This window comes from Erysipelothrix inopinata (assembly GCF_014396165.1).
GTDB classification, from domain to species: domain Bacteria; phylum Bacillota_I; class Bacilli_A; order Erysipelotrichales; family Erysipelotrichaceae; genus Erysipelothrix; species Erysipelothrix inopinata.
Map to the genome: position 1 here is coordinate 1,153,431 of NZ_CP060715.1, position 57,671 is coordinate 1,211,101.

Sequence of the window (57,671 nt, forward strand, 5' to 3'; positions counted from 1 at the left end):
AAATGCCGGAGATAAACTCGTATCACTTGATGTAGATACATTTAAGAAAAATAATATTAATCTTGTGACTCCAGTCGTCTTTACTGAAAATACATCGTTTAGTTTAAGTGGCGTAGGAAATAGTGTTTCCGAAGGTGATAAATTAGATTTGAAAATTAAGTAAAAAATTTAAAAGTAACTTCAGAAGGATAAACAAGTATTTTGGTTTATCCTTTTTTGAGAATAGTGTACAATAGACAAAGATAAAAGTAATGCGAGGAATTGAGATGACGAATAATTTTTGGAATGATTTACCAAAGCCTTTTTTTATACTGGCACCAATGGAAGATGTAACTGATGTTGTATTTAGACATGTCGTGGCAAATGCAGCCAAGCCCGACGTGTTTTTTACCGAATTTACGAATAGTGAAAGCTACTGTCATAGTGTTGCGAAAGAAAGCCTTCGTGGTCGATTAACATTTACCGAAGATGAACAGCCTATAGTTGCTCATATTTGGGGAGACAATCCAGAGTACTTTAGACAAATGAGTATTGGTATGGCTGAAATGGGATTTAAAGGTGTTGACCTAAATATGGGATGCCCTGCACCGAACGTTTTTAAGCATGGACGTGGGTCGGGATTAATTTTACGACCTGATGTTGCTGCTGAACTGATTCAAGCTGCTAAGGCTGGCGGATTGCCTGTGAGTGTTAAAACACGATTGGGTCATCGTCATGTTAGTGAATGGAAAGAATGGTTAGGCCATCTTCTTCGTCAAGATATAGCGAACCTCTCAATTCACCTCAGAACTAAAACAGAAATGAGTAAGGTAGATGCTCATTGGGAACTTATTCCTGAAATCCTAAAATTAAGAGATGAAATCGCACCACAAACACTGATTACAATAAATGGAGATATTGCGGATTACAAAGTGGGTAAAGAACTTGCAGATAAATATGGTGTTGATGGTGTGATGATTGGTCGCGGAATCTTCCATAATCCCTATGCATTTGAAAAGGAAGAAATGTATCATTCACCCCTTGAACATCTCGAACTCTTTAAATACCACCTTGACCAGTTTGACTATTATTCTGGAAAAGAACCAAGCATCTTCAAACCTTTACAACGATTCTTTAAAATCTATATTCGTGATTTCAAGGGAGCAAGTGATCTTCGTGTTCGCTTGATGGAAACGAAATCTACAGAAGAAGTTAGAGATGTTTTAGATTCGTTTATTTCAGAAAATTTGGATGTCTTAGATATTGATGAAAATGGAAATATGAAGTCTAACTCACTTTAATGTGAATCAGACTTTTTTTTGTCACTAGAACAGGACCATAGTATAATACTAGATATAAACTATTGACGAGGTATGATGATGACACAAAACGGCAAAGTATTTATATCAGGTTCAAGAAATCAGCTTAAACTAACAGAAAGTATACTTAAAACTTTAGATACACTTGTGTCAAAAAACTTTGATATTTTGATAGGAGATTCAGAAAAAGGTGTGGATTCAGAAGTTTTGAATTACCTAATGCAACACAACCCAAAATCAAAAGTCACAGTTTTTACAATTAAGGATAAACCCCGTGTGCCAATTTACCCAAATTGGGAAATTCGAACGACTCAAGTAAGCTCAGACTTAAGCTCACAAGATAAACAGATGGTCAAGGATCGTGTCATGGCAAATGAAACAACCTGGGGCATATCAATATTAAACCCCATATTCCTGAATCGGTACGGAGCGCTCCAAGTGAGTTCAGGTACACTTAGGAATACAATTCAGATGTTGCTTAATGATAAACCCGTCAAACTTTTCTACGTATATGGTGGAAAAATGATGAATTCAGATTTGAAAACATTAAATGATCTTGTAATGGTGATTGAAAGTTATCAAAGCGAAATATTAACAAAAGAAGAAAAAGCTAATATTATAAAAGCAAAGAATAATTCTAATCTGATAGACCTCAATCAGATTAAATATGAGATACTCAACAAGAAATTTAACGAACTGATGAGAACAGAAATCCAAATTATAGAAGCAAGAAGTTCTTTTAACTTAAAAACACATGAACAACTAAAGCTATTCTAAGAAATTGCATGTAGAGCTATTGCGAGGGCCAAATTAATTAGTATATAATGATGTAATCGAATTGAAGATAATCTTTAATTCAGAGACATATCACTAAGGAGGAAGTTATGAACGTTATAGTTGAAGCATATAATGAAGCTTGGGTTAAAAACTATACCAACGAGTCACGTAAGATTCGAGAAATTGTAGGGGATAATCTCGTACAAATTTATCATATTGGAAGCACGTCGGTTCCTGGTCTCAGTGCTAAACCAGTCATTGATATGTTGCTTGTCGTTACAAGTTTAGAGAATCTCGACACGATTGCTGATAAATTTGAGCTGTTAGACTATGAAGTAATGGGTGAGTTTGGGATGCCAGGTCGCCGTTACTATCGCAAGGGTGGCGATAATCGTACACATCATATTCATGCATTTCATGTCAGTAATCTGTTTGATATTGAAAGACATTTAATTTTTAGGGACTACCTAAGATGCCATACTGAAGATCGGGATGAATACGGTGAGCTCAAGAAAAAACTAGCGATTTCTAATCCTAAAGATATAGATTCATACGGTGATGGTAAAGATTCTCTTGTAAAGCGAATCGAGCATGATGCACTCGTATGGTACTATCACGAAATTCGAAATAAATAGTTGATACTATTATTTATGAGTACTAAAAATGAGCTATACGATTTAATCGTGTAGCTCATTTTTGGTTAATTATTAGTTTTCTTTTCTAAGTTTATTAATCGTTACAATAGCAAATCCTGAAACAATAAGAATCATTGAGATTAAGATTGTTTGTTTTGCGTCAACACCTGTTGAAGGAAGTTTTTCTGAAGGTGTTTTGCCTTCATCTGGATTTTGTGTTCCAGGTACTTCTTTTTCATTCTTTTTATATGTGAACATGACTTCAAGATTATCAGATTCAATCGTTCCTGTTACATCTTTATTACCTATAAGGGTGTATCCATCAATTAGAGGCGCTTCAACCTTATATGAATCCATCAATTTAACATCCATATTTTCAGATGTTTTGATTTCAAGTCCTTGTTCATCTACAAATTTCGTTGTAATTGTACTCATAAATGGTTTAAACTCTGAATTTGATCTGAAGAATAGGAGCCCAGCTACTGAAGTATTAATATCAAGATAGTCAGTAAGTTTTTGGTCAACAACTTTCATAGCTGATTTTGATGAAGATGCGTGTCTCATATAAGTACCATCTTCTTTTTGAATAATAATTCCGGTATGAGTTACATCAAGTCCTGCAATATTTTTGCGAATTCCAACATAATCTCCAGTTTTGAATGTCTTGAGAACATCTTCAGTAACATTGTTTCGTGGAATAAAGTTTATATCACGATTTCTTACTGCTAGTCCTGGAATATATACTCCGTTAGCGCCTTGATTTAAATCAACGGAATCAGTTTTAATAATGCTAGCATATTCTGGGTTTGTTAGAAGATCTGTTGCAACGATTTGTGACTCAGAGTACCAATCAGAGTAGAAGTGTTTTCTGTGGAGATATTCAACTTTTGCTTCACGATAACGTACACGCTTTAGATTGTTGATAAACTCTTCCTGAGTATGAGATTGTTTGAATGATTCTACATAATCTAAGTATGTAAAGCAATCAAGCTCGTTGAGGGCAATAACAAGTTGTTCCGGGTCTGTTGTAGAACCTACAAGACGATTTGCAACATACGGTGTATCTAGGAAATAAGATGAGATAATATCAAGTTTTTCCTCGTCACTCTTTAAGTTATTCTTTTTAAGAAGTGTGAATACATCTTCCATCATCTTCTTCGATGTGTCATTGAATTGAATTTCATATTCTTCAGAAACATAACGATATGTAAATGTGACAGTTGTTGTGTCGCCTACAGTTCCTTTATTATTTTTAGCAGTAAGATATGTATATCCTGGTAGATTTGGAGCAGCAACTTCATAGGCTTCCCCGTATGTCTTTTTCATAGTTTCAGTAGGACGTACGTTATTTCCTGATTCATCAACATACTCGATATTGAGTGTTCCTTGAATTGGTTGCATTGTAGCATTGGATCTAAAGAATAGAAGTCCTATAACCGATGTATTGATATCTAAGTAATCAGTAATCTTTTGATCTACAACTTTCATTGCTGATTTAGATGATGAAGCATGGCGCATGTATACACCGTCTTCTTTAACAATTACAATACCAGTATGAGTTACATCAAGACCTGCAATGTTTTTACGGATTCCAATATAATCGCCAGTTTTTAGTTTTGGGAGAACATTAACGACTTTGTCACGAGGGATATAATTAATGTCACGTGATCTGTAGTCTAGGTTAGGAATATAAGCGCCATTTGCTCCTTCATTTAAATTCACGACATCCGTTTGTACGAATTCTGAAAATTCTGGTCGTGTAAGAAGATCTTCCGCTACTTTTTCATTTTCTGAATACCAATCTGAATAGAAATGTTTACGGTGGTAATATTCTACTTTACTGTCAATATAACGAACTTTTTCGAGGTTTTTGATGAATTCTTCCTCGTTTTGGGAACGTTTGAATGACTCGATGTAATCAAGGAATGTAAAACAATCAAGTTCACTAAGAGCAATGACAAGCTGTTCTGGCTCAGTAGGTGAACCAACGAGACGGTTCGCAACATAAGGTGTATCAAGGAAATAAGCACTCAATAAATCAATTTTTTCTGATTCTGTTTTCGAGTTATTTTCCTTTAAAAGAGCAAAAACATCTTTCATAATTTTCTTTGAGGGTTCCGTTAGTTGAATAACTGGACCTTCATTTTCATCAGCCTGTACCTGAGTTGTAAACGGACTGATGCAGATAGCGAGTGTTAATACTGTAATGATAAATTTCTTCATACTTTCCTCCTGTATTCGCTTACATAATATAAATTACCACATGAGTGATGCATAAAGCAACAATATTTCACATTTTCATAACTGAAGATGAAATAATATTTAATTAGAAATGTTAAGTGAGTAACACCAGAAAGCATTATTATTGAAAGCATTATACCTATGGGGGTATACCAATATCAGATATGAAGAGGAGACATTATGCTATTTAATAAAGTACCAACTGTAACTTGGTCAGATATTGACAAAAATGCTAAGATAATTGATGTAAGAGAGACGCATGAATATAAACAAGGGCATGCAAAAGGAACTAAAAATATTCCTTTATCCAAAATTGAAGATTTTCAAACAATTGACAGAGTTTATGTTGTTTGTGCGAGTGGAGCGCGTAGTAAACGTGCTGCAAAATATTTAAGACGTAAAGGAATTGATGCAGTAAACATTAAGGGAGGTATGATGACATATGGGAAATAATCCAAAACGAGTGGTTGTTGTTGGTGGTGTTGCAGGTGGGATGAGCTTTGCGACTCGGTATCGTCGACTCAATCAAAATGATCATATAATTGTAATCGAGAAAGGTCCTTATGTTTCTTTCGCAAACTGTGGGCTACCGTATTATGTTTCCGGGGAAATTGAGAACCGTTCTGATTTGATTGTCGCACAACAAAGTATGCTACAAGATCGTTTCCAACTTGATATTCGCGTAAACAGTGAAGTAGTTGCAATTCATTCTGATCGAAAAACTGTGAGTGTAAAATGGGAAGATAAAGTAGAAGAAGTATCTTATGATTCACTTATTTTATCACCGGGAGCGAAACCTGTAGAACTCGATATAGAAGGGAAAAACAATCGTGAGGGTATCTTCACTTTACGTAACATTCCCGATGTTGACAAAATTGTTGAATATATCGATGAGAAACAACCAAAATCTGCTGTTGTAATTGGTGCTGGATTCATTGGATTAGAAATGGCTGAAAACTTAAAACTTAGAGGGCTTACTGTTTCAGTGGTTGAAAAAGCTCCACATGTTCTTCCTCCTTTTGATGAAGAAATGGCCAAATTTGCAGAGCGAGAATTGAATAGAAATGATGTTAGAGTTTATACGGGTACAAGTGTTGTTCGTTTTGATGGTGATGTTGCTTACCTAGAAGATGGTACAAAAATTAATGCAAACATCGTAATTATGTCTGTGGGAGTCGTTCCAGAAACTAAAATGGCACAAGAAGCAGGTATCGAGGTTGGGATGCGTCAAGGGATAAAAGTTGATGAAAAGTATCAAACATCAATTGAAGATATTTATGCAGTAGGTGATGCTATCATCGTTAAAAATGTTCAAACAGGTGAAGATACAATGATTCCCTTAGCATCACCAGCTAATCGCCAAGGACGTCAATTAGCAGATATTTTAAGCGGTAAAAACAAGAAAAATAAAGGATCCCTAGGAACAGCAATTGTTAGGATATTCGATTTAACATTTGCTTCTACCGGACTTAATGAAAGACAATTAAAAGATAAAGATTATGAAGTAATGCATCTTCATTCTAATGATCACGCAGGATACTTCCCAGGTGCTACACCTATCGATTTAAAAGTTATCTTTGATCCGAAAACTGAATTAATTTTAGGTGCGCAAGCAGTAGGTAAAAAAGGTGTAGACAAACGAATTGACATTCTTGCTACGGCAATTAAAGCGGGTTATCCAGTTACGGAACTTCAAGAGTTAGAACTTACTTATGCACCACCATTTGGATCAGCAAAAGACATTGTTAATATGGCAGGCTATGTTGCTGAAAATATATTAGATAAAACAACAGATACGATTCAATGGTATGAGCTAGAGAATTACCAGAATGATGGAGCGATAGTAGTTGATGTTAGATATGAAAATGAACGCAATCAAGGTTATATCGAAGGATCAATACATATGGTTTTAGACAATCTTCGCTGTGAGATGAACTCACTTCCTAAAGATAAAGAGATTATTGTATACTGTCACAGTGCTGTAAGAAGTTATAATGCGGAACGTATTCTTAAAGAAGGTGGCTTCAACGTCAAGAACCTTGATGGATCGTATGCTCTCTATGAAGTGGCCCAACCAGAAAGGATTGTACGATAATGTTTAGTAGTATCTTGATGAGTGAAATTAGAAGTACCGATAATTTAAATATTATTGATGTAAGGGATCCAGAAGAGTACATGTTTGGTACAATTCCTGATGCTCAAAGAATACCTATGAATACAGTGCCTGACCAACTTGACCTATTGTCCAAGGAAAAAACATATCATATCGTTTGTCAATCAGGTTCTCGTTCACATATGGTATGTCAGTATTTATCACAACAAGGGTATGATGTTGTGAATGTTATGGGAGGTATGGGTGCCTACCGAGGAAATTTATAATATTAATAAGTGTGGAACGGTCATATTGTGACCGTTCTTTTTCGTATTAAAACCATTAATATATATTATTAAGCCGATTCACTGATACCCTAGTATTAATATAGAGAAAATGTTAAATTAGGATTGGTTCAAGTATTTATTAATAGGGGGATAAAATGCTTGTGGACATAGAATCGGGGTTTGTTATATATATTTTTGTATATATAGTTTATTTCTTGCAAGGGATAAGAAAATTAACCTTAAGAGATAAAATAGTACATACATGTTTTTTTATATACATCTGTGCGTTGATAGATGTTACACTACTTCCATTACCATTATCACGAGAAAAGATCATGTACAATCTTGAGTTCCAAGATCAGACGAATTACATTCATCTGACGCCATTCACAATGTTTGTTGGTTTCCAAGCTTCAGATATCTTTAGAAATTATTTTTTGAATATGGTTATGTTTATGCCAATGGGGTTATTTTTAGCATTAAAATATAAGAATAATCATAAATTTCTCAAACCCATAACGATAGTCTTTCTAACATCACTGACGATTGAAACACTACAATATTTTACGTCAAAATATTTAGGTACTTGGAGAATTTGTGATATCGATGATTTGATATTTAACACTCTAGGCGGCCTATTAGCATTAATTGGCAGTTATGGAATAATGAATGTATTTACCTATTATCAAAACAAAACAAGCTATTTGAAGTAGCTTGTTTTTCTGTAGATAAATATTAACAGTATCGTGTTTAAGATTTATTGAGTTAGTTCCAGATCTTTTTGAATCTCTAAGGCACACTCTTTAAGAGTATCCATTAAAAAATCGATGCCTTTGTATTCAAGGCGGCTAGAAGGCCCAGATATACTGATTGCATATTGTAAAACACCTTTTGAATCAAAAATAGGTACTGCGTAACATGAGAGTCCGTATTCGTATTCTTCATCGTCAAAAGATAACCCTGAAGCAAGAATATTTTCTTGTTGTACTTTAAATTCTTCGAATGTCGTGATTGTTCTAACAGTACGTTGCGGAACATTGGTAAAGTAACGTTTGAGATCGTTATCGTCTCGTTGTGCTAGAAAAAGTTTTCCCATACCTGAACAGTATAAATCACCAACAGGACGCAGGGAAGTTTGTAGTTGATAGAAGTCACCATGCATTCTCCGTAAAATAACGAGATCATCTTTATATTCCATTCCCAAGTTAATGCTCTCGCCAGTAATCTCAACAGCTTTCTTCATATGTGGTTCTGCGATATCAATAATTCGATTTTTAATCGTGACACCTTTTGCAAATTTCAACATATGATAATCAAGACAATAGTTCGAGTTTTCGAGTTGTTTTACTGCTTTTACCTCTTCAAGTGATTTCATTATTCTGAAAATACGAGTCTTAGGAAGATCAAGTTTTTGGGCAAGACTGCTAATTCCAATTTCTTGTTCGAGATTAATAGTATCTAAAACTCTAAATGCATCAACGATATTGCCGATAACAGGATTTTTGGTTGAATCATCTGCCATGAGAAGGTGTACCTCTTACTTTCATTCAATATTATACTTTATTCACAAGCAATTATATACTTTGTGAAATTTTGTTCAAATATCTTTTATTTCGCCTTTCGAATATTACAAAACCGGTTGTTTAACCTAAATTAGAATGCTAGTATTTAAAAGTGGAACACGTTCCGAAATTAAACAACCGCTAGCAAAATTGTTTAATTCATCAAAGGAGAAACTATGAGTACGGATGTAAAAAGAGAGAAATTAAGCCTCTCGCAATTTATTATGAAAGTTGTAAATGGCTCGACCAGTGGTATTATCGTAGCCGTAATTCCAAATGCTATATTTGGACAAATATTCTTGAACCTGATACCAACTTGGGAAGGATTTAGAGTATTATATGAACTTGTGCAAATTATTCAATTATTGATGCCAGTCTTAGTGGGAATTGGTGTTGCTCGTCAATTTAATCTTGATTTAATACCTTCATTATCAGTCGGTGCGGCTGCATTCTTAGGTAGTGGTAACGTTATTAATAATGCAGGTATGTGGCAACTAGTAGGTATTGGGGATACCGTTAATGCTATGTTAGTCTCAGGTATTGCAGTTTGGTTTGTATTTTTAATTGAAAATAAAGTTAAAGCCTTTGTTACAATTGCTTACCCTACAATTGTTGGAGCTGGAGCTGGAATCATTGGATATTTAACACTTCCTTATGTATCCAGTTTGACACGCCTCATTGGTAATATTGTTGGAACAGCTACAGAACTTCAACCTATTGTAATGAGTGTTATTATCGCTGTTATCTTTGCAATTTTAATCTTAACGCCAATTTCAGTTGTCGCAATTGCAATCGCAATTTCTTTGGACGGTATTGGATCAGGTGCAGCAAACTTAGGCCTCGTTGCAGTTGTATTATTTATGGCAATGGGTTCACATAAAGCAAAAAATGAAGCTGGAATAACCATCTCTATAATTCTTGGAGGTGTTAAAGCCATGATGCCTAACTTCTTCAAGAACCTTAAAATTATGATTCCTGTAGCAATATGTTCAGGAATTATGGGAGCACTTGCTCCAATCTTAAATATTCAAGGAACACCAGCATCAGCAGGATTTGGTTTTGCTGGACTTGTAGGACCACTTGTAGCTTACGGATACCTTGAACATTCCGCAATCTTAAACATCATAATTCTTGTGCTTGTATATGCGGTAATACCATTCATTGTTTGTGGATTAACTTATAAATTCTCACGTGATGGATTAAAAGTAATTAAAGACACTGATTTTGAAGCAACAATTTAAGGAGAGACAGATGAAGAAAATTTTAAGTTTTAACGTTAACGAAGAAAGAATGCCATTTATTGAATCATGGGCAAAGGAACACAATGTAATTGTGGATTGTTTACCGGATTATCTAACAATGGAAAATGTTGATGCTGTAAATGGTTACGATGGAATTACGGTTGCTATGGTAGGGAAATTTGATTCTAACCTATATCCTGAATTACAAAAAAGAGGGATTAAACAAGTAGCACAACGTACAGCAGGATATGAAAACTTTGACTTAGAAGAAGCAAGTAAATATGGAATCATCATTTCTAATGTTCCAACATACTCACCTGAATCAATTGCTGAGTATACATTACTTCTAGCATTACAAATGGTGCGTAAATCACATTTATTAGATGAAAAAGTAGCACAACGTGATTTCCGTTGGTTACCTGATATTAGAGCACGTGTAATTCAAAATATGACAGTTTCAATAATTGGTGTTGGTCATATCGGTGTTCTTGTTGCAAAACTATTCAAAGGATTCGGTGCAACAGTTATTGGATATGATCCTTATCCAAAAGAAGGACTTGAAGATATTTTAACCTATTGTGACAGTGTTGAAGAAGCTGTAAGACAATCAGATATTGTCTCACTTCATATGCCAGCATTCGACAGCAACTATCATTTATTTGATAAAGATATGTTTGAAATCATGAAAGATGATGCATACCTTATTAACTGTGGTCGTGGAACATTAGTAAATACTCCTGACTTAATCGAAGCCGTTAATTCTGGAAAAATTGCAGGAGCAGCATTGGATGTCTACGAAAAAGAAGCCCCTTATGTGCCAGGCAATTTCTCTAGTGATGATGAAATAGAAGACAAAGTGTTCTTAGAACTTTTAAATAATCCTAATATTATTTTCTATCACCACTGCGCTTACTATACGGATGTTTCTATTAAAAATATGACTCAATTTGCACTTGATGCAGCATTATCAGTAATCGAAACCGGAGATACCAGTTACCGAGTAAACTAAATAAAATATAAACAGCTTCTTATATAAGAGGCTGTTTTTTTACAGCTTATTATAATTATATTTCTGCGAAGGAGTATATCTGTTGAAATAAAAATTCAATTCAGTGATTATATATGAAGTTATAGAAAACGTAGGGGAGAATAAAATGAAAAAGTATTTTATTAATATCTTGATGCTATCCTTGGTAGCATTCTTACCAATCAGTTCATACAGTATAAAAGCTGATGAATTAGCTTTAGACGAAGTAGTATTGAAAATCGGTTTTCAACAAGTAAACGACTTGAAGACTGATATGATAGTTGATGTTACTCGTATCAATGAAAAAGACCAAAGTAGCGAAGTTGTGCTTAGTGGGAAAACATTGCCAGCTAAGGACTTGAGAACTTCTAAATATACATTTACAAATGATGATTTTGCGTTGACTGAAGGAAAATATCGTGTTGATATCAGTTTTCCGGATCGTAATGAGGATGGAAATCTAAACTTAGCTAAATATTACGTTGATCAAACGAGCCTTCATAATTCATTCTATATTAGAAAAGATGCAACTACAGGAAAACTATATTCCGAAAACACTGAAATTAGATTTTATAACAATCCAATATTCTTTGGACTCAACGTATCAGGTCAAGTTTCAATTGATGATGCACCCGTTGAAGATATCGAAGGCATCGAGTTCACTATTGTGACACGAGGTTTATACAAAAAATTTGAAGAAGAAATCAAAGCTAATCCATCTATTGCAAAATCTTTATCGCTAAATTACACACGAATTTCTAAAAAAACAGGAAGTCATAATATCCAAGACATGATGTTCTCTGACAATCCATACAATGAGTTTTATGTTGTTGTAACTGAACTTCCAGAAGGAATGACAGAAGATGACATGGGGTTAGATTTCAAACGAGTTCGTGAGCTAAACTTCAATGATGTGGTTGATGCACCTAAAGGTAAGCGATTAGTAGCAAGGCAATCAATTCCTCACATTTATACACAAGAAGTTAATGTTAAAGTAGTGGATGAAAAAACTAATCTACCAGTAGTTGCGAATTTAAGTGTTAGTGGGGGCGAATACTATCCGGTAAACAAAGCTGAAATCACAGATCAAATGAACTTAAGTTTATTTTCTGGGAAATATGATATTTCAGCAAATACATTAGATTATGAAGTTTCAAAAGTTGAATTTGATGGTGTTGAAACTGACAAAAATAATTTTGAACTCAAAAATACAGCACTTTCAACAGGACCTAAGGAAATTGTTATTTTCGTTAAGAATACTACAAAGGATCCTGAGGTTCCAGTTAAACCAGTAGATCCTGTAAACCCTGTTGATCCAGTTGACCCTGTAGATCCTGTAGACCCAATTGATCCAGTAGAGCCAGTCGAACCTGTAACTCCAATTGATCCAGTAATCCCGGAGAAATCAGATGAGTCGGAATCCGTAGTGGTTCCAAGTGATACAAATACAAATCTAAACAAAGGACAATCGTTTTTACCAAACACAGGTGTCTCAAATATGATGATATATGCTTCAATTACATTGATAGCAGTTGGAACAATATTATTGTTGAAAAAGAAAAAAAATAACTAATAATTTAATAATTATCCAATAGTAAACTAAAACAGCTTCCAAATGAGGAAGCTGTTTCCTTTTATTCATTTTTAGAATATTGAACTATTGACAATCCAAAGATTATGAATGAGGTTAAATACAAATAGATTAATCTTCTAGCGATAATGCTTCGGAAAATCATTATCCTTCCGTATCCGTCGACTACAGAATAGGGTGAAGAGACTAAAAATCCGTGTATCAATATTAGTGGTAATATCCCAATACTGGCAATAAGTATTTTATTTTCGTTTTTCATAATTCCTCCAACTGAGTTTAGTCTATACAATCTATGGTAAAAGATACCAGTATTAATCTATAGGGTGATAATCTAAGTTTAAAAGGTCTTAAATATTGAGCAAAATAAAATCGGAAAAACTAAGTTCAAATCATACAAATATTTTATCTTACATTTATTCTCGCTATTCGGAAAATATATACTAGTAGTTAAATATCTCAATATTAAAAAAAAAATGATTTGTAGTTAAAAAATGTAAAAGTATACTAGAGTCATCAGGAGGAGTTATAACATGTCATTAATAACCGCTTTATTACTTGCGTCATGGGCAGGATTTTGTTCCTATGATGATCAGGGCCCTCAACTATTTAGACGTCCACTACTAGTTGGGCCAGTTGTAGGGATTATTTTGGGAGATTTAAATACCGCACTAATTGTTTCTGCAACACTTGAGCTAATGTGGATGGGACTTGGCAATATGGCTGGGTATCAAACACCGGATATGATTGTTGGAACAATAGTCGGGGTTACATTTGCAATAACAACTGGACAAGGTATTGCAGTAGGAATTGCTACAGCATCAACAGTATCCTTACTGTGTCAACAACTCATACTACTACTCAATGTAGTGAAATCAATGTTTTTCAATACATGGGCAGATAGACTTGCAAAAACCGGTAATTTTAATTCATTAATTCAAATTAATATTGCTGCAATCGTATTGTTCTTCTTATTTAGAGCAATCCCTGTATTCCTAATCATTTATTTTGGGAATGGAATCGTAGATCAATTATTACTTAAAGTCCCAACTGATGTTTTAAATGCCTTAAATACAGCATCAGCGATTTTACCTGCAATTGGTCTGTCAATTTTGATGACAATAATTATGAAGAAAGGAATGTGGGCATTCTTGTTCTTAGGATTTATTCTGAATGCTAATTTAGAGTTAAGTATCTTGGGTGTTACATTAATTTCGTTATCAATTGCAACATTGTATATGTGGTTCATGGAATTAAGAGACCGCATGGATGAACAAAAAATGGTTGTGGTAAGTGAAGGCAACCAAGAGGTACAGGAGGAGTATGATCTATAATGAGTAGCGAAGCAAGTACAAACAAAATTACTAAAAAGGATCTTGATAAAGTATATTGGAGATTACAAATTTTTGGAACAGGTATCACTTATAATAGTACGACATCACAGGCAATAGGATTTGCAACAGCCATGACGCCAGTTCTAAAAAAACTATACGATGACCAACCCAAAGAGTTGCGTGTCAAGGCTATGGAGCGTCATTTGGAATATTTCTTATCACAGAGTACTGCAACGGGAATTATTCTAGGTATTTCTTCAGCTCTTGAAGAAACAAGTAGTGAGGAAGAGAAAGAAGCTGTTGTTGCAGTTAAGACTGGGATGATGGGACCGTTAGCAGGAATCGGCGATTCAGTTTTCAAACTAACAATCCAAGCTATTGCTGGTAGTATCGGTGCTGCTTACGCTATTAATGGTCAATTTATTGGTGTAATCCTAATGTTTGTAATTTACAATGGTATCAATATGGGTATTAAATATCTTGGCGTCCAAAAAGGATATAGTAAAGGAATGGAATACATCTCAAGTGGGCAACAAGCACGCGTTATGAAGAATATCATTAACTTTGCTACGATGGTTGGGGTTATTGTGATGGGAGCACTAATAAGTAATAGTGTTAAATTTAAACTTGGATATGAATTAATCGTTGGAGAGACAGTTGTAAACTTACAACAACTTGCAGATGGTGTGTTACCAAAATTATTTCCACTGCTCATAACAGTTCTTCTTTATCAACTCAATAAAAAATTACCACGTAAATATCTAGTATTCGTTATTTTGGGTATTCTAGTAGTAGGTACACTATTAGCACTTGGAGGTATTATTGTCTAATGAAGAATATTGGTATTATTTTAGCAAGTCATGGTTTGTTTTCTAAGGAAGCCTTTGAAACGGTAGGAATGATCACTGGAAATAAACCAGAAAACTGTGAAGTAGTTTCAGTACTACCTGGAGAATCATATGATGATGCAATCTTAAAGATGAACAATCAAATTTCAAAACTAAACAGAACTAAAGGTGTGTTAATTCTTACAGATATATATGGCGGTACTCCTGCAAATGTAGCCACACAAGTTGCGATTGAAGATGAATCAGTACTCGTTTATGCAGGATTTAATTTACCGATGCTTTTAGAAATTGTACTACAAGAGAGTGATTCCATTGAAGTATTGAAGAATAAGATTGACGAATTTAAAGATAGAACAATTGTAGATGTAACAGAAATACTAAGGAGGGTTGAAGAAGATGGCAATCAAATGGATTCGTATTGATGACCGATTAATTCATGGTCAAGTAGCAACATCATGGTTAAGACATATTAATGCAGAACAGGTAATTTGTATTTCAGATAAGGCAGCGGCAAATCCCGTTCAAGTAAAAGTATTACAAATGGCAGCACCAGACCTAAAGGTACACGTCTTTGGAGTCGATAAGTTTATTAGTATCTTTAATGCGCAACCTATTAAACGTTCTACGTTTGTGATTGTTGAAAGCACTCTAGATGTGCTGCGATTACTTGAGGGGGCGTGACACTAGATTATGTTAACTTTGGCGGAATGAGAGCACGCGATAATCGTGTTCAATACTCGCCTGAGCTCTGCTTTTCAGACGAAGAGTACAGCGCACTTAAAGAACTATTAGAAAAAAATGTGAAAGTTGACTACCAAATCGCTGCGTACGATAGTCCAACACCACTACTCCCAATTTTAGAAAAAGCTAAACAGAATATATAGGTGATTAAAATGAATAAACAATTAGTTGAAAGTTTCCATTTAGATGATGATAAAAGTATTCTTTGTTTGAGTCAAGAAGTGGAAGAAGAATACAAGGTATTCTATTTAAATAGTAATAATCCTGAAGATATGGATCAACTAGTTGAAGTATCTCGGGAAATGAGACTAGTTTTTGATACAAATAAACAGGAATCTAAGCGTAGTTATTATGCTTGGCAAAATGGTGATGATTACCGCATTTTTGCTGATAGAATTTTAAAAGTTGACGGAATGTTTAACTTTAGAGATATTGGTGGGTATCCCGCAATGGATAATAAAACTGTACAATGGGGACGTTTGTATAGAGGAGATCATCTATTTAATCTTGATGATTCAGGCCTTGAATTTGTAGAGGGCTTAAAAATTGATACAATCATTGATCTTAGAAGTGATGCAGAATTGCTTGAATATCCTAATAAATCAATTGGTAAAGCCACACGAACGCTCCATTTAGATCCTAAAGCACATGCCGCTGAATTGTCAGCCGCATTAATGGACGGAAATAGTAAACCAACAAAAAATCAAAACTCTGAAACTTTAAAACGCTATCATGACGAAATGAGTAAGCAACAAATAACATTTGTAAATGATGAACACTGCAAAAAAGTATTTGGAACAATGCTTCATGAAATAGCGAACAATCCAAAAGATAATTATTACATTCATTGCCGTGGAGGAAAAGACAGAACAGGATATGCATTGATGCTCATTGAAGGGCTTCTGGGAGTACCTGTTGAATATATGGTCTACGACTATATTTTGACTAATACGGCTCGTAAGAATAAGAATATTGCTTATTGGAATAAGTTTTATGGAATTACTAAAGACATTTCAACGGCTAATACACTCTATGGTATTTTTGCAGCTGTGGATGACTTTATCATTGCATCTATAAACGAAATTATGACCCACTATGGTGGATTTGAAAGCTATGTTCTGAACGAACTTGGATTAACATTCGAAGAAGTGACGAAAATTCGTAGTAATTTCTTAGAATAATATTTAAGCTCTACGAAGAAACGTAGGGCTTTTAAAATGAAATTTGTAAATATACTTGTATGATATACTATTAAAAAAGAGGAGGTGTGAGGATGTTAGAAATCAATGAACGGAATGTCAATTTACTTTCTTGTGTTCTTAAAGATGAAGAAGTAAGCTTAAAGCAACTTGAAGAAAAATTAGATTTATCGTCTAAAACAATTCAAAAAGAAATAAACAATATTAATCATTATTTTCATTCCATTCATCGTGCGATAACAATTAATAATCAATCAAATATCATTTCAATTACATATGAAGGAGAAATAGGTTGCTCACAAAAACAACAACTTCGAAATGAAATTAATACTCTTAGTGACATTCCTCACCTTCAAAAAGTGAATACGAGAATTCTGGATATGATTTGGTATCTGCTACGAGACGAAGGTTATGTACGGTCTGAAAACTTGATCGAACAGTTTGCAATCTCGAACTCGACATTAACTGCCTCTTTACGGCAAATTAGGCAAATATTTGTGAAGTATGATCTTTACATTGACTCAACACCTTATTATGGAATGCAAGTGAGAGGACCGAAAATATCTAGAATTGCTTGTTTATTAGATTATTGTGATTTATATTCTGAACAAGATAATCTCTTCTTTGAATCTATGACTAAAAAGTATTTTGAACAAAGTGTCCACCAAGTCAGCAATAAGCATCGTATAGTTCATGCTATGAATAAAGAATTGCATCTTAATCTCAATGAAGATGGATTTCAAATGATTAATCGTGTTATTCCAATAATTGAATTTTTAAAAGATGTCGAAGATGACTCTTTTGAATGCAATTGGATTAATCCAATTTATCATGATGAAGTGATTCGTTTCATTCATGAAAATGAAAGTCTGGAGACAATTATAAGTACTGAGCAAGAAGTTTTGTATCTACTTATTTTTATCCTTATGTATCATGATATAAGTCTTGGAAAAGAAAAACTTATTACAGAAAAGTTTTCTACAGATTGCCATGTCATCTTGAAGTATTTAGATAAACAAGTATATGATCAAACAGGTGTTTCATTAATTGGAAACCAGCAAATTGAAGATATTGTTATTTCAACAATTATTAGGATTACAATGAATACACGTTATCAAATTAAAAGATACCATGCATCAAATCAAGCACTAGATATGATACAGTCCTTTCCAGGATCGAAAGCATTGGCTCTATCAATAATATATCAACTCTATCCTAATTCAGGAGATTCAATCATTTCCGATCTAATTTTTGCACTCTATAACGTTATATTAAAGGTCCCAAATCATTATGAAAAAACATCTGCATTGTTAATTAATAGATTTAACAATCTCGCTGTGAATTCAGTAATAGAAAAGCTTGCTTTGGATAAGTATAACGTAAGTTACACAATTATTTCCCCATCAGAAATATTTACACAAGACTTAAAGCAGTTTGACTATATCTTTAATATAGGAGATCAGCTTGTAACTTTAGGAGCTGAACAAGACAAAGTATTTGAAATTCCATATCTGGTTGAAGCAGAGTCGAAGAAAAAGGTATGGGAGCAATTAGCTATCAAACAAAGAAGTCAACAATTTTTAGAAGATAGATATCAAGTTGCTTGTATTGAAAAAGTAAAAGAATTGAAGAATAATGTGCTTTCAAAAATACTATTTGAATCACTAATGGATCTTAATTTATATACGGAACTTGACTACATTAAATTAATGGTAAAATATGCATTTAGTAACACAACCAACCATGAAACGTTATTACTCATGTTTGATGCGAGAGTTGAAGAAAAGCTGAATCTTAAATATATTATCGTTGACGAAAAAAATATGAGCCATTATGTCCATATTATGATCTTGCCTGTCTTTAATAAACTAACAATTATTAAACAATCTGATTCAATTGTTCGCCGAATTCAAAGTGGTGAAATTTCTATCGTAAGTAAATAAAGGAAAACTATGACAATTAAAAAAGAAAATATAACGATTTACCAAATATACCCAAAGTCTTTTCAAGATTCAAATGGAGATGGAATTGGTGATATAAATGGAATTATTCAACGATTAGATTACATTCAAGATCTCGGAGTAGATATGATCTGGTTGACTCCAGTTTTTATATCTCCCATGAAAGATAACGGTTACGATGTTGCTGATTATCGCAATATTAATCCCTTATTTGGATCAATGGAAGATTTTGATAGGCTGGTATTAGAGGCCAAAAAACGTAATATTGAGATAATGCTAGATATGGTTTTTAATCATACATCTACTGATCATTATTGGTTTAAAGAAGCAATCAATGGAAATAAAAAGTACAAAGACTATTATATTTTTTCTGACCATAAAACAAATTGGAAATCAAAATTTGGTGGAAGTTGCTGGGAATATGTAGAATCTATGAACCAGTACTATCTTCATCTTTTCGATGTAACCCAAGCTGATTTAAACTGGGAAAACCCAAATGTAAGGCAAGAATTATACGATATTGTTAACTTTTGGATTAGTAAAGGAGTTCGTGGTTTTCGATTTGATGTTGTAAACCTCATCTCTAAACCAGAAATTTTTGAGGATGATTATGAAGGAGATGGACGAAGATTTTATACCGATGGTCCTAAGATACATGAATACCTTAGAGAACTAAATAAAGAAACATTTGGAAAGTATTCCGACATCGTAACTGTTGGGGAAATGTCTTCTACAAATCTCAAGGACTGTGCATTATATTCAAATTCTGAACATACAGAACTATCAATGATATTTAGCTTTCACCACCTTAAGGTTGATTATAAAGACGGCCAAAAATGGGAATTAGATGCATTTGAACCTAAGAAATTATTTGATATGTGGCGCACATGGCAAATTGACTTAAATATAAATTCTGGATGGAATGCCCTATTTCTAAATAATCATGATCAACCGCGATCAGTATCACGATTTGGGAGTCAAAAATACCATAGTGAATCATCAAAGGCAATCGCAACAGCACTATTTTTGATGAAGGGAACACCATTTATTTATCAAGGAGAAGAAATTGGGCTGCCAAATGCCCACTATAATAAACTAGATATGTTTAAGGATGTAGAATCATTGAATTATATTAGTAGCAATTCCTATGTGAAATCGAAAGAGAATATGTTAGAGATTCTAAATCAGAGATCTCGCGATAATGGACGTACACCGATGATATGGGACAAAACATCTCGCAAAGGATTTAGTTCTAATATGCCATGGCTTGACTATACATTATCTGAGCATGCGGTGTCTGTAAAAGAATCAATTCATGATCAAAATTCAATCTTAGCATACTATAAAAAGATTATTGCTTTTCGAAAATGTTCTAAAGTAATCCAAGAAGGGGATATCAAATTTTTGGAACTTGAAAATCCCAATGTATTTGTCTATGAAAGAATACTAGAAAATGAGACGTATCGTGTCATTACCAGTTTCTCAAAAGAAATTGAAAATTATAATTCAGATGTTTCAGAATTTGAAGTAGTAATCAGTAACTATGAAACAAATACCTTGTCAAATATAAGCCAATTGCTGCCATTTATGACCTTGGTGTTAAAAAAGAATCACTGTAATTAATCTTTTTATTCGACTAAATTAAAGTTAAAAAGGCTAGTATTTAGCCTTTTTAATCATTTCTTTAATTGAAGTGGTTTATTTTTCTCTAGCTTAGAATCTAGACCATAGATACCATATCCTAGTGCTATAAAAAATACGAGAAGAATAATGATGGTCGTGAACACCTTCAATGGAGAATGAAGTGTTAAGTCCATAAATCCATATGGATAGAAATCTCCATCCCAGTAAGGTATTTCTGTATGCTGCAATGCTACAATATTTGCCCAAGTAAAATAAATAAGAGGAATACCTGTCCATAAGATAGGATCGATCGGTTTGTAAATTCCTTTTTTATCAAAAATTAACCAGTGAGCGATAACCATTATAGGAACAATATAGTGAGTGATAAGATTGAAGATATCAGCATCAATTGTGTAAAAAGGTCCATCGTAGACGATAAAATGATAGATTAGAAAAGTAACTGTAATGCAAAGAGTTACTGCACCCTTTGCTCGTGGAAATAAAAATAACGAATCAGGAAATGATTCTTTTTTTATTGTAAAGTAGATCCCGCGAATGGCAGCAATTAAGAAATATATAAAGCAAATGAGACCACTTACTGAAGTGTAAAAGATAGGGGGTTTAAAGTTTCCAGCAGAAATTCCAAGTGAGTTATTGAGACCGATAGCCGCAATTAATAGATAAACTATTATATATATTAAGTTAGTATTAGATACGTTTTTTTTCATAGTACATCCCTTCAATAATTTATTACTTATGAAGTATATGGGGAAATACTTTGAATGTCAAATTAATTACCTTTATATTTATGGGCCATTTTTGACCTAGGTCAAATACTTATTCGATTATGCTTGCTAAACTATAACCATAAGGAGGTCATCATTATGACTAAAAAGACATTTCAAATGGAAACAATTTCATGCCCAAGTTGCATTATGAAGATTGAGGGAGCGCTTAAAAGATTAGATGGTATCGAAGAATCAGAGGTATTATTCAACAGTTCCCGAGTGAAAGTAGATTTTGATGAAACAAAACTTACTTCAGATGAGATTAAGAATAGTATTGAGAAAATTGGATACAAAGTTATTTCTGAAAAATAAAGTCAAAGTAGGTGGAGGATAGTATGCAAAAAATAAACCAAAGGAAGACTCACATTATGATTGGATCTTTTATTCTAATTATTCTTGGGTTTACATCTAAAGTTATTTTTAAATCAAAATCAGGATTTGAACTCTTTATGGGCTTAGCCGCAATCATAGCAATTACACCCATCTTTATACAAGCCATCCAGGCACTTAAAGTCAGAGTTGTGAGTATTGATGTATTGGTTTCTATTGCCGTAATTGCGGCATTAATCATACAAAATTATGAAGAAGCTGCGATAGTACCGTTCCTCTTCCTATTTGGTGATTATCTCGAAAAAAAGACATTAAAAAAAGCACGGTCTGCGATTGAAGAATTGTTGTTAATGAGTCCAAAGACCGCGCTACGATATTTTGATGGAAATGTTGAAGAAGTGAGTATTGAAGATGTTAAAGTTGGAGATCAATTACTTGTTAAAACGGGTTCAATGATACCTGTTGATGGAATCATTATTCAAGGCGATACTCATGTTGATGAATCGAGCATCACAGGGGAATCGATACCACACTATAAAGAGGTGGATTCTCGCGTATTTGCTGGAACACTTGCAATTGATGGAACGATTCAAATGAAAGCAACGCAAGTTGGAGATGATACAGTTTTTGGAAAAGTTATCGAAATGGTTATAGATGCTCAGGATTCTAAGTCAGAAGTTGAACGTTTTATTGATCGTTTCTCAAAGTACTATACACCGACAGTACTGGCAATTTCACTTCTTGTAGGTATCATTACTAGAAATTTAGAACTTGCTGTGACGATACTAGTATTGGGCTGTCCTGGTGCTTTAGTTATAGGCGTTCCTGTATCAAGTGTGTCAGGAATTGGAAACGCTGCGAAACATGGCGTTCTTGTAAAAGGAAGCGAAGTTTTTACCAGATTATCGAAAGCTGATGTTGTTATTTTTGACAAAACAGGGACCTTAACTACCGGAAAACCATTTGTAGACAGAAATATTTATTATATCGATACTCCAAAATATAGAGAATACATTGCTATGATTGAATCACAATCAACACACCCCTTAGCGCAAGCAATCGTTAATGAGATTGGTTTAAGTAAGCCCTTAATGAATGTTGATACGATTTCACATGCGGGTCGTGGATTTGAAGGAAACATTGATGGTGAGCGAATACTCGTCGGTAACCAAAGTTTGATAGCGTCTAATTATGAAATTCCTAATCATATCTTGGATGATATTAAAGCCTTTCGAGAAGAAGGATGCTCTATTGTATTGGCCTCTGTTAATGAAAGTATCGTAGCCTTGTTTGGCTTGAAAGATACAATAAGAACAGAAAGTAAGAAACAAATTCGAGCATTACATAAGTTAGGTGTTGCAAAGACTGTCATTCTATCCGGAGATCATCAAAGAGCTGTCACAGCTGTTCAAGAAGAATTAGGAATCGATGAGAGTATTGCTGAATTATTACCAAATGAAAAATCAGATATCGTTAAGAAATATCAGAATGAAGGATATAATGTTGTATTTATTGGCGATGGTATCAATGATAGCCCTTCTCTAGCGTTAGCAGATATTGGAATTGCCATGGGACTAGGAAGTGATATAGCTATTGAGACGGCAGATGCTGTACTAATGAATTCAAAACTTGAAACGTTGTCCCACGCCTTTGGGTTATCGAAAGCTGTGACAAGAAACATGGTAGAAAATATTATAATTGCAATAGGAATCGTTATTTTCCTATTAATAAGTCTTATCTTTAGTGAATGGATGAATATGGCATTAGGAATGCTGATTCATGAGGGAAGTATTCTGATAGTTATTCTCAATGGCATGCGCTTGTTAAAGTATGACAACAACAAGTATAATTAAGGTATAAAGTGAGGGTGATTTAATGAGTTCATGTAATCATAAACCAAAGAGCTGTGTTGAAATAGTTCCTATTTTTGACGGATTGAATGCAGACGAATTAATGGAAATTGTTAATATAGCTCATGCTAAGCGATTTGAAAAAGGAACAATGATCTATTCAATGGGAGATATTAATCACGCCTTGTATGTTTTGTATGAAGGTAAAATTAAAATTACCCGAACTAATAGTTCAGGAAAAGAACAAGTAATTCGAGTTTTAGGACCCGGAGAATTTTTAGGTGAGTTTGCTTTGTTCAGTGAAATGGAACTTAATGAAAATGCTGAAGTAATTGAAACTGCAACAGTATGCGTTATCCAATCAGATGAGTTTAGAAAGATGGTTGAGAAACATCCATCAATCTCTTTTAAAATATTTGATGTTCTAAGTCGCCGTCTTGAAAAAGCGGAACAAACAATTGAAGATATTAGTCTGAAATCTGTCAACCAAAGAATATCAGAAATGCTTCTCAAATTATTTGATGAAGAAGACACGGTTAAATTACCGATGAATAAAGGGGATATCGCATCACAACTCGGAATGAGTAAAGAAAGCTTCAGTCGAAAACTTACAGAATTAGAGAATATGGGAATCATCAAACAAAGACCACAAAAAATGATCCATCTCAAAGACAGATCAAACTTAGAGCGCTTGTTAGAAAGTTAGCGTTCATCGACTACGAACATAAAAGTAGTTTTGTAGTGATTTCCGAACTGAAAATTATCATTTATATCGAAAACTTTAAACGAGTGAGGTAAGAAACCAAACTCGTTTTTAAATTTGCCCAAAAAGTTTTCCACTAATTCCTCAAACACATCATATGAACCATCAATTAAATATATAGAATGATAGTTCATTTGGGGAGAAGTATTAATTTTCTCCACAATTAAAACTTCTTGTTCATTACTTGTAGTATTAAGTGCAAAACCTAATATCCAAGTTAAAACTTTGAAAGAAGCTGTTGTTTCTTTTTCCATGTTTCTCAACATTTCGTACATTTGCTCATCATCGCTATACGATTTGCGAACAAGTTCAAGCACTGGAAGTTTGTAGTCTAGTATAAAAACTTGCTTCGGAAGCTCACTCTGTAGTTGATTGAAGAATTCTCTTGCCTCGATCATTGCTTTGGTCGTTTCTAGTGCAAAAATCGAAGCGTCAATAGAATTTTTCAAATCGAAAAGCGAGTCTGTCTTGCCATTCCTAATTTCAGCAATTGCTTGAAGAGGGAGTTGCATATCTCTTAAAGCTTTGATGTATAAAAAGTCTTGAACTTGATTGACTGAGTAATATCGGTAGCCATTATTTGCGCGTTTAACAGGCTTAAAGAGCCCTATCTCATCGTAATGCAATAAAGTTTCACGAGTAGTCTCCACTAATTTTTGAAATTCAGAAATGGTTAGTAATTTTGCGATAGGGATCACCTCTTTTCTAAAGGTATTATAAGAGATTTTGATAAATAATCATATACTCTTGACTCGAGGGTTACCCTTGAGCATATTATTTTTATGGAGGTAGTACATATGTTAAGAAAAATGAACCTAAAAAGCGATAATGTATTTGATATAGCAAACCTAATTTATGAATCTGATGAATCCTTATTTGGAATGTTATTTGGTAGAAAGGTAACTGCTTTGACGACACTCTGTCAATTAATCCGTAACGATGATAACTCTTTCTCATATAAAAACATTTACGTGTATGAAGTTGATTCTAAGATGGTCGGCATTGTATTAATGTACTCAGTTGATAGGATGCATTCTGACTCGCCTAAAAGTTATACGAAACAGATGGGCTTTTTCCAATCTATCCAATTTATAGGAAGTGCAATTCTAATGGATCCAATTACTAATTTATCAAAACTTGATGGCGTTTATATACAAAACGTCTGTATTAAACAAGAATATAGAGGGAATAGTTATGGAAGTACTATGATTAATGTTGCACTCGAATACTTACGAGTTATTGGTGAGAGAAATGTTTATTTGGATGCTTCAATCGAAAAACCTCGTGTACAACGATTCTATAAAAAGCTTGGATTCAAAATTGTTGAAGAAGTGAATATTTATTTATCTGATAAAGGAGTTTATCGGATGCACCAGATATTAGAATAACGTAGGTAAATGCAAGAGTTAAATTATATTTAGCGCTGTTTTTCATCTGTTGAAATATAGTTCCACATAGATTTCATATATAATCTTGCAATGAATGTTATAATCAAATTAAAAGAAGAGGTAGAACTATGTGGTGGGAAATATTAAAAATAGAATACACTGAGGATGAGAATGTAATTCAACACGCTTATGTTAAATTAGTCAGCCAAAAAAATATTTATAGTGATGATGTGTTAATGACAAACATTAAAAAGGCGTACAAAGCTGGAATTAGAAATGCCAAGTACTCGGGTATTGATAAAAGTGTTCCCCAAAAAGTTATAGAGGATAATATTGAAATAAGGGTAGAACCCCAGGAACAAAAAGAAGAAATTTTGGAATCAAAAGAGAAAAAAAGATTCCATACTGCTTTTGTAGTTAAAGATCCGAGTATATTTGATAATAACTTTAATGGATTAAAGGAAAAATCAAAAAAGATAGTAGGTCGTAGTGGCGATGACAAGGATAGAACTTCTCTGACTGAATCCAATCAATCAGATACGAGCGTCGATCTGAACTCAAGAATCAGTCATGCGATTCAAAATTGTGAACGAAGAGGCTATATAGAACAGGAAGTATGGGTCGTTTTACTTTACGAGCTGAGACTGTTGGATATTCAAAAGGATGAAGACTATGTAAGTATGATCCTTAACTATCTAAGACAAGTAGATTTTTATCAAATTCCATATTCATTTCGAGCTAGTGTTATTGTACCTCAAATTGAAAAATATTCTCAAAGTTTAGACTGGAAAAATGAGGCATTGTTGAGACAACTCTCTGAAATTCGTGACCAAGCAAGCGTAAGAAAGCAATCGTCACTTGCTAAACAAACATCAAATCAGTCGATTTTTAAATATCGATATCAAAACGAGATGAAAAATTCAGAAAAAAGTTCTGAAGCATTGTTATATTATATTCTGAAAATCGCAAAAGTAGTGATGTACATAAGTGCTACATTATTCTTAATTACGGTTCTCTCAGTCATAAACCAGTAATCAAAAGACATCAAAAAAAGGTATTCAAGCGAATACCTTTTTGTTTGGCATTAGATTTATGTTAAACATAGAGTCCATATTGCATAGAATACACAGGCATAAATTATAGTATGTTTGTTATTGCTTACTTCTTTTGGCTATAAACCATCCACAGGTTGGGATAGTGACTAAGATAAATCCGATAATTAGTGATAAATGATTCGTTTGCACTCCTGTATTTGGTAAAGGCTTAGTAGGTTTTTCTTCAACTATTTTTTCATCGTAGAAGTTGAACACTTGATGTGTTGAGCTGTTCTCTTCTGAAATTGAGAAGGCTATCTTCTCAGGATTGATTGAATATCCAATAGGTGCTTTAGTTTCTATAAAGTAGTAATTACCAAATTCGAGTCCTGTAACATCAATGTAACCATCTTTGTTGGTAAATAAATCTTCACGGACAAGAGTTCCATCGCTCAGATAAATTGAGAATCCTGTATTCGCAAGACGAACACTTTGAGCATCTTTATCACTCTTGGTAATTCGAATACTTCCTAGTTGTTTTACAGGCTCCTCTACCTTTTCATTTGTAATATTTAATATCAAATTTAGTTCTGTATTTAAATTGGAAATTGTAAATTGATATTTCAAATTGGAAAGTTGGTATCCCTCAGGTGCCCGTGTCTCAACGAAGTAGTAATTTCCGTAGGGAAGATTATTAACAATTAGCTCCCCTTTATCATCTGTGTTCAGTTCTGACTTAATTAATGTGCCTTGCTCATCATATAGTGAGAATTGTGCATCCTTAAGGAATTGGGTAGTATCTTCTTTGTCGGTTTTAATGATTTTCACTGAACCGGAAGGATTGCTAGGAATATCTACTTTAGTATTTTCAACTGTTATTTGAGTTGGAATGGTAACACTCTTTTCATTGACTGTAAAATTGAATTTATTATTGGATAGTTCGTATCCTTGTGGAGCGGCTGTCTCAATAAAGTAGTAATTACCAAAATCAAGATTTGAGATTGTCAGTTTTCCTTGCTCGTTAGTATGTAGGTTTTCAGATACTAAAGTACCAGATTCATCATAAAGTGCAAATATTGTGTCCTCAAGGAAATGTGTAGGATCCTTAGCATCAATTTTAATTAATTCTACTGAACCCTTCGGTTTTTCAGGAACAATTTTTTTATTGGTGAATGATATATTTAGGACTTTTTCTACGACACTTTCGTCAATTGTAAATGGAATTTTAAGGCTGGAAAGTTCATATCCGTCTGGAGCTTTAATTTCTTTAAGGAAATAGTTTCCAAACTCTAAGTTATCAATTCGAAGTTTACCATTATTATTTGTAATATATTCAGATGAAATTATCTCGCCATTTTCTTTATAAAGTGCAAATCCAGCATTCGCAAGATATTTGGTGACATCTCCTGCATCAGATTTTGTGAGAATTACTGAACCTACTCGCGGCTGAGGTTCCTCAGTTTTAGTGTTCTTAGCATCAACGAGGATAGGGGTGAAAACCGTACTTTCATCAATTGTGAATACATATTTGTAGTCTGATAAATCATATCCTTCAGGAGCTTGAGTTTCCTTGAGATAATAACTGCCAAATTCTAAATCAGTGATTATTAATTTTCCATTTTCATCAGTAGTTAAACTATCTTGGAGTAGATTATCATTATTATCATAAAGAGCAAAGACAGCATCTTTCAGTCGCTTAGAAGCATCATTCTCATCAGATTTCGTAAGTTCAACAGAACCTTTGGGTTGTTCTGGTTCTTCAGTTTTCGTATTGGATACCTTTAATTCAAGAGGAATCACAACACTTGAAACATCAATTTTAAAATCATAGCGTTTTGTTGATAATTCGTAGCCAGCGGGAGCTTTTGTTTCAATAAGGTAATAATCACCGAGCTTGAGATTATCAAGAGTGATCCTACCCAACACATTCGTTTTAATATTCTTTAGAATTTCAATGTTATTTGAGTCGTATAATGCAAATTCAGCCCCACTGAGATATTTAGATTCGTCGAGTGAATCATGTTTAATGAGATTCACAGAACCTTTAGGTTCAGGTTCTTCAGTCTTTGTGTTCTTAGCATCGACTATAATGGGAGAAACAACTGTATCTTTATCGATAGTAAACTCATATTTCTTATCAGAGAGTTCATATCCAACAGGAGCTTGAGTTTCCTTGAGATAGTAACTGCCCCATTCTAAATCTGCAATTACTAATTTTCCGTTTTCATCAGTAGTTAAATTATCTTGGAGAAGCGTATCATTGTTGTCATAAAGAGCAAAGACAGCACCCATTAATAGTTTAGAAGCATCTTTATCATCAGATTTCGTAAGTTCAACAGAACCTTTGGGTTGCTCTGGTTCTTCAGTTTTTGTGTTTTTTGCTTCAATTAAAATGGGAGAAATAGAAGTATCTTTATCAATCGTAAACTCATATTTCTTATCAGAGAGCTCATATCCAACAGGAGCTTGAGTTTCCTTGAGATAGTAACTGCCCCATTCTAAATCGGCAATTACCAATTTTCCGTGTTCATCAGTAGTTAATTTATCTTGGAGAAGCGTATCATTGTTGTCATAAAGAGCAAAAACAGCACCCATTAATCGTTTAGAAGCATCTTTATCATCAGATTTCGTAAGTTCAACAGATCCTTTAGGTTTCTCAGGAACTTCTTCCTTTGTATTCTCAACGGATAAAGAGACAGTAGCGAGGACTGTGTCACTCTTAATTGTAAAATGATGCTTCTCATTAGAAAGTTCATAGCCTTCAGGAGCTTTAGTTTCAATAAAGTAATAATCACCTAAATCAAGATTCGTAACTAAAAGTACACCATCGCTATTAGTTTTTAGTCCAGACTGAATCAACTGATTCTTTGAATTATAGAGCGAGAATTCTGCACCCTGTAAGAAGTGTGATGAATCATTGTCATCTGTTTTAATTAACTTAACACCACCGAACTTATTTTGAGGATCCCATCGATGAGTTTCCCCTTGACCTGTAAATTCTCTTACGATAATTGAACCATCGATATTTTTACCGGAATTCACGGATGCTCGAGGTGCTAGAATTGTACCTTGCCATATTTCATTAAGATTAATATTTCCCGTGAAAGGTCGCGTTCCATTTCCAAAAGTCCATAAGATCGAACCGTCATCAAAATTTGTGGCTTCATGAGGTTCACGGTTACTTCCGTTTTCATACTCTAACTTAACAGGAGATAGAACATTGTAAGAAGTGCTTGAGTTAGTATCAACTGAAATATAAACAAATTTATAATCACTATCATTGAGTGTTTTTAGATTTTTTATGTATAGAGGCGTATTGTGTTTTAATACATCAGCATTTAGATGGATATGAACAATCGGTCCCTCATATTTTGAGATATCGATGACACGTCTGTTTTGATCAGGAAAATCAGAATGACTGAAAGTCGCATCAATAGGACTTGTCATTATTGCAGAGCTGGAATTTTCTAGCTTGTTGAATTCTTGATCAAAGTTAATATACTCGTTACTACCCTTATCTTGGTATACCTCATTTGAAGTAACTCGATCAAGTGCATTACCATTGATGATAGGCCTGTTTGCGTTATCAAGATTAATATTCACATTTTTTCCAAATACAGCTTTAGTATTAGTGCGCGTTGGGAATGAGCCAGAGTTTAAAAAGCTAAAATTCTGAATATAATGGTATTCCATTTTATTATAGCCTTTAGTTCCGATATCAGCTTGGCCACGTAATTCTTTAACAGCAACGTTTCCATTGGTATGACTACCTACATTCGCAATTTCAGCAAATATATGGAAATATTGTGCGGCGCCTAGGAGGGTATTTCGTGCCTGGGGCACATCATCATAGAAAGATCCAGCATCTTGTGGAGTTTCTTGTGCAAAAGTAGGTAATGGGCTTAGTGTACTTAAAGAAAGTAGTGAAGCCACCAATAATATAAATAATTTTTTAAACCATTTCATTTCTTACACCTTCCTTTAGTTCCATTGTAGTTCGTTAAAACTTACAAACATTATTAAACGGTGAAACAATAGTGAAATCTAAGTGAAGCTGTCTTTTTATGAAAAATATCGCAGATGCTCTATAAAATTACCTTGTTATTCACAAGCAAGTGACAAAAATGCATACTTTCGTGTAAAAAAAAGAACCAGTTATGATTTTCCCCTCTTGATGTAAATGAGACTGTGTATAATTGCGATATTAAGAATATGCATCAAGCAAGCAAAAGTGCAATACTAAGTAAAACCTTGTAAAGAGTAGCTTTTACCGGATAATGAACGATGCATAAAAGTGATTATCATGATCTCTACTGTTATCTCAAACGTCTTTAACATTCATTATACGTAAGTAAAATTGCTGAAACAAAGGAAGTGCCTGATAGAAATATATATTGTGAACTTGGTTCGATTGTGAATTAGACTGAGGGAAATGTAGAAATTGTGCATATTTATTAAATAGGAATTGTGTGTCATGTTGAAATAATTATGAATAAAGTATTTTTGGGGGATAAGAATGAAAAAGATAAATAGTGCATTAACAATCATTATCGCGGTGCTCATATTTCAAATGATTTCGAGTACGTTCAATCAACAATACCATCTCAGTAGTTATGACTTCGCAACTCAAGACAAGGAAGATGATCTGAGAGTCATATCCCTATCGGTTTCCACAGAGACGTTCAAAGGGTCGCAAGAAGTTTTTGTGGATACATTGATAAACTATCTTGAAGTTACACCCTATGATGTATCTGTGTTGAGTGTTGGTGAAGCAACAGGTTATGAAGAAGCAGTTGACAGACTTTACGTAAAATCAAAAGATAGTGCATATTCGCATCTTTATATAAAAGGAATTGTTCCTCAAAACTCTCCAAATAATCATAATTTGGGTTCAATCATTACAAACTATGATGAAAATCGGGTGCAAATCATTCAACCATTTCGTTTTGATAGAGAAATTCGCTACGACGGTGTGATGAATAAGTTGGAACATAAATCACTCCATGATTTGAATGAATTAGTCGGAGATAAAGCAAATTTTATTGTGAATCTCAATTTCTTTGTACCTAATGAAGAAACATCAAAATTTCAAGATACATTACGAACGGAGTACTTCAATCAGTATTTTACCTGTGAGGAGAATCAGAACTCTGAACAAATTTGTGGATTAAATGTTCATACACGAATGCCAGTAGATATTAGAAATTTTGAGTGGAAATTGTTTGATCTAAATGTCGGATACCCGCTTTTAATCATGTTAGTATCCTGTATTTCATTAATTACGATTATTATCTATCAAGAAATCCAAAATAAAAAAGAGATTATAATTCGAAAGATGCATGGAAATAGTGAATGGATTATTTTCTTAAGACTTCTACTACCATTAATTCTTCAAACATTATTTCTCTTTGTATTAACGCTTATTTTACTTTTTATTATTTGTTATGAAGGACCTTTTGTTTTACTCAAAAGTCTCCTACATACATTATTAAAAGTAAGCTTAATTTTCTCAGCACTCATTGCAATTCTTGTATTTGCGTTGGCGTGCATTCAGCGCATAACGAATAAAGGACACTATTTAAAAAGAGAGACTCGGATCCCTATTATCTACTTCGGTAATGTCATTCTTAAGGTAATCGTTATTGTGATGCTAAGTATTCCTTTAGTTACGCATGCTGAACATGTGATGAAACGATATACATACCAGCATGAACTGAATCAAATGACAAATTATTTTGATCAGGTTATTTCCTCGGTCAATTATGGATATGAGTTCAATGGAGACGATGAGCTCAGAATGAACCAAGAGTTATTTCATCTGGCAAATGAGAACGATATTGCATACATTAATTTTACAGATATTATGAGAAATTTTGAGAATTCTAGCTTTTCAGTTCCGGTAGAAATTAATACTGTAGCATTTAAGCTTCTTTTCCCTGAGATCCAAGATGTTATGTTCGGTAAAGACAGCGTGGAAATCACAACATTACAGGATGAGAGTCCGTTTCTTTCTCAAGATGCAATCCGTTTGGATAAAACACCTGATATTACGACACCATTTTATACCTGGGGAGTCTTGAAAAATCCATCCTATCGTCTTGTACTCAATCCGAGTAGTGATGACTTGAATATGATTAATTTTATGTCACTATATACTACAAACGGAAATGCAGTAGGTGCAAATCAATTTTTTGAACAAGTAAGTCAGAATATAACAAACCCTGAGATTTTAAAATTACAAACATTACAGTCGAGCTCTCAAAAAGTTCTCACACGAACTTTATTTGAGTTGACGATGAAGGTGATGGTTATATTTTTACTTGTTTTTGTATATTCTAAGTTACTTATTGGACTTTACTTAAATAGTTATGGGAAGCATCTAACGATTCAATATCTACATGGAGTATCCCGAGCAAAGCGTTATACTCCAATATATATGCATCAAATTATTAGTATTTTTATGTCATCGGTGTTTACGGTATTCATCTTATTAAAAGAGGTCGGTGGCATGATGTTAACAAGTGTAGGATTAATAAGTTTATATTTCATAGTAATTCTAATATTTGATTTACTATTGATATATTTTCAACTCAGAAAATTTGAAAGAAAGTCTGTTGTCGTATTGAAGGGAGACCAATCATGATTGAGTTTAAAAATGTATATAAAGCATTCGGTGACACTGAAGTGTTGCACAATCTTAGTTTTACAATTAAGAAAGGAAGCTTCACAGCAATTACAGGACCTTCAGGATCGGGTAAAAGTACGATTTTAAATATTATGGGGTTACTTGATCGTGCGGATAAGGGAAACGTGAGAATTGATATGCATGAAAATGTTAAACCCTTTTCTAAAGATGCAACTGAAATATTAAGAAATGAAATTGGATACCTCTTTCAAAACTTTGCACTGATTGATAATAAAAGTGTGAAGTATAATCTTATGATTGCTTTAGAACATGTAAAAGAAAAAAATAAGAGTAAACTCATAAACGAAGCATTAATAAAAGTGGGATTGAAAGGTTTTGAAAATAAAAAAATATTTGAATGCTCCGGTGGGGAACAACAGCGTATTGCGATTGCTCGGTTGTTACTCAAGCCTTGTCAAATAGTTTTATGTGATGAACCTACAGGAAGTCTGGATGAAGAAAATAAACAAGTGATTTTTGATTTATTAAAATATCTCCAAGAGCAAGGGAAAACGCTGGTTGTTGTAACTCACGATGAGGATTTGGTAGAAATTGCTGATGAAGTTATTGTGATTCATAAGTATACAGAAACAGTATCATGACAATATTCATTGAGTATCGTGATGACGAGTTCTAGATATCTCTTGTCACATGCATCAATTGACATTTTTTGAATCGAAGCATCATTCCAGGTATCAATGAAATCAATCGTATTTACAAGATATGCGGTGATAAAGTCACGGTCATCATTAACAAATTGCTTTAGAGAAACTTCGTAAGCTGCGAGTGTGTATTTTTTTAGTGTCGAGAGAAAGTTTGGATTATTTTGTTGTGAAATAATTAAATTTTTTGCACTACTATGCGAAAAGAACTGATTGGCAAATGTAAAGGGTTTAATGATCATCTCAGGAGAATGTGATGAGAAATAGCCTTGTCATAATGTATCGATGCCGTATTCAAATAATGAGTATTTATCGTCAAAAAGACGATAAAAGGTTGAACGGTGTATTTGAGACTGATTGCAAATATCTTGAACGTTAAGCTGGTCGAAATCGCGACCTGATAGTAACATTTTCAGTGTTTCATTCCAAACTCTTTCTTGTGTTGATAGTGTCATAACGATCCTCTCGTGAGACAAAAAAGAAATTTGTCTCTTATACTTTGTTTAAGTTTATCATAGAATAAGAAGGCAGAGAAGGAGAAAACATTATGTCAAAAGTTAAATTATTTATCGCAATCAGTTTGGATGGTTATATTGCTACAGAATCAGGATCAATTGAATGGTTGAATCACTTTCCTCAAGATGAAGTGGATGATTCATACGAGACGTTTTATAACTCCATTGGAAACGTCATTATGGGAAGCACGACTTACCGTCAGATAACTGAAGAGCTCGCTGATGTTTATCCTTATGCAGATAGTAAGTCATATGTACTGACATCACAGACTTTCAAACCAGCGGATGGTGTTACATTTGTAAATAAAAATGTATCGGATGTAGTTAAAGACATAAAATCAGATAATGATTCTGATATTTGGATTGTAGGTGGAAGCAGTATTGTGAAACCACTTGTCGAGAATAATGAAATTGATGAATACATTATCGCCATAGCACCAATGTTACTGGGTAAAGGCATTCCACTCTTTAAACATATGAATGAATCTCTAACCCTGAATCTTATAAATACCTATCGTAAAAATCAACTTGTATATCTTAGCTATGAAAAGAAACCCCTTAAATAATTTTAAGGGTTTTGTATGATTAACGACTACCGTATACTTATCTATCAGGTGAATATCTGTCAGTAGGGGAGCAAAGCTATAAAGTTTATGATTGAATTCTAAATCTTGCTGATGTGCAAATGAGTTTAACGATTTGAGGTCAATACGAATACCAACACCTATGGTTTTTAGAAGTGCCTCTTTTTGACACCAAACTTGATAAAAGTTTGCGATATCATTCTTCGCGAAAATTTGTTCCTCATCCGCATAATAACGATTGCTAATTGCTTCAAATTTTCTTTCTTTATGAAACTCGCAGTCAATACCAATTGGGCTTGATGAGCACGCAATCACGAGAAGGTCATTTGAGTGGGATAAAGAGAAAAAGAAAGGGTTATGAATAATATATGGTTTTCCAAATTCGTCTCGAATTATTTTTTCAGCAGAAAAATCGGGATCAAAATTCTGCAGAGAATTCACGAGGAATTGATTATTTTCTGCTGCAGATAGGTTCTGAGTTGAGAAGACATAGTCGTATAAATTAAGGTTCATAATGGTCTCCTTAGTTAGATAATAATATCACGAATCTGTAAAGAAGGACACTGGATTGATGTGAAAGGATACACAAAGAAAAATGATAATGATTATCATTGACAATATCATTAAGTTGTACGAAAATAGAAGTAGGTGAAAACCGTTAGAGGAGGAAATTATGTCATTAATTGGAAAAACTATTGAAGCATTTAAAGCAAATGCTTATCATAATGAAGAATTTATCGAGGTTACAGACGAAGACTTAAAAGGTCATTGGTCAGTGGTATGTTTCTATCCTGCTGATTTCTCATTTGTATGCCCAACTGAACTTGCAGACTTACAAGAACAGTATCCAGCACTTCAAAAACTTGGCGTTGAAGTATACTCTGTTTCAACAGATACACACTTTGTACACAAGGCATGGCATGACCATTCAGATGTTATTAATACATTAGAGTACATCATGATTGGCGATCCATCACAATTCATTTCTCGCAGTTTTGATGTTTTAGATGAAGCAAACGGTCTTGCACAACGTGGTACATTTATCATTGACCCAGATGGTGTTGTTCAAGCTATGGAAATTAACTCAGATGGTATCGGTCGTGATGCAAGTACTTTAATTGATAAAGTTAAAGCAGCGCAATACGTACGTAAACATCCAAATGAAGTTTGTCCAGCTAAATGGAAAGAAGGAGAAGAAACACTTACTCCAGGACTTGATTTAGTAGGAAAAATTTAGTGAGCAAAACCATGTTAGATGAAACAATAAGAAAACAACTCACAGCTTATGTTGAATTGTTAGAAAATAATGTTACGTTTAAAGTAAGTCTTGACGAAAGTGACGCTTCACAAAAATTGAAGTCTTTTGTTGAGGAAGTAAAAACACTTTCTCCTAAAATTAGTTTAGAAATGACAAAACTAGAACGAACACCAAGCTTTATGATTAATCAAGGCAATCAAGATTCTGGAATTGTATTCGCAGCTGTTCCACTGGGACACGAATTAGAATCATTTGTTCTTGCGCTACTTCAAGTTGGCGGACGTGCACCTAAGATTGATGATAAGGTACGTAAACGTATCGAGTCGATTGATCGTGAATGTCATTTCGAAACCTATATGAGTTTATCATGTCATATTTGTCCTGACGTTGTTCAGGCCATCAATATCATGGCGGTCTTGAATCCTAAAGTTACGCATACCACAATCGATGGTGGTATGTTCAAACAAGAAATTGAGGATCGCGCTGTCATGGCCGTTCCAACTGTATTTATGAATGGTGAAGAGTTTGCTAGCGGTAGAACTTCACTTGATGACATGCTTGAAATGATTATGGGTGCACAAGAAATTGATGTGGATATTACAAAACCATATGATGTTGTTGTGGTAGGTGGCGGTCCTGCAGGAGCAAGCTCCGCAATCTATGCAGTTCGTAAAGGATTGCGTGTTGCCATGATTACGGATCGTATGGGTGGACAAGTTCTTGAAACCATGGGAATTGAGAATGTTATTGGAACACCTTATACAGAAGGTCCTAAACTTGCTCGTTCACTGGAAGCACATCTTGATGAATATCCTGTCGATATTATCAAATCAAGAACCGTAAAATCCTTAAACAAAACGGATCAATTCGAAATTACACTAGATAACGATGCGGTTCTTACAAGTAAAACTGTGATTGTCGCTACGGGAGCACGTTGGCGTAATGTTAACGTACCTGGGGAACAAGAATTCAAGAATAAAGGTGTTGCTTATTGTCCACACTGTGATGGTCCTATTTTCGAGAACAAACGTGTTGCAGTAATTGGTGGTGGAAACTCTGGTATTGAAGCTGCTATCGATCTTGCTGGAATTACAAAGCATGTTACGGTTTTGGAATTTATGCCAGAACTTAAAGCAGATGAAGTACTTCAAAAACGTCTCCACTCACTTAAAAATGTGACTGTGGTAACCAATGCACAAACAACTGAAATTCATGGAGATTCCAACGTCAACGCGTTGTCCTACAAATCTCGTGAAACAGGTGTTGAAGAGAAAGTTGAACTTGAGGGTGTCTTCGTCCAAATCGGTCTCATGCCTAATACGGAATGGTTGGGAGATATGGTTGAGAAAACACGAATCGGTGAAATTGTCGTTGATTCGAAAGGTTCAACAAGTCTACCAGGATTGTATGCTGCAGGAGATTGTACTGACAGTGCCTACAAGCAAATCATTATTTCAATGGGTTCAGGTGCAACCGCTGCACTTGGAGCATTTGATTATTTAATCCGAGATTAAAAAAAACTAAAAAAATGTTTTCAATTAATTGACATCGAAAACCAGATAAAATAAAATAAAAAAGTATTTTACTGAAAATGTCTGAAAGCATCATATGATTCTTAACTAAGGGGTATTGACACATTACCCCTTTTTCTATTCTTTAGGAGGGTTTATGTCACATAAAATATACGATTCACCACTTTCAAAACGCTATTCTGGTGATCAAATGAAGTATCTTTTTTCGGAAGATAAGAAATTTAAAACATGGCGAAAACTATGGATTGCACTTGCTGAATCTGAGAAGGAACTCGGGTTAAAAATTACTTCGGAGCAAATCGAGGAATTAATTCGATTCAAAGATGATTTAAATTTAGAAGTTGCTCAAGCAAGAGAAAGGGAAGTTCGTCATGATGTTATGAGTCATGTCTATGCATATGGTGTTCAATGTCCCCTTGCCGCACCCATTATTCATTTAGGTGCAACATCTTGTTTTGTTGGCGATAATACTGATCTCATCGTTATGGTTGAAGGATTGGAGCTCGTGCATAAAAAGATGATCCAAGTTATACGAATTCTATCGCAATTCGCTCTTGAACAGGCTGATCAACCGACATTAGCCTTCACTCATTTTCAAGCGGCACAACCTACGACAGTTGGTAAACGTTGTACACTTTGGATTCAAGATTTGATGATGGATCTTGAAGATGTTGAGTATTTATTAAGTAAAAAGAAATTGCTAGGATCTAAGGGTACTACCGGAACGCAAGCTAGTTTTTTAGAACTTTTTGATGGAAATCACGAAAAGGTTAAGGCGTGTGATTTGATGATTGCGAAAAAAATGGGATACGAAACCGTATTTGATGTTTCGGGTCAGACTTATTCACGTAAAGTAGACAGTCAAATCTTATCAGTACTGAGTGGAATTGCCCAATCCGCTACAAAATTTTCAAACGATATTAGATTACTACAACATTTGAAAGAAGTTGAGGAACCCTTTGCTAAATCGCAAATAGGATCTTCAGCCATGGCATACAAGCGAAACCCAATGAGAAGTGAAAGAATGGCATCTCTTGCGCGGTATGTGATGGTGGATGCACATAATCCGGTCATTACAGCCTCAACACAATGGTTTGAAAGAACATTAGATGATTCAGCAAACAAACGTATTAGTATCCCTGAGGCTTTTTTAGCGATTGATGGTGTTTTGAATCTTTATGCAGATATCGCTGACGGATTGGTTGTTTATCCTAAAATAATAGAGAAACATCTTAACGAAGAATTACCTTTTATGATGACTGAAAACATCCTTATGGATGCGGTTAAGGCTGGAGGTAATCGTCAAGATTTACACGAAGAGATAAGACGCCTTTCGATGGAAGCGGGTCGAGTTGTGAAAGAAGAAGGAAAAGAGAATGATTTGTTAGAACGAATCGCATCGGATCCAAAGTTTAATCTTACAAAAGACCAACTTGATGCGCTCAGTGATCCAAAACTTTATGTGGGAAGAGCACCAGAACAGACTCATGAGTATATCGAGAATGTAGTAAAACCTAAAATTAATAAATGTAATTCTGAAACAACCATAGAAACGATTAAATTATAAGGAGAATATTTATGGCAAAAGCAATTGTAGGAGCTTGTTGGGGTGATGAAGGTAAAGGGAAAATCACAGATATGCTTGCAGATCAATGTGACATTGTAATTCGTTACCAAGGCGGAAGTAATGCTGGACATACAATCATTAATGAGTATGGAAAGTTTGCACTGCACCAGTTGCCATCGGGAGTCTTTCATCAAAACATTACCAATGTTATTGGCAATGGCGTGGCATTGAGTGTGGAAAACTTTACTTCGGAGCTTGAAACACTGATCGATCGAGGTGTTCCTAAACCTAAATTAATGGTATCGGATCGATGCCAAATTGTAATGCCATACCACAAGGAATTAGACCGACTGGAAGAAGACCGACTTTCAGATCAAGCGTTTGGATCAACGAAATCAGGGATTGCACCTTTCTATTCAGATAAGTATGCAAAACTTGGGTTTCAAGTCAGTGAATTATTTGATGAGGAATCAGTACTTCGTAATAAAATAGAAAAAGTTCTCGCAATTAAGAATGTATTGTATACAAATCTCTATCATGTTGAACCACTTGATGCTGAAGAAATATTCAAGAAATTAATGGAATATAAGGAGGCTTTAGCTCCGTATGTTGCAGATACGTTTGACTACTTATACCATGCAATTCAAGACTATAAAGAAATCTTGTTGGAGGGACAATTGGGATCATTGAAAGATCCTGATCATGGTATCTACCCTATGGTTACATCCTCATCAACACTTGCAGGATTTGGAAGCGTAGGCGCTGGGATTCCTCCTTACGAAATTAAAGAAGTCATCACTGTGGTAAAAGCATATTCTTCTGCGGTTGGAGCAGGAGAGTTTGTAAGTGAGATATTCGGTGAGGAGGCTGATGCATTACGTCGCAATGGCGGTGATGGTGGCGAATATGGAGCAACAACGGGACGACCAAGACGCATGGGATGGTTGGATCTTGTAGCATCTCGTTATGGCTGTCAACTCCAAGGTGCCACATCCGTTGCCTTTACAGTTGTGGATGCACTCAGTTACTTGGATGAAATTCCAGTCTGTGTTGCATACGAACTTGATGGTAAAGAGATTAGTCATTTTCCATCGACGACACTTCTTAAACGTTGTAAACCTGTTTGGAAAGTATTGCCAGGTTGGAAGGAAGATATTCGTGGTATCCGAAAATTCGAAGATCTACCAACTAATGCACAAAACTACATTCTCTTTGCAGAAAAAGAATTGGGAGTGTCGATAGATTATGTATCGAATGGTCCATCTCGATCAGATATAATATTAAAATAATTAAAGCCACAAATTGTGGCTTTTGCTTTTTTGTGTGAAGTCATTGCATTCAAGATAATCATTTTTATTTCGTGGTATAATTGAAAACAGGGTGAAGCAAAATGAAAAAACTTATAACAATTATATTGGAAGTAATTTTAATCCTTGCATGTGTTGGGTACGCAGGGTCTAAATTTGGTGTGAAATCACTTGATTCAGTCGATACAATGATGGTTTCGTTGAAGTCGCAAATAGAGAGTGAAATTACGGAATCAATCAGTCAGGTGGAATACCTTGTTCCAGTTGAACATCAAGAAGAGTTTTCGAAAGTCATTGAATCTGTTGGTAAAAGTGACCAAGTAGATGCCATGATTAACAAGTATTCACAGAGTTTTCTAAAAGATGTCGCTTCTAAAAATGGTGCTACCATGGATATAAACGCAGAAGTTGACCAATTTATTTCGGACAATGAAACGGAAATTAAAGCTTCTATGGGAAACAATGTTCCCGAAGAAGTTAAGTCACAAGTTATTACTGAAATGAGAACTAAAATAGATTTTGAAAAGCACTATAAAGATGTTGTGGAATACACACAAAAGAAACTATCCCCTGGACAAATGGAAGCTTTGGATACTGTGAATGAATTAATTGTGAATTCAGAGTCTTATCCAATGATTGCTGCAGCAACAATAGCTGCGAGTCTTGTGTTAATAATTCTAATTAATATTAAAAACAGATTTGGAATTGGTTATATCGGTACAGCACTCGTCATAAGTGGGATAACATGTTTTGGATTATCACTCATTATGCCTTCTTTTGTTGAGAGCTCACTTGTCAGAATTCCATTTGAAATCGATGCATCTCAAATTCCATATGCAATGCTTAAAAATTATGGATACATTTATGGTGGAATTGGATTAGTATTAGTTATCATCAGTTCAGTTATGAGTCGTTATGAAGTTGTGGATGCTTAGGAGATTGTATGAATATTGAAAAAGTAATCATTCACTCGTTGGATGAATCGTTACGAGTGTTAATGTTATCAGAATCGCAAATTAATTTAGTTAAAACACCAGAAGTTGAGGCTTACTCAGAAAAGTTTGTAAAAGGTTTACTGAAAAGTACAACATCAACACATGGAAAACTGACTGAAAATAGCATTTACCAAACTTTGATTAATGCACCTTTGAACTTTGTAGAAACGTCTCAGAAAATTGCGCAATCATGGTTTTCCACGTATACCAGTAGAATGGAATATCCTTCTCTAAACTGTTTAATTGTTCAAGTTGAAATTGAAGATGTTATTTGGTTAGCTCTTTTTGAAATTGAAAGTAAAAGCGGCTATTTGAAAATTACAGAAAATAATCCTAATCTTGAAAATAAAGTAATTTATAATCATGCCATTTTACCTGAATCTTTTGCGAGTGTGAAAGCAGCATGGATGTTGAATTTAAGTACAGGCGAAGTATGTGTTAGAGGTAATCGAGACTATAAAGAAATTATTCAAGAACTTGTTGGGTGTGATCTTGTCGCGAATAACAAAGATTCGTATAAAGTTGTCGATTCTTTAGTCGGATATTTGTCTGAAGTTCGCGATGAAGAAACTGTTAAGAACAGTATGAAGGCAAAACAAATTATTCAGGATAATCTTGAACTTCTGGAAGAGATTAGCGCTGATGCACTCTTAAATGAGGTTTTTGGGGATTTTGAAGAGCATGAAGCTACAATGATTGAAACTACACTTGAATATGAACGGGTTGAGAATCCTATCAATTTGAAAGAACTCAATCGAACATCACTTGCTAAGAAGCAACGCATTAAGACAGAATCAGGGATTGAAATTATCTTGCCGATTGATGTTTTAGATGTGAATGATGTACTTGATATCAAAACTGATGAAAGTGGTCGAGTCTCAATTGAACTCAAGAATATTGGAAAAATAATTGAATAATAAAAGCACCTCCGAGGAAGTGCTTACTGTAAGTTAAGAGCGAAGCTTTTAACTTTTTTTATGATTTTGAGGCAACAATCACAGAGGTTGTTGCTGAACCTGTAACGTTTGCCATCGTACGTGCCATATCTACTAAACTAGAAATTGGAGCAAGTACAAAGATTATTTCAAGTGGTAGCCCTGCAGCTGTTAATACGGCAGTTGCTGCGATTGTCGCAGTTCCGGGTACACCTGCTGTACCAAATGACACAACAACTGAATAAACAATAAGTAATGCATATTGCATAGGTGTAAAAGGAATGTTAAGGGCATTGATGCTAAAGACTGCAAGCATTACTGGCCAAATTCCAGTACATGCAGCCATCCCCATATTAGCACCCAGTCCTGAAACGAACGATGCTATATCTTCATCAACATCTAATTTCTCAGTAAGTTGTTCTACGACAACAGGCACAGAACCAATACTACTTTGTGATGTGAAAGCAACTACTTGTGCAGGCCATATTCCCTTAAAGAAGTCTTTGACACTTGTTTTAGAAAAGAACTTAATGAGTACGCCATTCACTACGAATGCTTGGAAGAAACTTAGTAAGTAACCTACTAAAATTATGATTACAAATGATTGTAAATCCTTACCACCATCACGAGTAGGAACTGAAGCAATAAATGATACAACAGCATAAGGTGTTAAACGAATGACAAACTTAACAACTTCATTCGTCAATTTGTTCATCGCATTAAAGAAATCAATAATCGGTTTCGCATCTTCCGGTTTGCGAGTATTGATCTTAATCAAAGAAACACCCACTATAGTAGCGAAAATAATAATTGGAATAACTTGATTGCTTGCTGCATGAGCAATAATGTTACTTGGGAAAAAGGAAATTATTGTGTCAATAAAAGTTGGCACTTCCTTAGGGATGTAATCGGTAGGTAACGTAATTTGAAATCCTGAACCGAGCTTAATCCATGTTGTAAATAATACAGTAATCGTTGCTGCAATTGCAGTATTTAATAAGAGCCAGAATACCGTACGTAATCCGAGACTTTTTAAACGATCAATATTTTTTAAAGAAGCAACACTTGCGATAATGCTGAAAAATAATAAAGGGGCAACAATTGAAGAAATGAGACGTGTAAAAATTCGCCCAAAAACTGTGACATATTGAGTTGAACCCTGGAATACAAAACCAAGAATAAGCCCAAGAACTAAAGCAATAATGGTACGATAACCAAAATTGACATGTTTCTTTTGAAGCTTAAACAAAAAAGCAAAGACAACGAGAGTGGCTACAAGAGCGAGCCAAGGGTAATAAAGTTCCATTGATAAACATCCTCCTAAAGATAAAAAAAGAGTGCCTGACAGCACTCTGAACCATTAATAATCTATGTTTCGATCGTGATGCATGCTTAAAAGTACAGAAACTGTACGGATTGACTTTCAAGTTTGCAACATTTCACGAAATAATTCATATGACCCTCCTAAACATATTTAACATATATGTTTAACATGTTTATGTACCTATAATAATTCTTGGTGAGAAACTTGTCAAGTGTAATAACTTCAAGACCATTCATACTCGTATCCTGTTTAGGTATAATTTGTTATAATACGAATAGATTTTTAATAAGGAGAATGCGTTATGGATACGATAATTGTCATAGGAGGGGGCCCATCAGGAATGATGGCTGCAATCTCTTCAAAAGAGCACCACCCAAATGCTCGTGTTATTTTAATTGAAAGAAATGAAAGACTCGGAAAAAAACTAAGACTTACAGGGGGTGGCCGTTGTAATGTTACGGCTGATGTTAGCAATGAAGAAGTTATAAGCTATGTCCCAAAAAATGGAAAGTTTTTATACAGTGCTCTAACAAACTTTAATCCTCAAGATATTCAGAAGTTTTTCAACGAAAATGGTTGCGAAACAAAAATTGAGGATCATCACCGCGTTTTCCCAAAAAGTAATAAATCACAAGATATTGTAGAAACACTACACCGTAAACTGGTTGAATGTGGTGTTGAACTCTTCTTAGATACATATGTTGAATCAATTGATATTGCTAAAAAGAAAATTGTTACGAATAAGCAAACATTTAATTTTGATCATTGTATTTTCGCTACTGGAAGTAAAACATTGCCCGGAACTGGTTCGGATGGAAATGGTTATGGTTTATCCGAGGCGGTTGGACACACGATTACAAAGTTATTACCTGCAGAAGTTCCGCTGGTATCAAACGACCAAGTCATTCAAGAGAAAACGCTTCAAGGATTATCATTCAAGGATGTTAAACTTAATATTTATAAAAAGAATAAGATAAAACAAAGTATTACTCATGATCTACTCTTTACTCACTTTGGACTATCAGGACCTGCAGCATTACGAGCAAGTTTCTATATCCAAACTATTCTTGAGAAGGAAACTCCTGCAAAAATAAGCATTGATTTTTTACCTGAAATATCGCTTGAATCCCTTCAACAAGAATCAGACGTTGAAGAAAAACTTCAAGAATATGGACTTCCGAAGCGACTTATCAGTTACTTTAAAGAAAAAAGTAAGAACACACAAGAAGTACTCGAAAAGGTAAAAGGTTTTGAAATGAGTGTCTATGAGACGCGTGGTTTTGCACATGCATTTGTAACAAATGGCGGCGTAACTCTAAAGGAGATTGACCCCAAGACGATGAAATCGAAAATTAATCCTTGTATCTCAATGTGTGGAGAACTCTTAGATTACAATGCATTCACAGGGGGATTTAATATTACATCTGCTTTCGCAACTGGATTTACAGCAGGAAAATATGCTTTATCTGAAGCCTAAGTGCTTGTGTGAAATTATAGAAACCATCCTCAAATCCCATAATTTAAAGAAAGACTGTGATATGATTAGTAAGTAGATCTAACAGTTTACAAGGAGGTTTATAATGAGTGATAAAAAAACACATTATGAAGAAGATGGTAAAGTAATTGATGTCGAAATTATCTCAGAAGAAGAAGTTGAAGATTTTGATAATTACGATCATCTTGATGAAGGTGAGTATGTCTTCTACGAAGAAACAGATGAAGATGACGCCCCTACAGAAGAAATAATCATCGAGAGTGAAACAAAGAAAACTAAAAATAAAAAAACTAAAAAAGTAAAAAATAAAAAGGATAAAAAATCAAAAGGTGCTAAAAACAAGATGAATACGATTATAGCTATCGTTGTCTTATGCTTGGTAGCAGGCGGTACCTATTTTGCTTGGAATCGTTTCTTTTCAAAAGAAAAAGTTGATATCTTTGAATACATAGAAGTGAAATATACAGGTGTTGATGGCTCAGCAATTGCTGGAATAGAACCCATTGACCCTATGACAAACCAAGATGCTAAGGACCTTGTTGATAATGCAATCTTTACATTTGAACCTTCAAATACTGGGTTAAAAAATGGTGATAAGCTTACTGTAAAAGTGAAACTTAACTCAGAATTTGAAAAAGAATTTAATGAAAAGAAAAAACTCGCTTCGACGAGTAAAGAGTACACTGTGGACCTCTACTCTGAAGCATCAACCATTGATCCATTTGATGGCTTAGTTGTAGATTTCTCTGGTAAGCAAGGCGAGGGAAAAGCAAGTGTCGATAAGAGCGGTGTGAAAGCACCAGATGCTGCTACAAAAAATATTCTCAGCAATGTTGAATACGTCGTTTCTAAAGATTCAAAACTTAATCAAGGCGATACAGTAGAAGTCAGCTTGAAATATAATGAAGCAGTCCGTAAAGAACTTAAAGCAAAGAATATGAGCTTCAAAACTGAGAAGAAAAACTATATTGTCGAGGGACTTGCAGTGTCACCGGAAAGTGTTAAAGATATTGAAAACGTTAATGATCTCAGTAAATCAGCCCTTGATGCATTAAAAAATAAACATGCTGAAAAAGGACTTAAAGCGGAAAATTATCAAAAATCGTTAACATGTTATGCGCAAACTCCAAAATTACAAAGTAATGCTTACGATGAGTTAAACGGTACAGCATTCTCTGATGGAACTCTCATGTTTGTGTATACTTATCAGCTTGATGGTAAAACATATGCCGATAACATGGGATATACCAATATTGTTTATAATAATGGTAAAATTGATCAGAATGCGAAAATTTTAACATCACCAAAACAAGAGAAAGCATCGCTTGAAAAGATTCAAGGTGAGCTAAATACTAATGGATTTAAATGTGATTAAGAAAAGAACGTCGTGTGACGTTCTTATTTGTTTCTGGATATTTATTTCCGCTTGAACATGGATTTTTTTAGTTCATCTAGGTGCTCAGGGAATTTGATGGATTTTGAAGTTGGAAAGGATCGAAGAATTCTTCTTTCCGAAAATTTCAATTTGTTTTTAACTGCATCATAACGCGCTGTTAGTTCATCACGACGCTTGATTTGCTTCTCTTCCAAGTTGTCAACAATGGTACTAATTTCATCTTTAATATCTTTAAGTTCCTTGAGATATTTTTTAAGATTTAAGGTTGATACGAGTGTAATTACGAAGTCAACAATAATGATGCTTCCAGCAATAATCATAACCCAATGTTGGGTACTCAAAGATAGTTTAGATACCTCCACAATGATCGTTGGATGGACCCAAACGACAAGAATCACAGAAAGTGCTCCAAACATTAAAGAATTTCGTAAACAAACGCGGCCATTGATATTGAACTTTCGCTTTGAATAATCCCACCAACGCATGTCGAATGCTTTTTCCATGATATAGCTTGTAATGTATTCTAAAGCACTTGTTAAGATAATTCCTAATATGAATACCAGTAGTGGATTGTCTAGAAAAGGATCAAGGACAAATAAAATTGTCATGGCACCAAATCCGTAAATAGGTACTAAAGGTCCATGTAGAAAGCCCCTTTCTACAAATTTCTTCGCTGGAATAGAACAGTAAACTGTTTCTAATATCCATCCAATAAAACTATAAATTAACCAATAAATAAAATATGTTTGCATCCTCTCACCTCAATTAATACACATTATAACAGACTCGGATATGATTAGAAACAAAGGACAAGTTTAGATTTAAGACTGTGGATAATTTCATGACATAAATCGTGATTATCATAACGTGTATACAAAAAAAATATGGTTAAGGGTTGACAAGGTTAAAAAGTGTATGTATCATAGGTCACGGAATAAGTTGAAAACAAAATTTAATATCGGTAGGTGAGGCTACCATAGGGATACGGATTACTGCCGCAAAATAGTGGAGACACTATGAGATGGTCAACAGTCTAGGTCAACAAGGCGTAGAATAATGTAATTTCATTGCCCTATGGAGTTAAAGCTTGAACGAAGACAATAAATATTTTTTAGTATGTTAAACCACGTCTTTGTTTAGGCGTGGTATTTTTTTGTTTGAACGAAAGAAGGGAGTGGTAACCATGCAATCGTGTTGTTGTAGGGGTATAAAACAATTTAATAATAGGCGAAACATGTTGGGTGGTTTGACACTCTCATATCGATTGTTGTAGCTGTTTTGTATCCTACTTATTTATGTTAAGGGAGGATATAACGATGACAATGAATAAAAAAACTGTAAGCCGCGAAGCTTACGAAACACTTAAAGCAATGCGTGCACAAGATCGCTTAAAAGAAGCAGCAATCTTGGACACTGAAGAACTAACAACGAATTTGAAATCTACACGTGAAGGACTTCAAACACGTCGTGTTGATAAAGCAAGAGAAGATTTTGGGGAAAATAAAATAAAATATGGAAAAGAAGACAGTGTTTTAATGAAGGTTATCAAAGCATTCATTAATCCCTTCACTTCAATTTTAATTGCTCTTGCACTTGTATCTGGATTTACAGATATTATTCTTGCAGAACCTGGAGAAGCGGATCCAACAACCGTAATTATCATTACACTTATGGTGTTAATCAGTGGTATCTTACGTTATGTACAAGAAGCAAAATCAAATAATGCAGCAGAAAAACTATCAGAAATGGTTGAGACCACTACGCTTGTTGAACGAAGAGGCGAAGGAAAACAAGAACTTCCAATTGATGAAGTGGTTGTAGGCGATATGATTTATCTTTCTGCAGGAGATATGATTCCAGCTGATATGAGAATTTTAGAAGCAAAAGACCTCTTTATTACTCAAGCAGCACTAACTGGCGAAAGCGAGCACATCGAAAAGAATGCGCGAACAGTAACGATCGCACATGAAAACTTAACAGATAATGAAAACCTCGTATTCATGGGAAGCGATGTCATTAGTGGTGCAGCAAAGGGAATCGTAGTTGCTGTAGGAAGCGATACATTATTCGGAAGCATTTCTGAAAATGTTGCGGAGGATACTGTCGAAACAAGTTTCGAAAAAGGCGTTAACTCAGTCAGTTGGCTACTCATTCGTTTCATGTTAGTGATGGTTCCTATTGTACTTTTCCTTAATGGATTTACAAAAGGAGACTGGATGGGAGCATTCCTATTCGCAATTTCCGTAGCAGTTGGACTTACACCTGAAATGTTACCTATGATTGTCACAACATCACTAGCTAAAGGTGCTGTATCCATGTCTAAAGAAAAGACAATTGTGAAGTCACTTAATTCGATTCAAAATATTGGTGCCATGGATATTCTTTGTACTGATAAAACAGGAACACTAACTCAAGATCGAGTTGTTCTTGAATATCACTTGGATGTGTTGGGAAATGATAATGATCGTGTTCTCAGACATGCATATTTGAATAGTTATTTCCAAACTGGACTCAAAAACTTGATGGACAAATCAATCATTGAGAAAGTTAACGAACGAAGTGACCAAGAAGCATTCAAAGACTTAGATATGCGCTATCATAAAGTAGACGAAGTACCTTTTGACTTTAACCGCCGTCGAATGTCAGTAGTGGTATCTGATAAGCATAATAAACGCCAAATGATTACAAAAGGTGCAGTAGAAGAAATGTTAAACATTTGTTCTTATGTTGAAGTAGGAAATGAAGTCGTGCCTCTTAAAGAATCCATGATTCAAGAAATTACAAAGACAGTCGATGAGCTAAACGAAAAAGGAATGCGTGTAATTGCATTAGCTCAAAAAACAAATCCCGCTCCAGTAGGAGAATTCTCAGTAGAGGATGAAAGAGAAATGGTTCTCATGGGGTATCTTGCATTCCTAGATCCACCTAAAGAAAGTGCACAAGAAGCTATTGAAAAACTTGCTTACTTTGGCGTTACAACGAAGGTAATTACGGGTGATAATGAAAAAGTAACACGATCAATTTGTAATATGATTGGACTTGAAAATGAAAAAATTATTCTCGGAAGCGATGTTGAAAACTTCACACAGGAAGAATTGAATGTTGCTGTAGAAAAATATAATATCTTTGCGAAAATGTCACCAAGCCAAAAAGCATTAGTTGTAGAAACACTTCGTGATTTGGGACATACTGTTGGGTTTATGGGAGACGGTATTAATGATGCGCCAGCAATGAAGGCCGCAGATATTGGTATTTCCGTTGATACAGGAGTTGATATTGCAAAGGAATCAGCAGAAGTAATCTTACTCGAAAAAGATCTCCTTGTCCTTGAGAAAGGGATTATCGAAGGACGTAAGACTTATGCAAACATGATTAAATATATCAAGATGACTGCAAGCTCAAACTTTGGAAACGTATTCTCAGTCTTAATTGCAAGTGCATTCTTACCGTTCTTACCAATGGAAGCAATCCATCTTGTGCTCTTAAACTTAATCTATGATATTTCTTGTATCGCAATTCCTTGGGATAATGTAGATGAAGAATTCTTGCGCGTTCCTCGTAAATGGGATGCAACATCGATTCGTAACTTTATGATTATTATTGGACCTACAAGTTCAGTCTTTGATATTACAACTTACCTACTAATGTTCTACATTATTGGACCACAAGTTGTGGGAATGCCATATAGTGAAATTACGAGCCCAGAAACTCGTGCACTCTTTATTGCCGTATTCCAAGCAGGCTGGTTCGTCGAATCCATGTGGTCACAAACACTTGTTATTCACATGATACGTACACCAAAGATTCCATTCCTACAAAGTCGTGCATCAACATCACTAACCTTGCTCACTTTCGCAGCAATTATTGGACTTACAGTAATTCCATTTACTGGATTTGGTGCATCAATTGGATTAGCACCACTTCCACTGAATTACTTCTTCTGGCTTGCAATTACGATTGTTCTATACATGGTACTCGCAACAATTGCTAAGAACTACTTTATTAAACGATATGGTGAGCTCCTATAATAATTTATGAGTTTCATAAAAATATGATACAATTATTCCATAAGAAATTAGGAGACTTAGGATGAAAAAACTACTACTATCCATTTTAGCGCTCTTGTTAGTACTCACAGGATGTACTCAGAAAGAATCTAAAGAACTGGATTATACTGAAGTAATGAATGAAATGTTTGAGTCAGCAGTTAATGGTACTGACTTTGGAATTAACTTCCTATTTCTGAATCCAGAAAAATTTGGGATTGAGAGAACAGACTATAAAGCAACATTCACAACTAAAGAAGACTATGCTGCTTCAATTGAAGACAGTAAAAATCTTTTAAAGGAATTAAGCCAAATTGATGTGAGTGATTTAAATGATCAACAAAAGCTTGATCTCGAAGTCGTCAAAGAATCTTTGGAAACTTCCATTGCTATGGAGAAATTCTACGAATATGAAACAGGTTCGGGTTTAATTGGATACTCCCGTAGCTTAATGAATAGTTTAACTTCAACCCTTGAATCGTATCGATTCCGTGATGAACAAGATGTCAAAGGATATTTAAGTTATGTAGAATCCTTGCCAGCAACTTTTAAAGGTGCTGTTGAATTAGAACTGACACGCCAGAAAAATGGTACAGGGTTTGGTCAAGAAGAATTGGATGAAATTGTATCTCAAGCTCAAACAACAGCAGATTCTATAAATGATGACTTCTTCTTGATAGATCATTTTAATACCGAACTTGCAACTATCGATTCCGTTAAGAATGATACGAAACTTATGGCAACGTATCAACAACGTAATAAAGAGGCGATTACAAAATCACTCAAAGAATCGTATCAAATTATTGCAGATGGCTTGAAAGACATTGAAGCAAAACCTTCGACAGGACTTGCTGGTCGTAAAGACGGTAAAGAATACTATGAGGTATTACTCCAACAAGAAACAGGAAGAAAACTCTCCATGAGGAAGATTAAGAAGAAATTGGATCAATGGGAAGAAGAAAATATTCTAACGCTTATGGCCATTGCACGTGCTGGAAATTATGATAAGTACCAAGCGATGTATGCTGCGAATAAGTATGGTGATTTTAAAGATGGGTTTGAACTCATTTCGTTTATTGAGGCAAACATGAATGATGATTTTCCTGAAATTGAAACTGTAAACTATGATTTAAAGAAAGTTGATGACTCAATCTCTGAAGGAGCAAGCCCTGCTTTCTACTTCACACCAGCAATGGACTATGATGGATCTGAGAAACAACATATCTATATTAATGGTGATTTTGATAATAAATCATTTACAACCTATTCTCATGAATCAGTCCCCGGACATATGTATCAATTTAATTACTTTATTCAAAAAAATACAGAACAAGCACCAGTCCGTTCACTTCTGAATTACTCAGGTCATGCGGAAGGTTGGGCAAACTATGTTGAAAATCGTGGCGTCGCATACCTTTATGACGAAGAATACTATGATTTCTATCAAGCCATTACCAATTTAAATAAAATAATGGAAGTTAGGTTTGATATTGGGGTTAACTATGATGGATGGTCTGTGGAAGAATTTCATGATCAGCTTCTCGAAGCCACCGGAAACCCAGAAATTTCTGAGGATGTTTCTAAGAAAATATTCTTAACCCTTGCGCACACTCCAGCGGCTGCACCCACATATTATCTCAGCAGTCTTTACATTGAAGAAATGCGCCAAGAGTATCTAAAAAATCATGAAGGATCAACAAACAAACAATTTCATGAAGCATTCCTTGATCTAGGACCTGCCAGTTTCGATACAATTGATAAGTTTTTAAAATAAATTGCAAAAGCGCCACAATACGTGGCGCTTTAAATTTTAATAGAGTACGTTTTCGATTGTTTGTACGAGAATAGAAATGCTATTTTGCTTCGTACGAAGTGCTGTGAGGATATTCATCATCACGAAACGATTAAAGTCTTTAGGTGTGTAAGTTTCGCTCCAAACATCATTTTTGACTGTTTCATCTTGATTTAAGACTTTTAAAAATTGTTGGTCAAACATCCTAAATTGTTTATCTCTTAGTCCCAGTCCCGTTCTTTTATCTTCATCACTCATTGTTTTATAGTGTGAAATAAAAAGAGATTGATATTGATCGGCATATTTGTAAAGAACATCATAGATTGATGATACATAAGACGCGTAATTGAGATTATCGGGGACTTCCTTGAGGTTTTCTTGGAGTACTCTTTTCCAAAAATCTTCCACAAGTGCGAATACAATTGCTGATTTAGATGGGAAGTAATTGTAGACAGATCCAACTGAAACATTTGCACGTTGTGCTATTGTACGGATGTTCAGATTCTCTGACCCCTCATTAAATACGATGTCATTCGCAACATCGAGTAATGCTTCTTTACTGATTTGGCTTTTCTTCATACAATCACCCCTAAACAAAGCACATTATATGTTTTGCTTAGAAACTTGTCAAATAATTTGGTTCGGGTATACTTGAGGGGAAGGAGATTTGATAAAATGAGTTTACCAAATTGCCCAAGCTGCAATTCAGAATATACTTATGAAGATCGTGGACTTTACATTTGTCCAGAATGTGCACACGAATGGAATGAGTTATCCGCACAAAGTGATGCGATTGTTGATGCAAATGGTGTTGTCCTCAATGATGGGGATGACGTTATTGTACTCAAAGATTTAAAAGTGAAAGGAAGCTCTGGTACTCTTAAACAAGGAACGAAAGCAAAAAATATTCGACTTGTTGATGGTGATCATAATATTGATTGTAAAATCGATGGTTTTGGAAAAATGAGCTTAAAATCTGAATTTGTTAAGAAAGCATAAGAAAACGTCCTCGTTGTGAGGACGCTTTTTTTTGATTTAATGATTATTGATATTTTGTTAAATCAAGACGTGATGCTGCTTGTTTATCTACGATAACGATAACATCATCGTGGTTTTGTAATGCACTTGCAGGAAGATCTGTTGAAGGAGTTTCTTCTAACATTCCGTAAATTGCATCTTTCTTAGCTTCACCGTATGCGAATAGCACAATTTTCTTAGCAGATAAAATTGATTTGATTCCCATTGAGTAAGCAAAACGAGGAACATCTTCAATTGAAGCAAAGTTTCTTGAGTTTGCTTTGATTGTTGATTCAGTTAATGCTACTTTTTCTGTTAATGAATCAAATGAAGCCCCTGGTTCGTTAAATCCAATATGACCATTTTCTCCAATACCTAAGATTTGAACATCGATAGGATTGTCAGCAATGATTTTGTTATAACGAGCACATTCAACTTCTGCATTTTCTTCAAGACCATTTGGTAGGTAATTTGCTTTAAATGGTTTTTTAGCGAATAGGTGTTCGTTCATGAAATAGTGGTAGCTTTGATCGTGATCAGCTGCTAATCCAATATATTCGTCCAAGTTAACTGAAACTGTATTTGTAAAGTCTAAGTCACTTGCTGTAAGTTCGTTATAGAATGTGATTGGTGTGCTTCCTGTTGCTAAACCAAATACATTTAAATTTCCATCTTTTAATTCTTTTGCAATAATATCGTATCCGAGTTTTGCTCCTTCGATATTATCTTCTACTACGTATAATTTCATCTTATCTACCTCACTTAGTTACACTGTTCATTATAATCAATACAAATATAAAATCAAATATATTCAACAATTATTTTGTGTTGGTGCTATAATTGTCGTGTTAAGGTTCTTGATAACAAGGAGGTATTTATTATGTTAATCAAAAATGGCCGTATCTATTTACAAGATCGCGTAATCGAAAACGGGTATCTTGTACTTGAAGGTGAAACAATCAAGTCTTTCGGATGTATGGATAACCTTCCAGCATATGATGGAGACATCATTGATGCGAAAGGAAATAACGTACTTCCAGGTTTTATTGATCAACACATTCACGGTGCTAACGGTGCCGACCATATGGATGCGACTCAAGAAGCATTAGAAACAATTGCTACATTCTTACCAAAAGAAGGAACAACAAGCTATCTTGCAACAACAATGACACAATCTGTTGAAGCAGTTGACAAAGCACTCGTTGAAATCAAAAAATATGCCGAAACCAGCAATGGTCCCGGACAAGCTGAAATTATGGGTGTTCACTTAGAAGGTCCATTTATCTCAGAAAAACACATTGGTGCTCAAAACCCTAAATATGTTTTAAAACCAACTGTTAAAGATTTTGATCACTTCTATGAAGTATCGGGAAAAATGGTTCGCTTAATTACTTATGCACCAGAAGAAGCAGAAAAAGGATTTACGGATCACTTAAGAAGCTTGAATGTTGTACCATCAGCAGGACATACTGATGCAACATATGATCAAATTGTAAGTGAAATAGGACAAGGATTATCCAACCTTACTCACTTCCATAATGCAATGACGCCACACCACCACCGTCAACCAGGTGTTGTTACTGCTGGTTTCATTAATGAAACACTTAAAGCAGAAATGATTGTTGATGGTATTCATGTTAACCCTGCAGTTGTTAAAGCAACCTACGAAATTAAAGGTGCAGACAACTTTATCGCAATCACTGACTCCATGAGAGCTAAAGGTCTTCCAGATGGTAAATATGACCTCGGTGGACAAGAAGTTACTAAAGAAGGTAAATACTGCCGTATTGAATCAGGAGCACTTGCTGGTTCTGTTGCAGAAATGGACTTCGTCGTTCGTAACATTAAAAACTTTACAGACTGCTCAATGAGTGATGTTGTGAAGATGTCATCTGAAAATGCAGCATTACACTTAGGTATCTTCGGACGTAAAGGAAGTATTGAAATCGGTAAAGACGCTGATATTGTTATTGTTGATAATGATATCAATGTTCAAACAACAATTTGCCGTGGTATTGTTGCTTACACAAAATAAAGAAAACAAAAACTCAGTTCCGTATGGATCTGAGTTTTTATATGCTTAAATTTTATCGTGAAGTGCGATCATTTCATCAATAAGATCCGCAAGGAATTGGATCGTATCGAGAAGTGGTTTATCTGTGCTTAGATCAATATCCATCATCTTAGCAAGTTCAAGTGGTGTTTTTGTACCACCAGCTTTGAGTACTTCTTTCCAGTCTTCAATCTTACTTGGGTCTTCTTTAACTTTTTGATATGACGCTGTAGAGATTGTAAGTCCTGCACTGTATGTATATGGATACAGCCCCATATAGTAGTGAGGTTGACGCATCCATGTTAATCCAACATAGTCTTGGATTTCAACATCTTCACCCCAGAAATCAGTATAAACATCTTTCATGATCGTGTTGAGTACATTTGCTGAGAGTGGAAGACCTTGATCAACACGGTTGTATACTTCTCTTTGGTAAGCAGCTTCTAAGAGGTGAGTTACAAAGTTATGGTAGTAAGTTCTACTAATCATGGATGCAATGACCCAACGTCTGAAACGGTCATCGTTTGCTTTATTTAATAAATCATTCGCAACAATGAGTTCATTCATGGTTGATGGTGCTTCAATAAAGTATAGAGATGCACGGGTATCAAAAATATTTTGATTTTGTCCAGCGAGATAGAAGTGGCCAGCATGACCAAGCTCATGAGCTAGTACAAAGACCTCTCGCATACGTTCTGTCCAACTGATGAGAACGTATGGATGAACGTTGTAAGGACTGCTACAGAATGCTCCTGTTGATTTCCCAACATTTTGAGGGAAGTCAATCCAACGATCATCAAATGCAGTATTAATCATCTCTAAATAATCTTCTCCTAAGATTGATAAACCATCGAGAAGATATTCGCGTGATTTTTCGGGAGTGATGCTTGGTTCAAAATCAGGATCTACGGGTATCTTCAAATCACTAAAAGTCATGGTGTCGAGGTTGTGGACATCTTTTAAATGACGTGCATATCGACGCATGTGCGGTGCAAATTCTTTTGTGATTAAATCAATTTGGCGATCATACATATCACGACTTACTTTTTGATCAAAGAGTAAGTAATCAATGACTGAATCAAAGCCTTTTAGGGTTGCCAGTGTTTTTTCAGTTTGAACTTTAGTTTGGTAAATTGCCGCAAAGGTATGTTGGTAATTTCCGAGTTGTGTATAGAATGAATCATAAGCAGCACGTCGAACCGCATGATTGGGTTCATATTCCCATTCGTTCTCAAAAGCAACAAAACTGTTTGCATACTCTTGTCCATCAACTTCAAAGTTATCAAATTTTAAGTCCGCAAGTTTTGATCGGTTGTAAGTATTGTAAGGAGCGTTTAGGACATTAGAGAGTTGACTGAGTGCATCTTCAACACTTTCGTCAAGATCATGAGGTATCTCACGAATAAGGTCTTCGAGATAGAGCTTATTTTCGTTTGAAAGATTTTGTGCTTCTCTAAGAACACTTTCAGGATTCTTTTTAATTTCAACATTCAGGAAAGTAAGTTTATTTTGAGCCTCACCAATTTTAATTTGGAAGGTTCCCATGCGTTGCATTGTCGCTTCATCAGTTTGGTCACTTGAAACATTGAGGCTGTTGTAAGTTGCCAGTCTTGTAATCATTTCCAAAATCGTACGATACTCATCCAAAGCCTTATTAATTGCTTCAGGAGTCACAAGTGTTCCTTGATATTTCTTATTGAATGAACTAATGGTATCAATACACTCGCTGAGTGCTTTCTCGTATTCAGTATTATTTTCATAGAGGGAACTGAGATCCCAAGTTAAAGCTTTATCAACTTCATTTCTTAATTTCATAGTTATATTAACCTCCGCTTACATCAATTATACAGAAAATGAATGTAAAAACAATGAAAATAGATTTCATTGTTTCGAGATTCTAA

At 34.7% G+C, this 57,671-nt stretch carries 51 protein-coding genes, 1 pseudogene and 1 riboswitch (2 of these 53 cut by a window edge); of the genes and pseudogenes, 38 read left to right on the top strand and 14 right to left on the bottom strand.

Annotated elements, in window-relative coordinates; translation table 11 throughout:
• The 4 genes from H9L01_RS05530 to H9L01_RS05545 form a co-directional block, all read left to right on the top strand.
• A protein-coding gene (locus H9L01_RS05530) for a PTS sugar transporter subunit IIA (protein ID WP_187532987.1) crosses the window boundary here: on the top strand, positions 1-163 show its end. It extends 299 nt beyond the left edge of the window; 163 of the gene's 462 nt are visible here — the last part of the coding sequence; its start codon lies off the left edge, out of view; its stop codon occupies positions 161-163.
• Positions 164-266: 103 nt separating this feature from the next.
• The gene (locus H9L01_RS05535; protein ID WP_187532988.1) at positions 267-1,280 is read left to right on the top strand and encodes a tRNA dihydrouridine synthase; all 1,014 of its coding nucleotides are present in this window, start codon (positions 267-269) and stop codon (positions 1,278-1,280) included.
• Between the two features lie 78 nt (positions 1,281-1,358).
• Complete coding sequence (locus H9L01_RS05540) at positions 1,359-2,075, top strand: hypothetical protein (RefSeq protein ID WP_187532989.1); 717 nt, start codon at positions 1,359-1,361, stop codon at positions 2,073-2,075.
• A gap of 107 nt (positions 2,076-2,182) precedes the next feature.
• Positions 2,183-2,710 carry a GrpB family protein gene (locus H9L01_RS05545; RefSeq protein ID WP_187532990.1) on the top strand — a complete coding sequence of 176 codons (528 nt, stop codon included), beginning with the start codon at positions 2,183-2,185 and terminating at the stop codon, positions 2,708-2,710.
• 72 nt (positions 2,711-2,782) lie between these two features.
• Here H9L01_RS05545 and H9L01_RS05550 read toward each other — a convergent pair whose 3' ends face one another.
• Positions 2,783-4,933: an N-acetylmuramoyl-L-alanine amidase-like domain-containing protein gene (locus H9L01_RS05550; RefSeq protein WP_187532991.1), complete on the bottom strand. Its 2,151-nt coding sequence runs from the start codon at positions 4,931-4,933 to the stop codon at positions 2,783-2,785.
• A gap of 198 nt (positions 4,934-5,131) precedes the next feature.
• On the opposite strand from H9L01_RS05550, the gene H9L01_RS05555 reads away from it, so the two are divergent.
• The 4 genes from H9L01_RS05555 (at position 5,132) to H9L01_RS05570 (ending at position 8,043) form a co-directional block, all read left to right on the top strand.
• Positions 5,132-5,404 carry a rhodanese-like domain-containing protein gene (locus H9L01_RS05555; RefSeq protein ID WP_187532992.1) on the top strand — a complete coding sequence of 91 codons (273 nt, stop codon included), beginning with the start codon at positions 5,132-5,134 and terminating at the stop codon, positions 5,402-5,404.
• On the top strand, positions 5,394-7,046 hold the full coding sequence (locus tag H9L01_RS05560) for an FAD-dependent oxidoreductase (protein ID WP_187532993.1): 1,653 nt from the start codon (positions 5,394-5,396) through the stop codon (positions 7,044-7,046). Before H9L01_RS05555 ends, H9L01_RS05560 begins: the two co-directional genes overlap by 11 nt.
• Positions 7,047-7,063: 17 nt before the next feature.
• Positions 7,064-7,330, top strand: a complete 267-nt coding sequence (locus H9L01_RS05565; RefSeq protein ID WP_246448923.1) for a rhodanese-like domain-containing protein — start codon at positions 7,064-7,066, stop codon at positions 7,328-7,330.
• 155 nt (positions 7,331-7,485) lie between these two features.
• Positions 7,486-8,043 (top strand): VanZ family protein, encoded by a 558-nt coding sequence (locus tag H9L01_RS05570; RefSeq protein ID WP_246448926.1) that lies wholly within the window; start codon positions 7,486-7,488, stop codon positions 8,041-8,043.
• Positions 8,044-8,087: 44 nt separating this feature from the next.
• On the opposite strand, the gene H9L01_RS05575 is transcribed toward H9L01_RS05570, so the two are convergent.
• Positions 8,088-8,852, bottom strand: coding sequence for an IclR family transcriptional regulator (locus tag H9L01_RS05575; protein ID WP_187532996.1), 765 nt, complete (start codon positions 8,850-8,852; stop codon positions 8,088-8,090).
• A gap of 216 nt (positions 8,853-9,068) precedes the next feature.
• Here H9L01_RS05575 and H9L01_RS05580 point away from each other — a divergent pair, with 216 nt between their 5' ends.
• From H9L01_RS05580 to H9L01_RS05630, 10 genes and pseudogenes are all read left to right on the top strand, one after another.
• Positions 9,069-10,133 (top strand): PTS sugar transporter subunit IIC, encoded by a 1,065-nt coding sequence (locus tag H9L01_RS05580; protein WP_187532997.1) that lies wholly within the window; start codon positions 9,069-9,071, stop codon positions 10,131-10,133.
• 10 nt (positions 10,134-10,143) lie between these two features.
• Positions 10,144-11,142 (top strand): D-2-hydroxyacid dehydrogenase, encoded by a 999-nt coding sequence (locus H9L01_RS05585; RefSeq protein WP_187532998.1) that lies wholly within the window; start codon positions 10,144-10,146, stop codon positions 11,140-11,142.
• 145 nt (positions 11,143-11,287) lie between these two features.
• Entirely contained in the window at positions 11,288-12,733 is a 1,446-nt protein-coding gene (locus H9L01_RS05590) for an LPXTG cell wall anchor domain-containing protein (RefSeq protein WP_187532999.1), read from the top strand.
• A gap of 548 nt (positions 12,734-13,281) precedes the next feature.
• A complete protein-coding gene (locus H9L01_RS05595) occupies positions 13,282-14,082 on the top strand; it encodes a PTS mannose/fructose/sorbose/N-acetylgalactosamine transporter subunit IIC (protein WP_187533000.1) in 801 nt (266 codons plus the stop codon).
• Positions 14,082-14,912 (top strand): PTS system mannose/fructose/sorbose family transporter subunit IID, encoded by an 831-nt coding sequence (locus H9L01_RS05600; protein ID WP_187533001.1) that lies wholly within the window; start codon positions 14,082-14,084, stop codon positions 14,910-14,912. Before H9L01_RS05595 ends, H9L01_RS05600 begins: the two co-directional genes overlap by 1 nt.
• A complete protein-coding gene (locus H9L01_RS05605) occupies positions 14,912-15,352 on the top strand; it encodes a PTS sugar transporter subunit IIA (protein ID WP_187533002.1) in 441 nt (146 codons plus the stop codon). The genes H9L01_RS05600 and H9L01_RS05605 overlap by 1 nt, the downstream gene beginning before the upstream one ends.
• Positions 15,327-15,814 (top strand): annotated as a pseudogene (locus tag H9L01_RS10930) (PTS sugar transporter subunit IIB). Before H9L01_RS05605 ends, H9L01_RS10930 begins: the two are co-directional and overlap by 26 nt.
• A 9-nt stretch (positions 15,815-15,823) precedes the next feature.
• Complete coding sequence (locus H9L01_RS05620) at positions 15,824-16,852, top strand: tyrosine-protein phosphatase (RefSeq protein ID WP_187533005.1); 1,029 nt, start codon at positions 15,824-15,826, stop codon at positions 16,850-16,852.
• A 92-nt stretch (positions 16,853-16,944) separates the two neighbouring features.
• Entirely contained in the window at positions 16,945-18,813 is a 1,869-nt protein-coding gene (locus H9L01_RS05625; protein ID WP_187533006.1) for a helix-turn-helix domain-containing protein, read from the top strand.
• A gap of 9 nt (positions 18,814-18,822) precedes the next feature.
• Positions 18,823-20,454 carry an alpha,alpha-phosphotrehalase gene (locus tag H9L01_RS05630; RefSeq protein ID WP_187533007.1) on the top strand — a complete coding sequence of 544 codons (1,632 nt, stop codon included), beginning with the start codon at positions 18,823-18,825 and terminating at the stop codon, positions 20,452-20,454.
• A gap of 53 nt (positions 20,455-20,507) precedes the next feature.
• On the opposite strand, the gene H9L01_RS05635 is transcribed toward H9L01_RS05630, so the two are convergent.
• The gene (locus H9L01_RS05635; protein WP_187533008.1) at positions 20,508-21,182 is read right to left on the bottom strand and encodes a Pr6Pr family membrane protein; all 675 of its coding nucleotides are present in this window, start codon (positions 21,180-21,182) and stop codon (positions 20,508-20,510) included.
• A 156-nt stretch (positions 21,183-21,338) separates the two neighbouring features.
• Between H9L01_RS05635 and H9L01_RS05640 the strand changes: the two genes are divergently transcribed.
• Genes H9L01_RS05640 through H9L01_RS05650 form a run of 3 tightly spaced genes read left to right on the top strand, consistent with a single transcriptional unit; the run spans position 21,339 to position 24,128 of the window.
• Positions 21,339-21,554 carry a heavy-metal-associated domain-containing protein gene (locus H9L01_RS05640; RefSeq protein ID WP_187533009.1) on the top strand — a complete coding sequence of 72 codons (216 nt, stop codon included), beginning with the start codon at positions 21,339-21,341 and terminating at the stop codon, positions 21,552-21,554.
• Between the two features lie 23 nt (positions 21,555-21,577).
• On the top strand, positions 21,578-23,425 hold the full coding sequence (locus tag H9L01_RS05645) for a heavy metal translocating P-type ATPase (RefSeq protein ID WP_187533010.1): 1,848 nt from the start codon (positions 21,578-21,580) through the stop codon (positions 23,423-23,425).
• Between the two features lie 22 nt (positions 23,426-23,447).
• Complete coding sequence (locus H9L01_RS05650) at positions 23,448-24,128, top strand: Crp/Fnr family transcriptional regulator (RefSeq protein WP_187533011.1); 681 nt, start codon at positions 23,448-23,450, stop codon at positions 24,126-24,128.
• On the opposite strand, the gene H9L01_RS05655 is transcribed toward H9L01_RS05650, so the two are convergent.
• Complete coding sequence (locus tag H9L01_RS05655) at positions 24,125-24,883, bottom strand: MerR family transcriptional regulator (RefSeq protein ID WP_187533012.1); 759 nt, start codon at positions 24,881-24,883, stop codon at positions 24,125-24,127. The genes H9L01_RS05650 and H9L01_RS05655 overlap by 4 nt on opposite strands.
• 99 nt (positions 24,884-24,982) lie before the next feature.
• On the opposite strand from H9L01_RS05655, the gene H9L01_RS05660 reads away from it, so the two are divergent.
• On the top strand, positions 24,983-25,573 hold the full coding sequence (locus tag H9L01_RS05660) for a GNAT family N-acetyltransferase (protein WP_187533013.1): 591 nt from the start codon (positions 24,983-24,985) through the stop codon (positions 25,571-25,573).
• A 128-nt stretch (positions 25,574-25,701) separates the two neighbouring features.
• Positions 25,702-26,607 (top strand): hypothetical protein, encoded by a 906-nt coding sequence (locus H9L01_RS05665; RefSeq protein ID WP_187533014.1) that lies wholly within the window; start codon positions 25,702-25,704, stop codon positions 26,605-26,607.
• A gap of 117 nt (positions 26,608-26,724) precedes the next feature.
• Here H9L01_RS05665 and H9L01_RS05670 read toward each other — a convergent pair whose 3' ends face one another.
• Complete coding sequence (locus H9L01_RS05670) at positions 26,725-30,573, bottom strand: LPXTG cell wall anchor domain-containing protein (RefSeq protein ID WP_187533015.1); 3,849 nt, start codon at positions 30,571-30,573, stop codon at positions 26,725-26,727.
• Positions 30,574-31,123: 550 nt separating this feature from the next.
• Here H9L01_RS05670 and H9L01_RS05675 point away from each other — a divergent pair.
• The gene (locus H9L01_RS05675; protein ID WP_187533016.1) at positions 31,124-33,250 is read left to right on the top strand and encodes a hypothetical protein; all 2,127 of its coding nucleotides are present in this window, start codon (positions 31,124-31,126) and stop codon (positions 33,248-33,250) included.
• The gene (locus H9L01_RS05680; protein WP_187533017.1) at positions 33,247-33,894 is read left to right on the top strand and encodes an ATP-binding cassette domain-containing protein; all 648 of its coding nucleotides are present in this window, start codon (positions 33,247-33,249) and stop codon (positions 33,892-33,894) included. The genes H9L01_RS05675 and H9L01_RS05680 overlap by 4 nt, the downstream gene beginning before the upstream one ends.
• Here the strand turns inward: H9L01_RS05680 and H9L01_RS05685 are convergent.
• Both H9L01_RS05685 and H9L01_RS05690 read right to left on the bottom strand, forming a co-directional pair.
• On the bottom strand, positions 33,867-34,196 hold the full coding sequence (locus H9L01_RS05685; protein WP_187533018.1) for a hypothetical protein: 330 nt from the start codon (positions 34,194-34,196) through the stop codon (positions 33,867-33,869). The genes H9L01_RS05680 and H9L01_RS05685 overlap by 28 nt on opposite strands.
• Positions 34,197-34,226: 30 nt before the next feature.
• Positions 34,227-34,409: a TetR family transcriptional regulator gene (locus H9L01_RS05690; RefSeq protein ID WP_187533019.1), complete on the bottom strand. Its 183-nt coding sequence runs from the start codon at positions 34,407-34,409 to the stop codon at positions 34,227-34,229.
• Positions 34,410-34,501: 92 nt separating this feature from the next.
• Here H9L01_RS05690 and H9L01_RS05695 point away from each other — a divergent pair, with 92 nt between their 5' ends.
• A complete protein-coding gene (locus H9L01_RS05695; RefSeq protein WP_246448932.1) occupies positions 34,502-35,035 on the top strand; it encodes a dihydrofolate reductase family protein in 534 nt (177 codons plus the stop codon).
• On the opposite strand, the gene H9L01_RS05700 is transcribed toward H9L01_RS05695, so the two are convergent.
• Positions 34,958-35,566, bottom strand: coding sequence for a 4'-phosphopantetheinyl transferase family protein (locus tag H9L01_RS05700; RefSeq protein ID WP_187533020.1), 609 nt, complete (start codon positions 35,564-35,566; stop codon positions 34,958-34,960). The two genes, H9L01_RS05695 and H9L01_RS05700, sit on opposite strands and share 78 nt — an antisense overlap.
• 160 nt (positions 35,567-35,726) lie before the next feature.
• Here H9L01_RS05700 and ahpC point away from each other — a divergent pair, with 160 nt between their 5' ends.
• From ahpC to H9L01_RS05730, 6 genes are all read left to right on the top strand, one after another.
• Positions 35,727-36,290, top strand: a complete 564-nt coding sequence (gene ahpC / locus H9L01_RS05705) for an alkyl hydroperoxide reductase subunit C (RefSeq protein ID WP_187533021.1) — start codon at positions 35,727-35,729, stop codon at positions 36,288-36,290.
• 11 nt (positions 36,291-36,301) lie between these two features.
• Positions 36,302-37,825, top strand: a complete 1,524-nt coding sequence (gene ahpF / locus H9L01_RS05710; RefSeq protein WP_187533022.1) for an alkyl hydroperoxide reductase subunit F — start codon at positions 36,302-36,304, stop codon at positions 37,823-37,825.
• A gap of 154 nt (positions 37,826-37,979) precedes the next feature.
• On the top strand, positions 37,980-39,410 hold the full coding sequence (purB, locus tag H9L01_RS05715; RefSeq protein WP_187533023.1) for an adenylosuccinate lyase: 1,431 nt from the start codon (positions 37,980-37,982) through the stop codon (positions 39,408-39,410).
• A gap of 11 nt (positions 39,411-39,421) precedes the next feature.
• Positions 39,422-40,699: an adenylosuccinate synthase gene (locus H9L01_RS05720; protein WP_187533024.1), complete on the top strand. Its 1,278-nt coding sequence runs from the start codon at positions 39,422-39,424 to the stop codon at positions 40,697-40,699.
• A 101-nt stretch (positions 40,700-40,800) separates the two neighbouring features.
• Positions 40,801-41,652 carry a hypothetical protein gene (locus H9L01_RS05725; RefSeq protein WP_187533025.1) on the top strand — a complete coding sequence of 284 codons (852 nt, stop codon included), beginning with the start codon at positions 40,801-40,803 and terminating at the stop codon, positions 41,650-41,652.
• Positions 41,653-41,660: 8 nt separating this feature from the next.
• Positions 41,661-42,629: a nucleoid-associated protein gene (locus H9L01_RS05730; protein WP_187533026.1), complete on the top strand. Its 969-nt coding sequence runs from the start codon at positions 41,661-41,663 to the stop codon at positions 42,627-42,629.
• Positions 42,630-42,687: 58 nt separating this feature from the next.
• Here the strand turns inward: H9L01_RS05730 and H9L01_RS05735 are convergent, their stop codons facing one another.
• Positions 42,688-43,953, bottom strand: a complete 1,266-nt coding sequence (locus tag H9L01_RS05735; RefSeq protein WP_187533027.1) for a dicarboxylate/amino acid:cation symporter — start codon at positions 43,951-43,953, stop codon at positions 42,688-42,690.
• A gap of 319 nt (positions 43,954-44,272) precedes the next feature.
• On the opposite strand from H9L01_RS05735, the gene H9L01_RS05740 reads away from it, so the two are divergent.
• Together H9L01_RS05740 and H9L01_RS05745 are read left to right on the top strand one after the other, a co-directional pair.
• Positions 44,273-45,448, top strand: a complete 1,176-nt coding sequence (locus H9L01_RS05740) for a BaiN/RdsA family NAD(P)/FAD-dependent oxidoreductase (RefSeq protein WP_187533028.1) — start codon at positions 44,273-44,275, stop codon at positions 45,446-45,448.
• A 103-nt stretch (positions 45,449-45,551) separates the two neighbouring features.
• The gene (locus H9L01_RS05745; RefSeq protein WP_187533029.1) at positions 45,552-46,841 is read left to right on the top strand and encodes a hypothetical protein; all 1,290 of its coding nucleotides are present in this window, start codon (positions 45,552-45,554) and stop codon (positions 46,839-46,841) included.
• Positions 46,842-46,882: 41 nt separating this feature from the next.
• On the opposite strand, the gene H9L01_RS05750 is transcribed toward H9L01_RS05745, so the two are convergent.
• A complete protein-coding gene (locus tag H9L01_RS05750) occupies positions 46,883-47,614 on the bottom strand; it encodes a putative ABC transporter permease (RefSeq protein ID WP_187533030.1) in 732 nt (243 codons plus the stop codon).
• Between the two features lie 198 nt (positions 47,615-47,812).
• Positions 47,813-47,968, top strand: a riboswitch (M-box (ykoK) riboswitch).
• Between the two features lie 210 nt (positions 47,969-48,178).
• Between H9L01_RS05750 and mgtA the strand changes: the two genes are divergently transcribed.
• Positions 48,179-50,890 carry a magnesium-translocating P-type ATPase gene (mgtA, locus tag H9L01_RS05755; RefSeq protein WP_187533031.1) on the top strand — a complete coding sequence of 904 codons (2,712 nt, stop codon included), beginning with the start codon at positions 48,179-48,181 and terminating at the stop codon, positions 50,888-50,890.
• A gap of 61 nt (positions 50,891-50,951) precedes the next feature.
• Positions 50,952-52,682, top strand: coding sequence for a DUF885 domain-containing protein (locus H9L01_RS05760; protein ID WP_187533032.1), 1,731 nt, complete (start codon positions 50,952-50,954; stop codon positions 52,680-52,682).
• Between the two features lie 36 nt (positions 52,683-52,718).
• On the opposite strand, the gene H9L01_RS05765 is transcribed toward H9L01_RS05760, so the two are convergent.
• Positions 52,719-53,279 (bottom strand): TetR/AcrR family transcriptional regulator, encoded by a 561-nt coding sequence (locus tag H9L01_RS05765; protein ID WP_187533033.1) that lies wholly within the window; start codon positions 53,277-53,279, stop codon positions 52,719-52,721.
• Between the two features lie 96 nt (positions 53,280-53,375).
• Between H9L01_RS05765 and H9L01_RS05770 the strand changes: the two genes are divergently transcribed.
• Positions 53,376-53,699, top strand: coding sequence for a zinc ribbon domain-containing protein YjdM (locus H9L01_RS05770; protein WP_187533034.1), 324 nt, complete (start codon positions 53,376-53,378; stop codon positions 53,697-53,699).
• A 43-nt stretch (positions 53,700-53,742) separates the two neighbouring features.
• On the opposite strand, the gene H9L01_RS05775 is transcribed toward H9L01_RS05770, so the two are convergent.
• Positions 53,743-54,465, bottom strand: coding sequence for a glucosamine-6-phosphate deaminase (locus H9L01_RS05775; protein WP_187533035.1), 723 nt, complete (start codon positions 54,463-54,465; stop codon positions 53,743-53,745).
• A gap of 132 nt (positions 54,466-54,597) precedes the next feature.
• Between H9L01_RS05775 and nagA the strand changes: the two genes are divergently transcribed.
• Positions 54,598-55,752: an N-acetylglucosamine-6-phosphate deacetylase gene (gene nagA / locus H9L01_RS05780; protein ID WP_187533036.1), complete on the top strand. Its 1,155-nt coding sequence runs from the start codon at positions 54,598-54,600 to the stop codon at positions 55,750-55,752.
• Between the two features lie 45 nt (positions 55,753-55,797).
• On the opposite strand, the gene pepF is transcribed toward nagA, so the two are convergent.
• On the bottom strand, positions 55,798-57,585 hold the full coding sequence (pepF, locus tag H9L01_RS05785) for an oligoendopeptidase F (RefSeq protein WP_187533037.1): 1,788 nt from the start codon (positions 57,583-57,585) through the stop codon (positions 55,798-55,800).
• A gap of 66 nt (positions 57,586-57,651) precedes the next feature.
• Positions 57,652-57,671, bottom strand: partial view of an HAD-IC family P-type ATPase gene (locus H9L01_RS05790; RefSeq protein ID WP_187533038.1) — the end only. Its footprint extends 2,278 nt past the window's final position; only the last 20 of its 2,298 coding nucleotides appear in the window; the start codon falls outside the window, past its right edge; it ends in the stop codon at positions 57,652-57,654.

Bases quoted from the DNA above. Each gene is read 5' to 3' on its own strand.
- H9L01_RS05735 (WP_187533027.1), bottom strand. From the start codon at position 43,953: ATGGAACTTTATTACCCTTGGCTCGCTCTTGTAGCCACTCTCGTTGTC.
- H9L01_RS05575 (WP_187532996.1), bottom strand. From the start codon at position 8,852: ATGGCAGATGATTCAACCAAAAATCCTGTTATCGGCAATATCGTTGAT.
- H9L01_RS05740 (WP_187533028.1), top strand. From the start codon at position 44,273: ATGGATACGATAATTGTCATAGGAGGGGGCCCATCAGGAATGATGGCT.
- H9L01_RS05665 (WP_187533014.1), top strand. From the start codon at position 25,702: ATGTGGTGGGAAATATTAAAAATAGAATACACTGAGGATGAGAATGTA.
- H9L01_RS05725 (WP_187533025.1), top strand. From the start codon at position 40,801: ATGAAAAAACTTATAACAATTATATTGGAAGTAATTTTAATCCTTGCA.
- H9L01_RS05590 (WP_187532999.1), top strand. From the start codon at position 11,288: ATGAAAAAGTATTTTATTAATATCTTGATGCTATCCTTGGTAGCATTC.
- ahpF (WP_187533022.1), top strand. From the start codon at position 36,302: ATGTTAGATGAAACAATAAGAAAACAACTCACAGCTTATGTTGAATTG.
- ahpC (WP_187533021.1), top strand. From the start codon at position 35,727: ATGTCATTAATTGGAAAAACTATTGAAGCATTTAAAGCAAATGCTTAT.
- H9L01_RS05625 (WP_187533006.1), top strand. From the start codon at position 16,945: ATGTTAGAAATCAATGAACGGAATGTCAATTTACTTTCTTGTGTTCTT.
- H9L01_RS05535 (WP_187532988.1), top strand. From the start codon at position 267: ATGACGAATAATTTTTGGAATGATTTACCAAAGCCTTTTTTTATACTG.
- H9L01_RS05580 (WP_187532997.1), top strand. From the start codon at position 9,069: ATGAGTACGGATGTAAAAAGAGAGAAATTAAGCCTCTCGCAATTTATT.
- H9L01_RS05680 (WP_187533017.1), top strand. From the start codon at position 33,247: ATGATTGAGTTTAAAAATGTATATAAAGCATTCGGTGACACTGAAGTG.
- H9L01_RS05670 (WP_187533015.1), bottom strand. From the start codon at position 30,573: ATGAAATGGTTTAAAAAATTATTTATATTATTGGTGGCTTCACTACTT.
- H9L01_RS05595 (WP_187533000.1), top strand. From the start codon at position 13,282: ATGTCATTAATAACCGCTTTATTACTTGCGTCATGGGCAGGATTTTGT.
- H9L01_RS05560 (WP_187532993.1), top strand. From the start codon at position 5,394: ATGGGAAATAATCCAAAACGAGTGGTTGTTGTTGGTGGTGTTGCAGGT.
- H9L01_RS05545 (WP_187532990.1), top strand. From the start codon at position 2,183: ATGAACGTTATAGTTGAAGCATATAATGAAGCTTGGGTTAAAAACTAT.
- H9L01_RS05775 (WP_187533035.1), bottom strand. From the start codon at position 54,465: ATGAAATTATACGTAGTAGAAGATAATATCGAAGGAGCAAAACTCGGA.
- H9L01_RS05585 (WP_187532998.1), top strand. From the start codon at position 10,144: ATGAAGAAAATTTTAAGTTTTAACGTTAACGAAGAAAGAATGCCATTT.
- pepF (WP_187533037.1), bottom strand. From the start codon at position 57,585: ATGAAATTAAGAAATGAAGTTGATAAAGCTTTAACTTGGGATCTCAGT.
- H9L01_RS05750 (WP_187533030.1), bottom strand. From the start codon at position 47,614: ATGCAAACATATTTTATTTATTGGTTAATTTATAGTTTTATTGGATGG.
- H9L01_RS05600 (WP_187533001.1), top strand. From the start codon at position 14,082: ATGAGTAGCGAAGCAAGTACAAACAAAATTACTAAAAAGGATCTTGAT.
- H9L01_RS05605 (WP_187533002.1), top strand. From the start codon at position 14,912: ATGAAGAATATTGGTATTATTTTAGCAAGTCATGGTTTGTTTTCTAAG.
- H9L01_RS05660 (WP_187533013.1), top strand. From the start codon at position 24,983: ATGTTAAGAAAAATGAACCTAAAAAGCGATAATGTATTTGATATAGCA.
- H9L01_RS05570 (WP_246448926.1), top strand. From the start codon at position 7,486: ATGCTTGTGGACATAGAATCGGGGTTTGTTATATATATTTTTGTATAT.
- nagA (WP_187533036.1), top strand. From the start codon at position 54,598: ATGTTAATCAAAAATGGCCGTATCTATTTACAAGATCGCGTAATCGAA.
- H9L01_RS05550 (WP_187532991.1), bottom strand. From the start codon at position 4,933: ATGAAGAAATTTATCATTACAGTATTAACACTCGCTATCTGCATCAGT.
- H9L01_RS05635 (WP_187533008.1), bottom strand. From the start codon at position 21,182: ATGAAAAAAAACGTATCTAATACTAACTTAATATATATAATAGTTTAT.
- H9L01_RS05565 (WP_246448923.1), top strand. From the start codon at position 7,064: ATGAGTGAAATTAGAAGTACCGATAATTTAAATATTATTGATGTAAGG.
- purB (WP_187533023.1), top strand. From the start codon at position 37,980: ATGTCACATAAAATATACGATTCACCACTTTCAAAACGCTATTCTGGT.
- mgtA (WP_187533031.1), top strand. From the start codon at position 48,179: ATGACAATGAATAAAAAAACTGTAAGCCGCGAAGCTTACGAAACACTT.
- H9L01_RS05540 (WP_187532989.1), top strand. From the start codon at position 1,359: ATGACACAAAACGGCAAAGTATTTATATCAGGTTCAAGAAATCAGCTT.
- H9L01_RS05765 (WP_187533033.1), bottom strand. From the start codon at position 53,279: ATGAAGAAAAGCCAAATCAGTAAAGAAGCATTACTCGATGTTGCGAAT.
- H9L01_RS05770 (WP_187533034.1), top strand. From the start codon at position 53,376: ATGAGTTTACCAAATTGCCCAAGCTGCAATTCAGAATATACTTATGAA.
- H9L01_RS05630 (WP_187533007.1), top strand. From the start codon at position 18,823: ATGACAATTAAAAAAGAAAATATAACGATTTACCAAATATACCCAAAG.
- H9L01_RS05650 (WP_187533011.1), top strand. From the start codon at position 23,448: ATGAGTTCATGTAATCATAAACCAAAGAGCTGTGTTGAAATAGTTCCT.
- H9L01_RS05690 (WP_187533019.1), bottom strand. From the start codon at position 34,409: ATGACACTATCAACACAAGAAAGAGTTTGGAATGAAACACTGAAAATG.
- H9L01_RS05675 (WP_187533016.1), top strand. From the start codon at position 31,124: ATGAAAAAGATAAATAGTGCATTAACAATCATTATCGCGGTGCTCATA.
- H9L01_RS05730 (WP_187533026.1), top strand. From the start codon at position 41,661: ATGAATATTGAAAAAGTAATCATTCACTCGTTGGATGAATCGTTACGA.
- H9L01_RS05620 (WP_187533005.1), top strand. From the start codon at position 15,824: ATGAATAAACAATTAGTTGAAAGTTTCCATTTAGATGATGATAAAAGT.
- H9L01_RS05645 (WP_187533010.1), top strand. From the start codon at position 21,578: ATGCAAAAAATAAACCAAAGGAAGACTCACATTATGATTGGATCTTTT.
- H9L01_RS05640 (WP_187533009.1), top strand. From the start codon at position 21,339: ATGACTAAAAAGACATTTCAAATGGAAACAATTTCATGCCCAAGTTGC.
- H9L01_RS05745 (WP_187533029.1), top strand. From the start codon at position 45,552: ATGAGTGATAAAAAAACACATTATGAAGAAGATGGTAAAGTAATTGAT.
- H9L01_RS05555 (WP_187532992.1), top strand. From the start codon at position 5,132: ATGCTATTTAATAAAGTACCAACTGTAACTTGGTCAGATATTGACAAA.
- H9L01_RS05720 (WP_187533024.1), top strand. From the start codon at position 39,422: ATGGCAAAAGCAATTGTAGGAGCTTGTTGGGGTGATGAAGGTAAAGGG.
- H9L01_RS05685 (WP_187533018.1), bottom strand. From the start codon at position 34,196: ATGATCATTAAACCCTTTACATTTGCCAATCAGTTCTTTTCGCATAGT.
- H9L01_RS05700 (WP_187533020.1), bottom strand. From the start codon at position 35,566: ATGAACCTTAATTTATACGACTATGTCTTCTCAACTCAGAACCTATCT.
- H9L01_RS05760 (WP_187533032.1), top strand. From the start codon at position 50,952: ATGAAAAAACTACTACTATCCATTTTAGCGCTCTTGTTAGTACTCACA.
- H9L01_RS05695 (WP_246448932.1), top strand. From the start codon at position 34,502: ATGTCAAAAGTTAAATTATTTATCGCAATCAGTTTGGATGGTTATATT.